This window comes from Streptococcus sp. KHUD_012, assembly GCF_052588255.1.
The window spans coordinates 1,511,327-1,568,997 of record NZ_CP159355.1 but is presented as its reverse complement, the minus strand read 5'-3'; the positions used below and the strand labels follow the sequence as shown (position 1 = coordinate 1,568,997).

General features: G+C 42.7%; 54 protein-coding genes, 1 tRNA gene and 1 other RNA gene (2 of these 56 running past the window's edge). 49 read left to right on the top strand and 7 right to left on the bottom strand.

All coding sequences use genetic code 11. The features are described from left to right. From ABVF55_RS07595 to ABVF55_RS07515, 17 genes are all read left to right on the top strand, one after another. Positions 1-5,093: the 3' portion of a ZmpA/ZmpB/ZmpC family metallo-endopeptidase gene (locus ABVF55_RS07595; RefSeq protein ID WP_445285158.1), read on the top strand. Its footprint begins 850 nt before the window's first position; 5,093 of the gene's 5,943 nt are visible here — the last part of the coding sequence; its start codon lies beyond the left edge, outside the window; it ends in the stop codon at positions 5,091-5,093. 228 nt (positions 5,094-5,321) lie between these two features. Then, on the top strand, positions 5,322-5,522 hold the full coding sequence (locus tag ABVF55_RS07590) for a F0F1 ATP synthase subunit C (RefSeq protein WP_003006433.1): 201 nt from the start codon (positions 5,322-5,324) through the stop codon (positions 5,520-5,522). Positions 5,523-5,555: 33 nt separating this feature from the next. Then, positions 5,556-6,269, top strand: a complete 714-nt coding sequence (atpB, locus tag ABVF55_RS07585) for a F0F1 ATP synthase subunit A (protein ID WP_118397048.1) — start codon at positions 5,556-5,558, stop codon at positions 6,267-6,269. 19 nt (positions 6,270-6,288) lie between these two features. Beyond that, a complete protein-coding gene (gene atpF, locus ABVF55_RS07580; protein WP_118397051.1) occupies positions 6,289-6,783 on the top strand; it encodes a F0F1 ATP synthase subunit B in 495 nt (164 codons plus the stop codon). Further along, positions 6,783-7,319: a F0F1 ATP synthase subunit delta gene (locus ABVF55_RS07575; RefSeq protein WP_013903319.1), complete on the top strand. Its 537-nt coding sequence runs from the start codon at positions 6,783-6,785 to the stop codon at positions 7,317-7,319. The genes atpF and ABVF55_RS07575 overlap by 1 nt, the downstream gene beginning before the upstream one ends. Before the next feature lie 15 nt (positions 7,320-7,334). After that, the gene (gene atpA / locus ABVF55_RS07570; protein ID WP_049496722.1) at positions 7,335-8,840 is read left to right on the top strand and encodes a F0F1 ATP synthase subunit alpha; all 1,506 of its coding nucleotides are present in this window, start codon (positions 7,335-7,337) and stop codon (positions 8,838-8,840) included. Positions 8,841-8,855: 15 nt separating this feature from the next. After that, complete coding sequence (locus ABVF55_RS07565; protein WP_445285157.1) at positions 8,856-9,737, top strand: F0F1 ATP synthase subunit gamma; 882 nt, start codon at positions 8,856-8,858, stop codon at positions 9,735-9,737. An 85-nt stretch (positions 9,738-9,822) separates the two neighbouring features. Then, positions 9,823-11,229, top strand: a complete 1,407-nt coding sequence (atpD, locus tag ABVF55_RS07560) for a F0F1 ATP synthase subunit beta (RefSeq protein WP_003011794.1) — start codon at positions 9,823-9,825, stop codon at positions 11,227-11,229. Positions 11,230-11,242: 13 nt separating this feature from the next. Then, positions 11,243-11,662: a F0F1 ATP synthase subunit epsilon gene (locus ABVF55_RS07555; RefSeq protein WP_003002471.1), complete on the top strand. Its 420-nt coding sequence runs from the start codon at positions 11,243-11,245 to the stop codon at positions 11,660-11,662. A 96-nt stretch (positions 11,663-11,758) separates the two neighbouring features. Beyond that, positions 11,759-11,989: a DUF1146 family protein gene (locus ABVF55_RS07550; RefSeq protein WP_049490545.1), complete on the top strand. Its 231-nt coding sequence runs from the start codon at positions 11,759-11,761 to the stop codon at positions 11,987-11,989. 66 nt (positions 11,990-12,055) lie between these two features. Next, positions 12,056-13,339: a UDP-N-acetylglucosamine 1-carboxyvinyltransferase gene (gene murA / locus ABVF55_RS07545; RefSeq protein WP_445285156.1), complete on the top strand. Its 1,284-nt coding sequence runs from the start codon at positions 12,056-12,058 to the stop codon at positions 13,337-13,339. Beyond that, positions 13,329-13,517: a DNA-directed RNA polymerase subunit beta gene (locus ABVF55_RS07540; protein ID WP_003006464.1), complete on the top strand. Its 189-nt coding sequence runs from the start codon at positions 13,329-13,331 to the stop codon at positions 13,515-13,517. Before murA ends, ABVF55_RS07540 begins: the two co-directional genes overlap by 11 nt. A gap of 82 nt (positions 13,518-13,599) precedes the next feature. Beyond that, positions 13,600-14,439, top strand: coding sequence for a DNA/RNA non-specific endonuclease (locus ABVF55_RS07535; RefSeq protein WP_445285155.1), 840 nt, complete (start codon positions 13,600-13,602; stop codon positions 14,437-14,439). Positions 14,440-14,520: 81 nt separating this feature from the next. Further along, positions 14,521-15,243, top strand: coding sequence for a M57 family metalloprotease (locus tag ABVF55_RS07530; protein WP_445285154.1), 723 nt, complete (start codon positions 14,521-14,523; stop codon positions 15,241-15,243). 103 nt (positions 15,244-15,346) lie between these two features. Then, positions 15,347-17,254, top strand: coding sequence for an ABC-F family ATP-binding cassette domain-containing protein (locus tag ABVF55_RS07525; protein WP_445285153.1), 1,908 nt, complete (start codon positions 15,347-15,349; stop codon positions 17,252-17,254). Continuing rightward, positions 17,255-18,127 (top strand): XRE/MutR family transcriptional regulator, encoded by an 873-nt coding sequence (locus ABVF55_RS07520; protein ID WP_445285152.1) that lies wholly within the window; start codon positions 17,255-17,257, stop codon positions 18,125-18,127. 25 nt (positions 18,128-18,152) lie between these two features. Further along, a complete protein-coding gene (locus tag ABVF55_RS07515; RefSeq protein WP_445285151.1) occupies positions 18,153-19,340 on the top strand; it encodes an MFS transporter in 1,188 nt (395 codons plus the stop codon). Between the two features lie 23 nt (positions 19,341-19,363). On the opposite strand, the gene ABVF55_RS07510 is transcribed toward ABVF55_RS07515, so the two are convergent. The 3 genes from ABVF55_RS07510 to murT are packed head-to-tail and all read right to left on the bottom strand — an operon-like array spanning position 19,364 to position 21,790. Next, positions 19,364-19,648: a lipopolysaccharide assembly protein LapA domain-containing protein gene (locus ABVF55_RS07510; RefSeq protein ID WP_024056107.1), complete on the bottom strand. Its 285-nt coding sequence runs from the start codon at positions 19,646-19,648 to the stop codon at positions 19,364-19,366. Between the two features lie 10 nt (positions 19,649-19,658). Continuing rightward, entirely contained in the window at positions 19,659-20,447 is a 789-nt protein-coding gene (gene gatD / locus ABVF55_RS07505; protein WP_445285150.1) for a lipid II isoglutaminyl synthase subunit GatD, read from the bottom strand. Continuing rightward, positions 20,447-21,790, bottom strand: coding sequence for a lipid II isoglutaminyl synthase subunit MurT (gene murT, locus ABVF55_RS07500; RefSeq protein WP_445285149.1), 1,344 nt, complete (start codon positions 21,788-21,790; stop codon positions 20,447-20,449). Before murT ends, gatD begins: the two co-directional genes overlap by 1 nt. 103 nt (positions 21,791-21,893) lie before the next feature. Here murT and cdaA point away from each other — a divergent pair, with 103 nt between their 5' ends. From cdaA to whiA, 11 genes are all read left to right on the top strand, one after another. Beyond that, complete coding sequence (cdaA, locus tag ABVF55_RS07495; protein WP_223325370.1) at positions 21,894-22,742, top strand: diadenylate cyclase CdaA; 849 nt, start codon at positions 21,894-21,896, stop codon at positions 22,740-22,742. Further along, the gene (locus ABVF55_RS07490; RefSeq protein ID WP_445285148.1) at positions 22,739-23,488 is read left to right on the top strand and encodes a CdaR family protein; all 750 of its coding nucleotides are present in this window, start codon (positions 22,739-22,741) and stop codon (positions 23,486-23,488) included. Before cdaA ends, ABVF55_RS07490 begins: the two co-directional genes overlap by 4 nt. Before the next feature lie 22 nt (positions 23,489-23,510). Then, positions 23,511-24,860, top strand: a complete 1,350-nt coding sequence (gene glmM / locus ABVF55_RS07485; RefSeq protein WP_129824250.1) for a phosphoglucosamine mutase — start codon at positions 23,511-23,513, stop codon at positions 24,858-24,860. A gap of 45 nt (positions 24,861-24,905) precedes the next feature. Further along, entirely contained in the window at positions 24,906-26,267 is a 1,362-nt protein-coding gene (locus ABVF55_RS07480) for an Ig-like domain-containing protein (RefSeq protein WP_445285147.1), read from the top strand. 117 nt (positions 26,268-26,384) lie between these two features. Further along, entirely contained in the window at positions 26,385-26,516 is a 132-nt protein-coding gene (locus ABVF55_RS07475) for a DUF4044 domain-containing protein (protein ID WP_003011566.1), read from the top strand. A gap of 33 nt (positions 26,517-26,549) precedes the next feature. Then, positions 26,550-27,863, top strand: coding sequence for a GTPase ObgE (obgE, locus tag ABVF55_RS07470; RefSeq protein ID WP_009732573.1), 1,314 nt, complete (start codon positions 26,550-26,552; stop codon positions 27,861-27,863). A 51-nt stretch (positions 27,864-27,914) separates the two neighbouring features. Then, entirely contained in the window at positions 27,915-28,079 is a 165-nt protein-coding gene (locus ABVF55_RS07465; protein ID WP_003006512.1) for a hypothetical protein, read from the top strand. Between the two features lie 18 nt (positions 28,080-28,097). Further along, the gene (locus ABVF55_RS07460) at positions 28,098-28,481 is read left to right on the top strand and encodes a RidA family protein (protein ID WP_003006514.1); all 384 of its coding nucleotides are present in this window, start codon (positions 28,098-28,100) and stop codon (positions 28,479-28,481) included. Positions 28,482-28,558: 77 nt separating this feature from the next. Continuing rightward, positions 28,559-29,449, top strand: coding sequence for an RNase adapter RapZ (gene rapZ / locus ABVF55_RS07455; RefSeq protein ID WP_009732574.1), 891 nt, complete (start codon positions 28,559-28,561; stop codon positions 29,447-29,449). Continuing rightward, positions 29,446-30,423 carry a YvcK family protein gene (locus ABVF55_RS07450; protein ID WP_003017791.1) on the top strand — a complete coding sequence of 326 codons (978 nt, stop codon included), beginning with the start codon at positions 29,446-29,448 and terminating at the stop codon, positions 30,421-30,423. The genes rapZ and ABVF55_RS07450 overlap by 4 nt, the downstream gene beginning before the upstream one ends. Continuing rightward, on the top strand, positions 30,420-31,337 hold the full coding sequence (gene whiA, locus ABVF55_RS07445; protein WP_049474808.1) for a DNA-binding protein WhiA: 918 nt from the start codon (positions 30,420-30,422) through the stop codon (positions 31,335-31,337). Before ABVF55_RS07450 ends, whiA begins: the two co-directional genes overlap by 4 nt. A 290-nt stretch (positions 31,338-31,627) precedes the next feature. Here whiA and ABVF55_RS07440 read toward each other — a convergent pair whose 3' ends face one another. Next, positions 31,628-32,596, bottom strand: coding sequence for an NAD(P)/FAD-dependent oxidoreductase (locus ABVF55_RS07440; protein ID WP_049490569.1), 969 nt, complete (start codon positions 32,594-32,596; stop codon positions 31,628-31,630). Positions 32,597-32,774: 178 nt separating this feature from the next. Here ABVF55_RS07440 and rpsU point away from each other — a divergent pair, with 178 nt between their 5' ends. Beyond that, positions 32,775-32,951: a 30S ribosomal protein S21 gene (gene rpsU / locus ABVF55_RS07435; RefSeq protein WP_000048054.1), complete on the top strand. Its 177-nt coding sequence runs from the start codon at positions 32,775-32,777 to the stop codon at positions 32,949-32,951. A gap of 100 nt (positions 32,952-33,051) precedes the next feature. Here rpsU and mscL read toward each other — a convergent pair whose 3' ends face one another. Next, positions 33,052-33,432, bottom strand: coding sequence for a large conductance mechanosensitive channel protein MscL (mscL, locus tag ABVF55_RS07430; protein WP_414325258.1), 381 nt, complete (start codon positions 33,430-33,432; stop codon positions 33,052-33,054). A gap of 216 nt (positions 33,433-33,648) precedes the next feature. Here mscL and dnaG point away from each other — a divergent pair, with 216 nt between their 5' ends. The 14 genes from dnaG (at position 33,649) to ABVF55_RS07360 (ending at position 48,128) form a co-directional block, all read left to right on the top strand. Continuing rightward, on the top strand, positions 33,649-35,427 hold the full coding sequence (dnaG, locus tag ABVF55_RS07425) for a DNA primase (protein ID WP_445285146.1): 1,779 nt from the start codon (positions 33,649-33,651) through the stop codon (positions 35,425-35,427). Positions 35,428-35,429: 2 nt separating this feature from the next. Next, on the top strand, positions 35,430-36,539 hold the full coding sequence (gene rpoD, locus ABVF55_RS07420) for an RNA polymerase sigma factor RpoD (RefSeq protein ID WP_285308018.1): 1,110 nt from the start codon (positions 35,430-35,432) through the stop codon (positions 36,537-36,539). 221 nt (positions 36,540-36,760) lie between these two features. Continuing rightward, positions 36,761-37,090: a metal-sulfur cluster assembly factor gene (locus tag ABVF55_RS07415; RefSeq protein ID WP_004220168.1), complete on the top strand. Its 330-nt coding sequence runs from the start codon at positions 36,761-36,763 to the stop codon at positions 37,088-37,090. A 171-nt stretch (positions 37,091-37,261) separates the two neighbouring features. Next, positions 37,262-37,969 carry an ABC transporter ATP-binding protein gene (locus ABVF55_RS07410; protein ID WP_003006546.1) on the top strand — a complete coding sequence of 236 codons (708 nt, stop codon included), beginning with the start codon at positions 37,262-37,264 and terminating at the stop codon, positions 37,967-37,969. 9 nt (positions 37,970-37,978) lie between these two features. Continuing rightward, positions 37,979-38,773 carry a hypothetical protein gene (locus tag ABVF55_RS07405; RefSeq protein WP_303469321.1) on the top strand — a complete coding sequence of 265 codons (795 nt, stop codon included), beginning with the start codon at positions 37,979-37,981 and terminating at the stop codon, positions 38,771-38,773. Positions 38,774-38,876: 103 nt separating this feature from the next. Then, positions 38,877-39,225, top strand: a transfer-messenger RNA (tmRNA) gene (gene ssrA, locus ABVF55_RS07400). Between the two features lie 10 nt (positions 39,226-39,235). Further along, positions 39,236-39,323, top strand: a tRNA-Ser gene (locus ABVF55_RS07395). Between the two features lie 83 nt (positions 39,324-39,406). After that, positions 39,407-42,508 (top strand): DNA polymerase III subunit alpha, encoded by a 3,102-nt coding sequence (locus ABVF55_RS07390; protein ID WP_445285145.1) that lies wholly within the window; start codon positions 39,407-39,409, stop codon positions 42,506-42,508. Positions 42,509-42,592: 84 nt separating this feature from the next. Further along, complete coding sequence (pfkA, locus tag ABVF55_RS07385; protein WP_021152956.1) at positions 42,593-43,606, top strand: 6-phosphofructokinase; 1,014 nt, start codon at positions 42,593-42,595, stop codon at positions 43,604-43,606. 69 nt (positions 43,607-43,675) lie between these two features. Further along, entirely contained in the window at positions 43,676-45,181 is a 1,506-nt protein-coding gene (gene pyk, locus ABVF55_RS07380) for a pyruvate kinase (protein ID WP_013903352.1), read from the top strand. Positions 45,182-45,346: 165 nt separating this feature from the next. Continuing rightward, the gene (gene lepB, locus ABVF55_RS07375; RefSeq protein ID WP_214255159.1) at positions 45,347-45,907 is read left to right on the top strand and encodes a signal peptidase I; all 561 of its coding nucleotides are present in this window, start codon (positions 45,347-45,349) and stop codon (positions 45,905-45,907) included. A gap of 100 nt (positions 45,908-46,007) precedes the next feature. Beyond that, complete coding sequence (locus tag ABVF55_RS07370) at positions 46,008-46,649, top strand: amino acid ABC transporter permease (protein WP_023917742.1); 642 nt, start codon at positions 46,008-46,010, stop codon at positions 46,647-46,649. 12 nt (positions 46,650-46,661) lie between these two features. Further along, positions 46,662-47,291 (top strand): amino acid ABC transporter ATP-binding protein, encoded by a 630-nt coding sequence (locus ABVF55_RS07365; RefSeq protein WP_445285144.1) that lies wholly within the window; start codon positions 46,662-46,664, stop codon positions 47,289-47,291. Positions 47,292-47,300: 9 nt separating this feature from the next. After that, on the top strand, positions 47,301-48,128 hold the full coding sequence (locus tag ABVF55_RS07360; protein ID WP_445285143.1) for an amino acid ABC transporter substrate-binding protein: 828 nt from the start codon (positions 47,301-47,303) through the stop codon (positions 48,126-48,128). 295 nt (positions 48,129-48,423) lie between these two features. On the opposite strand, the gene ABVF55_RS07355 is transcribed toward ABVF55_RS07360, so the two are convergent. After that, the gene (locus ABVF55_RS07355) at positions 48,424-49,614 is read right to left on the bottom strand and encodes a cation diffusion facilitator family transporter (RefSeq protein WP_445285142.1); all 1,191 of its coding nucleotides are present in this window, start codon (positions 49,612-49,614) and stop codon (positions 48,424-48,426) included. A gap of 152 nt (positions 49,615-49,766) precedes the next feature. On the opposite strand from ABVF55_RS07355, the gene pcrA reads away from it, so the two are divergent. The 4 genes from pcrA to ABVF55_RS07335 all read left to right on the top strand — a co-directional run bounded on the left by pcrA (position 49,767) and on the right by ABVF55_RS07335 (position 54,980). After that, positions 49,767-52,052 carry a DNA helicase PcrA gene (gene pcrA / locus ABVF55_RS07350; protein ID WP_445285141.1) on the top strand — a complete coding sequence of 762 codons (2,286 nt, stop codon included), beginning with the start codon at positions 49,767-49,769 and terminating at the stop codon, positions 52,050-52,052. 368 nt (positions 52,053-52,420) lie between these two features. Then, a complete protein-coding gene (locus ABVF55_RS07345; RefSeq protein WP_048789667.1) occupies positions 52,421-53,695 on the top strand; it encodes a DUF2130 domain-containing protein in 1,275 nt (424 codons plus the stop codon). Positions 53,696-53,704: 9 nt separating this feature from the next. After that, positions 53,705-54,148: a GNAT family N-acetyltransferase gene (locus ABVF55_RS07340; protein WP_118095669.1), complete on the top strand. Its 444-nt coding sequence runs from the start codon at positions 53,705-53,707 to the stop codon at positions 54,146-54,148. A gap of 31 nt (positions 54,149-54,179) precedes the next feature. Beyond that, positions 54,180-54,980: an alpha/beta fold hydrolase gene (locus ABVF55_RS07335; protein ID WP_445285140.1), complete on the top strand. Its 801-nt coding sequence runs from the start codon at positions 54,180-54,182 to the stop codon at positions 54,978-54,980. Between the two features lie 37 nt (positions 54,981-55,017). Here the strand turns inward: ABVF55_RS07335 and ABVF55_RS07330 are convergent, their stop codons facing one another. Next, positions 55,018-56,334 carry an FAD-containing oxidoreductase gene (locus ABVF55_RS07330; RefSeq protein WP_445285139.1) on the bottom strand — a complete coding sequence of 439 codons (1,317 nt, stop codon included), beginning with the start codon at positions 56,332-56,334 and terminating at the stop codon, positions 55,018-55,020. Between the two features lie 181 nt (positions 56,335-56,515). Between ABVF55_RS07330 and truB the strand changes: the two genes are divergently transcribed. Beyond that, positions 56,516-57,412, top strand: a complete 897-nt coding sequence (truB, locus tag ABVF55_RS07325; RefSeq protein ID WP_445285138.1) for a tRNA pseudouridine(55) synthase TruB — start codon at positions 56,516-56,518, stop codon at positions 57,410-57,412. Positions 57,413-57,416: 4 nt separating this feature from the next. Continuing rightward, positions 57,417-57,671 carry the beginning of a bifunctional riboflavin kinase/FAD synthetase gene (locus ABVF55_RS07320; RefSeq protein ID WP_445285137.1) on the top strand. Its footprint extends 681 nt past the window's final position, so the window shows 255 of its 936 coding nt (coding positions 1-255); the start codon lies at positions 57,417-57,419; the stop codon falls past the right edge of the window.

Below are 57,671 nucleotides of genomic sequence, written 5' to 3'. Positions count from 1 at the left end.
GGACCATTTTGACAGAAGTGAGTGTAGTAGATGGACAAGAAGTTCGCAGAGTAGTCGAAAGCAAAATCACCAAAGAACCAGTTTCACAAATTCTTGCCGTCGGGACAAAAGAGGACGTCCAACCAAGTCCCTCTCCAATCGTAACGGCCAAGGGAACACAAGAGGAAGGCCATGTAGGCGAAGCTCCCGTACAACCAGAGAATCCAGTTTATACTGGTGTGGTGGAAGCCAAGGGAACACAAGAGGAAGGCCATGTAGGCGAAGCTCCTGTTCAACCAGAGAATCCAGTTTATACAGGGGTAGTGGAAGCTAAGGGGACGCAGGAAGAAGGTCACGTGGGTGAAGCTCCTGTTCAACCGGAGAACCCAGCCTATACAGGAGTAGTGGAAGCTAAAGGGACACAAGAAGAAGGCCATGTGGGTGAAGCTCCCGTTCAACCAGAGACTCCAGCCTATACCAGTGTCATCGAAGCCAAGGGAACGCAAGAGGAAGGCCATGTTGGTGAAGCCCCAATTCAGCCTGAGAACCCAGTTTACCAAATAACGGAAGGAACAGTTACAGAAACAGAAACGGTGTTCCTTCCTTATGAAACTGAATATGTACCAGATGCGGACCGCTATACTGATGAAGAAAGTATCCTTCAAAAAGGAGAGGCTGGTAGCCAGGAAATTCGCCGTGTTTATAAAACGGTCAATGGCGAAAAGGTTGGAGAGCCCCTCAGCACGACAACTGAAACGGTAAAAGCTCCTGTGACAGAAAAAATTAGTCGTGGGACCAAGGCTATTGAAGGCCAAACAGAGGAAGTTGCTTTTGAGGAAATTCCATTTAAGACGGTAACCGAACAAGATGCCACCCTGCTAAAAGGAAGCGAAACGGTTTCTCAAGCAGGAAAAAATGGGAAGAAGAAAATCACCAAGGTCTATAAGACCATTAAAGGTGTAAAAACTGCGGATGCTCCAACGGTTTCGGAAGAAGTAGTTGAACAAGCCCAAGATCAGATCATTAAAAAAGGGACCAAAGAACTAGACAAGCCAACCTTGACCTTGACCCAGGTCGATAAGGAAGAATTGAAGCACAGTGCCACAGCTACCTATCAGTTAAATAAGCCAGAGGGTGTGACCATCAAGTCCATCCAGGCGGTGTTGAAGAAGGGCAATCAAGTGGTGAAAACTTTTGCCCTTTCAGAGGCTGATTTAGCAGCGGCCTTACTGGATTTAGACTACTACAAGGATTATACGCTGGCAACGACCATGGTCTATGACCGTGGAAATGGGGATGAAGAAGAAGTTCTCAAGGAAGAACCACTAAGACTTGACCTTAAAAAAGTTGAAGTCAAAAACATCAAGGAAACTAGTCTGATTAGCGTGGATGACCAAGGCCTTGAGACTGATCGTAGCCTCTTGTCAGAAACACCTTCAGATGTGAAACCTTATTACTTAAAGGTTACCACCCATGATAATAAGGTCACAAAACTGGCCGTTGATAAAATAGAAGAAGTGACGGTAGATGGAGCGACCTTATACAAAGTAACAGCCAAAGCTCCAGATCTGATCCAACGGACTGCGGACAACCAGTTCAGTGAGGACTATGTCCACTATATTGCGAAACCAAAAGCTCATGAGGGTCATGTCTACTACAATTTCAACGAACTTGTAAAAGCCATGCAAGCCAATCCGACTGGAACCTTTAAGCTTGGTAGCAATATGAATGCAAGTAACGTGCAACCAGCTGGCAAGTCTTATGTAACCAATGCCTTCAAGGGAATATTGGAAAGTACAGAAGGCAATACATTTGCTATCCATAACATTACGAGACCGTTATTTGGTAACATCGAAGGTGGTACTGTTAAGAATCTCTTGCTTGAAAATGTTAACATTGACATGCCTGGATTTGATCGAGTAGCACCAATCGCAGGTGTCATCAAAAATAATGCGACTGTCGAAAATGTTAAAGTAACAGGAAGCGTTGTTGGAAACAACGATGTAGCTGGTATTATCAATAAAATTGATGGTGGTGGAAAGGTAAGTAATGTTGCCTTCATCGGGAAACTGCACGCTGCTGGCAATAAAGGTGCCTATCTAGCAGGTGTTGTTGGCGAGAACTGGAAAGGTATTGTCGAAAAGGCTTACGTTGATGCTGAAATTACTGGTAACAAAGCAAAAGCTGCAGGTTTAGTTTATTCTTCTCAAAATGGTGGGAATAACAATACGCTAGGTAGAGAAGGAGTTCTCAGAAATTCAGTTGCTAAAGGTTCGATTGAACTGAAAGAAGCGGTCCAATCTGGTGGATTACTAGGGACCAACTGGGCCTTGGGGGCTATTGAAGACAACATCACCATGATGAAAGTCAAAACAGGTGAGATGGTCTTCGGGCATTCGGATATTGATGCAGATGATTACTTCACCTATTCAAGAACCAAACGCAATTACAGTGTGGAGGGCGTGAGTGAAGGTAAGAAAACCTATAACAACTCTCGTAAAATCCCTAGCATTTCCCTTGCAGAAGCTGAGCAGAAAAATGAAGCAATGGGGATTACTGCTGATAAATTTGAAAGTACGAAACCTGTTGAAGATAAACTCAATAACCTTGTTAACAAAGACGATCAATACAAGGCAATTGATGGCTACGACGCCGCTCGCGAACTTGCTTACCGCAATATAGCAAAATTACAGCCTTTCTATAATAAAGAATGGATTGTCGACCAAGGAAACAAATTGGCTGCGGCTAGTCCTCTCTTGACCAAGGAAGTCTTGTCTGTGACGGCCATGAAGGGCAATGATTTTGTCACTGAATTGGGGGATGCTGATCATATCCTGATCCACTACTCGGATAAGACAAAAGATATCTTTAGCATTTCATCGAAAGATTCTAAAGTCAAACAAGTGAAAGAGTACAGTGTAGCAGAACTTGGTGAAGTGGTCTACACGCCAAATATGGTTGACAAAGACCGGACTGAGCTAATTAGTGCTATTGTTGAAAAATTAAGTCCTGTAGAATTACAATCGGATCCAATCTACACGCACCTTGGTAGAACTGGTCCAAATAAAGTCAATGCCATTAAGAACCTCTATCTTGAAGAAACCTTCAAAGAGGTGAAGGACAATTTGACCCACTTTGTGAAACAGTTGGTTGAAAATGAGGACCATCAATTAAACACAGATGAGGCTGCCAAACGGGCTTTGATCAAGAAAATTGATGACAACAAGGCAGCAGTTCTCCTTGGTCTAACTTACCTCAATCGTTATTACGGAGTGAAGTTTGATAACTTCAATATCAAGCAACTCATGTTGTTCAAACCAGATTTCTACGGGAAGAATGTTGATGTCTTAGACCGCTTGATTGAAATTGGTTCAAAAGAAGACTATATCAAAGGGACTCGTACCCACGATGCTTTCCGTGAAGTAGTTGCTAAGCATACTCGCTCTGGAAATCTCAATGATTTCTTGCAATACAATATGGAACTCTTTACAAGTGATACAGACTTGAATGATTGGTTTATCAAAGCAACCAAAGATAATGTCTATATTGTAGAGCCAAAAACAAGGACTCCTGAATTTGCCGATAAGAAACATCGAGCTTACGAAGGATTAAATAATGACGTGCACGGTAAAATGATCTTGCCACTCTTGAATCTTAAAGATGCCCATATGTTCTTGATTTCAACCTACAATACCATGGCCTATAGTTCCTTTGAAAAATATGGTAAAAATACAGAAGCAGATCGGAAGGCTTTCAAAGCTGAGATTGATAAGGTTGCTAAAGAACAGCAGAATTATTTGGACTTCTGGTCCCGTCTATCTTTAGATAAGGTTCGTAATCAACTGTTGAAGAGCAATAATATGGTTCCAACACCTGTCCTTGATAATCAAAACTATAAAGACATTAGTACAGACCGTTATGGGCATACTAATAGTGGCAAAGATGTAGCACCAATTCGCGAATTGTATGGACCAACCGATCGTTACCATGCGACTGATTGGCGCATGGGAGCAACTGCTCGCGTCTATGGAAATCCTTATAAAGATGATTCTGTCTTCTTCATGGTGACGGATATGATTAGTGATTTTGGAGTATCTGCCTTTACGCACGAAACGACGCACGTCAATGACCGAATGGTTTATTTAGGAGGTTGGAGACACCGTGAAGGAACAGATCTTGAGGCATTTGCTCAAGGAATGCTCCAAACACCATCAGTATCGAATCCAAATGGTGAATACAAAGCCTTAGGTCTCAACATGGCCTATGAACGTCCTAACGATGGCAACCAATGGTACAATACCAATCCAAACGATCTTCAATCACGTGATGAGATTGATCGCTACATGAAAGGGTATAACGATACGCTCATGCTTCTAGATTACCTAGAAGGAGAAGCTGTATTGGACAAACATAGTAAGGACTTAAACAATGCTTGGTTCAAGAAGGTTGATAAACAATACCGAGGAGCTAATACCAAGAATCAATTCGATAAGGTACGTCCTTTGAGTGATGAGGAAAAAGCCATCGCCTTGCATACGGTAGATGACCTCATTACTAACAACTTTATGACCAACCGTGGTCCAGGAAATGGAGTCTATAATCCATCAGACTTTGGTTCAGCCTATGTGACCGTGCCGATGATGTCAGGTATTTATGGTGGGAACACCAGTGAAGGGGCTCCTGGAGCTATGTCCTTCAAACACAACACCTTCAGAATTTGGGGTTACTATGGCTATGAAAAAGGCTTCCTAGGCTATGCTTCAAACAAGTATAAACAAGAATCCAAACAAGCAGGCCATGCGACTCTAGGGGATGATTACATCATTCAAAAGATTTCTGATGGAAGATTCAGTACCCTTGAAGATTGGAAGAAAGCTTACTTCAATGAAGTTGTGACCAGTGCCAAGAATGGAATTCAGGCTATTGACATCGATGGTAAAACCTACACTAGCTATGAAGACCTGAAACGTGCATTTGCTGAAGCGGTTGATAAAGATAAGGCTACTCTAAGTAACGGTTCTGTCAAATTTGACAATACGGTTGCACTGAAAGAAAAAATCTTTAAGAAATTGCTGCAACAAACAGACAGTTTCAAAACGTCTATCTTTAAATAATCGAATTCTCTCATCTGCTGAGCAGGTGAGAGTTTTTTAGAAGAAAAAATGAATAGAGGTGGACAAAGTGTCTAAAAATTAAAAGGAATCAATCGTAGGTCGGAAAAATTATCATATTAAAAAAATAACGTAATTTAACAAAAACGCTTTCTTTTCTAGGAAATATTTGACTATTATATCTTTTAGGAGTAAACTAAGGAGGTAAAATTTATAAAAGGAGAATTCATCATGAATTTAACATTTTTAGGTCTTTGTTTAGCCTGCTTTGGTGTATCACTGGCAGAAGGTTTGATGATGAGCAGTTTATTGAAATCTGCGTCTCGTCAACCAGAAATTATCGGTCAATTGCGTAGCCTCTTGATTCTTGGTGTTGCCTTTGTCGAAGGTACTTTCTTCGTTACTTTGGTCATGGCCTTTATTATCAAATAGACGCTTCTGTTTTAGAAAAGGAGGTGTCAAACCTTGGAAGAAAGTATCAATCCAACGATCACTCTTGGACCTGTAACTTTTAATTTGACCCTACTTGCTATGACCTTGATTGCTGTTTTGGTGGTTTTTGGCTTTATTTATTGGGCCAGCCGTAAAATGACGATCCGACCAAAGGGCAAACAAAATGTGCTGGAATACGCATATGACTTTGTCGTAGGTTTCACCAAAGGAAATATTGGGGAACATTATATAAAGGACTATTCCTTGTTCTTGTTTGTTCTTTTCCTATTCCTTTTAGTGGCCAATAACATTGGATTGATGGCTAAAATCGAAACGACCAATGGTTACAATTTGTGGACATCACCAACCGCTAACCTGGGTTATGACTTTGCCTTTTCATTTTTGATCACCTTAATCGCCCATGTAGAAGGAATTCGCCGACGTGGTGTGAAGGAATATTTGAAGGCTTTTGTGACACCTGGATTTATGACCCCCATGAATATTTTGGAAGAATTAACGAACTTTGCCTCCTTGGCCCTTCGGATCTTCGGAAATATCTTTGCGGGTGAGGTACTAGCAAGCTTGCTTGTGACTTTGTCGCATCAAGCTGTTTATTGGTATCCATTTGCCTTTATTGGAAGCATGGCGTGGACAGCGTTTTCGATTTTCATTTCATGTATCCAAGCCTATGTGTTTACCATGTTGTCATCAATCTATATTGGTAAGAAAATTAATGGCGAAGAGTAAGTAGAGGAGGAGTAGAAGAATGCATGTATCAATGAGTGAAATTATTGGTAACTTTATTCTCATTGCTGGTTCCTTCCTATTATTAATCTTTTTAATAAAGAAATTTGCATGGAACAATATCAATGGAATTTTAGAAGCGCGTGCCAAAAAGATTACAGATGATATTGATGGAGCAGAATCAGCTCGTCAAAAAGCTGAGGAACTAGCAAATAAACGTGAAGAAGAGTTGGCAGGTAGCCGCAAAGAAGCAGCGTCTATCGTCGAAAATGCAAAGGAAACTGCAGAAAAGAACAAATCTCAGATCCTTTCAGAAGCCACTCAAGAAGCAGTACGTTTGAAAGAAAAAGCGCAACAAGAAATTGCGCATAACAAAGAAGAAGCATTGAACAGTATCAAAGGCGATGTGGCAGATCTCACTGTCAATCTTGCCAGCAAATTGTTGAGCCAACAGCTGGATGCTGAAGGTCAACGCCAACTGATCGATCGCTATCTTGATGAATTAGGAGAAGCCTAATGGACAAAAAGCAACTGATGGTGATTGAGAAATATACCCAGCCTTTTGTTCAATTGGTCTTTGAAAAAGGAGAACAAGACCTGGTCTTTGAAAAATTAACCCAAATCAAGGGTATTTTTGAGGAAACGGGACTTGCTAACTTCTTAGCTCATATCGGTGTAGAGGATGAAGAGAAAGCAAAAAGTCTACGACTTTTTCAACCCTCAGATTCACAATTACTCGACCATTTGATTGAAGTGGTTATTCTCAATCATCGTGAAGCCTTATTTTATGACATTGTAACGATTTGTTTGGATCAGATTCAACTGTTGAGCAACGCATTTGTCGTCACTGTTACGACAGTTGCTGGTTTGGATCCTGTTCAAGAGCAAAAGCTAGTACCCATTATCGAAAGAAAATTTGGGATTCAAGTTCGCTCGATCCAACAAAAGATCGATCCAGATTTAATTGGTGGCTTTGTCGTGACAGCCAATCATAAAACATTGGATACCAGTCTCAAACACCAATTGCAAGTTATAAAATCTAAATTGAAATAGAAAGTGGTGTGAATTTTGGCGATTAACGCACAAGAAATCAGCGCTTTAATTAAGCAACAAATTGAAAATTTCAAGCCAAACTTTGACGTCACTGAGACAGGTGTTGTAACCTACATTGGTGACGGGATTGCCCGCGCTCATGGGCTTGAAAATGCCATGAGTGGTGAGTTGTTGATCTTTGAAAATGGCTCATACGGGATGGCCCAAAACTTAGAAACAACGGATGTCGGGATCATCATCTTGGGTGATTTCACGGATATTCGTGAAGGAGACTCTGTCCGTCGTACAGGTAAAATCATGGAAGTCCCCGCAGGGGATGCCCTGATTGGTCGTGTTGTCAACCCACTTGGCCAACCAGTAGATGGTTTGGGTGAGATTGTGACAGATAAATTCCGTCCAGTTGAAACACCAGCTCCTGGTGTTATGCAACGGAAATCTGTCTCAGAACCCCTACAAACTGGTTTGAAAGCTATTGATGCCCTTGTTCCAATCGGACGCGGTCAACGGGAATTGATCATCGGGGACCGTCAAACAGGGAAAACTTCGATTGCCATCGATACCATCTTGAACCAAAAGGGTCAAGATATGATCTGTATCTATGTGGCGATTGGTCAAAAAGAATCAACAGTTCGTACGCAAGTAGAAACTCTCCGTAAATACGGAGCCATGGATTATACGATTGTGGTAACCGCTTCGGCTTCTCAACCGTCTCCATTGCTTTACTTGGCACCTTATGCCGGGGTTGCCATGGCAGAAGAGTTCATGTATAACGGTAAACACGTTTTGATCGTCTATGATGATTTGTCAAAACAAGCCGTAGCCTACCGTGAATTGTCCCTTCTTCTCCGTCGTCCACCAGGACGTGAAGCCTTCCCAGGGGATGTCTTCTATCTCCACAGCCGTTTGTTGGAACGTTCTGCGAAAGTTTCGGATGAATTGGGTGGAGGCTCTATTACAGCTCTTCCAATCATTGAAACCCAAGCAGGAGATATTTCTGCTTATATCGCAACCAACGTGATTTCGATCACAGATGGACAAATCTTCTTGCAAGATAGTTTGTTCAATGCTGGTATTCGTCCAGCCATTGATGCAGGTTCTTCTGTATCTCGTGTAGGGGGAGCTGCCCAAATCAAGGCTATGAAGAAAGTTGCAGGTACCCTTCGTATCGACCTTGCTTCCTACCGTGAATTGGAAGCCTTCACGAAATTTGGTAGTGACTTGGATGCGGCCACTCAAGCGAAATTGAACCGTGGTCGCCGAACAGTTGAAGTCTTGAAACAACCCGTTCATGAACCATTGACAGTTGAAAAACAAGTCGTGATCTTGTATGCCTTGACTCATGGTTTCTTAGATAGTGTTCCAGTAGACGACATTCTTCGTTTCCAAGAAGAGTTGTTTGATTACTTTGAAGCACATTATCATCAAATCTTTGAGACAATTCGTTCAACACATGATCTTCCAGCAGAAGAAGAACTGGATGCAGCCCTTACAGAATTTGTCAACCAGTCAAATTTCAAATAGAAATAGGAGTGGAAGATGGCAGTTTCATTAAATGATATAAAAAATAGAATTGCATCCACTAAAAATACCAGTCAAATTACCAATGCCATGCAGATGGTCTCTGCTGCTAAACTCGGGAAATCCGAGCAAGCAGCCAAGGATTTTCAGGTTTATGCTGCCAAGGTACGTAAGTTATTAACAGACTTGCTCCATGGACATGAAACAGAAAATGCCAAGTCCCATCCGATGTTGGTGAGTCGCCCGGTAAAAAAGACAGCTTATATCGTTATTACATCTGATCGTGGTTTGGTCGGGGGTTACAATGCCTCCATCCTTAAAACCATGATGGAAATGAAGGCAGAATACCATCCAACTGGAGATGACTTTGAAGTGATCTGTATTGGAAGCGTCGGTGCGGATTTCTTCCGTGCCCGTGGGATTCAGCCGGTTTATGAATTGCGTGGTTTGCCTGATCAGCCTAGCTTTAAGGAAGTTCGCAAGATCATTTCGAAAACAGTCCAAATGTATCAGGAAGGCTTGTTTGATGAGTTGTACGTCTGTTACAACCACCACGTCAACAGTTTGACTAGTCAAATGCGGGTGGAACAAATGCTTCCAATTATTGATTTGGACCCCAATGAAGCGGATAAGGACTATGTATTGAATCTAGAATTGGAATCTAGTCGAGATGCCATTTTAGATCAATTGCTTCCTCAATTTGCTGAAAGCATGATCTATGGTGCCATTATTGATGCTAAAACAGCTGAAAACGCTGCGGGGATGATGGCCATGCAAACTGCAACAGACAATGCCAAGAAAGTCATTGATGAATTAACGATTCAATACAACCGTGCTCGTCAAGCAGCGATTACGCAAGAAATTACCGAAATCGTTGCAGGTGCTAGTGCCCTTGAATAGTTGTCGGATACAATTTTATATACAAAAACAGATGCTCGAAAGAGAATTTTTGAGCAGTAGAAATTACTTAGAATAGGAGAATGACATGAGTTTAGGCAAAATTTCTCAGGTCGTAGGTCCCGTCGTAGACGTTGCCTTTTCCGTTGGAGATAAACTTCCTGAGATCAATAATGCGCTTGTAGTCTATAAAAATGACCAACAAAAATCAAAAGTCGTTCTTGAAGTAGCTTTGGAACTTGGTGATGGGGTCGTACGGACTATCGCCATGGAATCAACCGATGGTTTAACCCGTGGAATGGAAGTCTTGGACACAGGTCGTCCAATCTCTGTTCCTGTCGGAAAAGAAACCTTGGGACGTGTCTTTAATGTTCTTGGAGATACCATTGACTTGGATCAACCTTTTCCTGAGGATGCTCCTCGTGACTCCATCCACAAAAAAGCTCCATCCTTTGACGAGCTCTCTACTTCAGAAGAAATTCTTGAAACAGGGATCAAGGTTATTGACCTCTTAGCCCCTTATTTGAAAGGTGGGAAGGTCGGACTCTTCGGTGGTGCCGGAGTTGGGAAGACCGTCTTGATTCAAGAATTAATCCATAATATTGCCCAAGAACACGGTGGTATTTCTGTATTTACTGGTGTTGGGGAACGGACACGTGAAGGGAATGACCTTTACTGGGAAATGAAAGAATCTGGCGTTATTGAAAAAACAGCCATGGTCTTTGGACAAATGAATGAGCCACCTGGAGCACGGATGCGTGTTGCTTTGACTGGTTTGACCATTGCGGAATACTTCCGTGATGTTGAAGGTCAGGACGTTCTCTTGTTTATCGACAATATCTTCCGTTTCACCCAAGCCGGATCTGAAGTATCAGCCCTTTTGGGACGGATGCCATCAGCCGTTGGTTACCAACCTACTTTGGCAACAGAAATGGGGCAATTGCAAGAACGGATTACGTCAACGAAGAAAGGTTCTGTTACATCCATCCAAGCCATCTATGTGCCAGCCGATGACTACACAGACCCAGCGCCAGCAACCGCTTTTGCCCACTTGGATTCAACCACCAACTTGGAACGTAAATTGGTACAATTGGGGATCTACCCTGCGGTGGACCCATTGGCATCTAGCTCACGTGCCCTTTCTCCAGAAATCGTAGGAGAAGAACACTATGCAGTCGCTTCTGAGGTCAAACGCGTCCTTCAACGTTACCATGAATTGCAAGATATCATTGCTATCTTGGGGATGGATGAATTGTCTGACGAAGAAAAGACCTTGGTTGCTCGTGCTCGCCGGATCCAATTCTTCTTGTCACAAAACTTCAACGTTGCAGAACAATTTACAGGTCAACCTGGTTCTTATGTACCAGTTGGAGAAACTGTTCGTGGCTTTAAAGAAATTTTGGATGGGAAATATGACCATCTTCCTGAAGATGCCTTCCGTGGTGTTGGATCGATCGAAGATGTGATCGCCAAAGCTGAAAAAATGGGATTCTAAGAAGAGGTGAAAGATGAGTCAAATGAACGTCCAAATCGTTACACCGGATGGACTGGTTTATGATCATCATGCCGCATTTGTATCTGTCAAGACAATTGATGGTGAATTAGGGATTTTACCTCATCATATCAATACCATTGCGGTTTTGGCTGTAGACCAAGTAAAGGTTCGTCGTGTCGACGATGACAAACATATTGATTGGATTGCAGTCAATGGGGGGATTATCGAAGTAGCTGATAATGTCATTACCATTGTTGCCGATTCTGCCGAACGTGCTCGAGATATCGACATTAGTCGTGCAGAACGTGCCAAACTGCGAGCTGAAAAAGCGATTGAAGAAGCCAAAGATCAGCATTCGGTTGATATGGAACGTCGTGCTAAAATTGCTCTTCAACGCGCCATTAACCGGATTAATGTCGGAAATCGTTTATAAGATATTCAAATAAGGTGGAGGTTTTGTCCTCACCTTATTTTTGTTGGGAGAGAATCAAAAGAAGAAAGTACGGACCAAATATGGTATAATAGCTGTATGATTCAAATGATTTTTAATCTTTCAAGCCATCTATTGTTTATCTTTTTTGCCTATTACCTATTGATAAACCTGGTTCAATGGGAAAAGTTTTTAAAAGTAAGTGCTGAAAATGCGGTTAAAATCCGTTTTTTGATCTTGATGATCAGCGTTGGAATCGGCTATCTAGCCAGCTCATTTTTTATTAGTGTCTATGAGATGAGTCGGCAGATTTTTATTGGCCAATTCTAGCCACATTTTATAAAAAATATGGTATGATAGAAAGCGTGACTTTAAGAAATTGGAGAACAATCCCGTATGGAAAAAATAATCGTTAATGGTGGAAATAATCGACTAGTTGGAACTGTCAAAATCGAAGGAGCAAAAAACGCTGTCCTTCCGCTTCTTGCTGCAACAGTCCTTGCAAGTGAGGGCGTGACAACCTTAAAAAATGTCCCTGTTTTATCAGATGTCTTCACAATGAACAATGTCGTTCGTGGGTTGAATGCACAAGTGACCTTCAATGAAGAAGAAAATACGGTTGTCATAGATGCGCAAGAAAAATTATCAGAGGAAGCGCCTTATAAGTATGTGAGCAAGATGCGGGCCTCTATCGTTGTCTTGGGTCCTGTCTTGGCACGCAATGGCCATGCTAAAGTTTCCATGCCTGGAGGCTGTACGATCGGTAGTCGTCCAATAGACCTCCATCTCAAAGGTCTGGAAGCCATGGGGGCTGAAATTACACAAACGGCCGGCTATATTGAAGCAAAAGCAGATCGACTTCATGGAGCGCATATCTATATGGACTTCCCATCAGTAGGTGCGACACAAAATATTATGATGGCTGCAACCTTGGCTGATGGAGTCACCGTGATTGAAAATGCTGCGCGGGAACCTGAGATTGTCGACCTAGCTCTTTTGCTTAATAAAATGGGAGCTAATGTCAAGGGGGCAGGAACTGAGACCTTGACCATCGTTGGTGTGGAGAGCTTGCACGGTGCAGACCACAATGTTGTGCAAGACCGCATCGAGGCTGGAACCTTTATGATTGGGGCAGCCATGACTGGTGGAGACGTATTAATCGAAGATGCCATTTGGGAACACAACCGTCCGCTTCTATCTAAGATGCAGGAGATGGGTGTAACGGTAACCGAAGAAGAAAATGGCATTCGGATTCAGTCGGATATCAGTAAGCTCCGTCCAGTAACCGTTAAAACCCTTCCCTACCCAGGATTCCCAACCGATATGCAGGCTCAATTCACAGCCTTGATGGCCATGGCTAAAGGTGAGTCAACCATGATTGAAACGGTCTTTGAGAATCGCTTCCAGCATTTGGAAGAAATGCGTCGGATGGGGGTTCATTCAGACATTATGCGCGATACAGCTCGCATCGTCGGAGGCGAAAGCTTCCAGGGAGCAGAGGTTATGTCGACCGATTTACGTGCGAGTGCAACGCTTGTTTTGATGGGATTAGTGGCAGAAGGAGAAACCAAAGTTAGCAAATTAAACCACTTAGACCGTGGCTATTACCAATTCCATGAAAAATTGGTGGCACTAGGTGCAGATGTGAAACGTGTAGAGGAAGCAGACGATGAAAACTAATCTTCGCTATGTAGGCAAACAGCTAGGAATTGTCCTTCTGTTAGCTGTGATCGGAATCATTATTTTTGCGGTTGGTTTAGTCATTGGCTATGGGGTGATTGGAGATGGAAAAAATCCATGGTCCATTCTCTCTCCGGATACCTGGTCAGAGATCATTGGGAAACTAACAGGCAAATAAGATTTAAATAAAATTTTTTAAAAAGGAGAGCAGCGAATCGAGTCAAAGACCCATCTAGCGCTGCTCTTTTTTGGAGAGAGGCATGACAAAACAAAGAGTAACAAAACGTACGAAACAAACACTAGCTGGGTTTGTGGTGGCAACAGCCCTAGCAATCGGTGGTTATTATTTTAATCAACCGACGGTAAAAGAAGCGACAGATCAGGTTGTTTCCGTAGTGACCAGCAGCCAAAATGAAACACCCAGTAAGGAATTAGCCAGCTCGGTGCTAACGAAATCTGCCCGTTCGCAATTGGGGAATGAGTTGGAATGGAATGGTGCTGGAGCCTTTGTAGTTAAGGGAAATCGAACAGATCTAGATGCCAGTGTTGCTAGTCAACCCTATGCGGATAACAAGACAAAAGAAGTCAATGGAAAGACTGTACCGACAGTTGCCAATGCCATCATGACCAAGGCGACTCGTCAGTACAGAGATCGCGATGCAACAGGAAATGGCCTAACCGATTGGAAACCTGCAGGTTGGCATCAGGTTCATAATCTGTCAGGCGAGTACGACCATGCGGTAGATCGGGGCCACCTATTGGGCTATGCCTTGATCGGTAATCTCAAAGGGTTTGATGCTTCGACTAGTAACCCCAAAAATATCGCTGTCCAAACGGCTTGGTCCAATCAAGCCAATGATCCTCATTCCACTGGTCAAAACTACTATGAGACCCTGGTTCGAAAGGCCTTAGATAAGAACAAGCGGATCCGCTATCGGGTGACCTTGATCTACAACCATCCAGAAGATCTGATTCCATTAGGATCACAGATCGAAGCCAAATCGAGTGACGGGACCCTTGAGTTCAATGTCTTTGTTCCCAATGTTCAAAGTGGGATTAGCCTGGATTACCAGACAGGAAAAGTAACCGTTCATCAATAAGCCAGAAAGCATGGCTATTTAAGTTATTTTTAAGAATGGGGTGTTACAATGGCATACCTTCTTTAAGAGAAAGGAGAATGTATGAGAACCATTTTTCGATTTTTCAGAGGAATCCTTCGCATGGCTTGGAGTCTTTTTTGGGGATTTTTCTGGACCATTGCCATCAGTTTTCTCGTTCTAGTGGGGATCATCTATTTCACAGATTCCCCTAGTTCTGGTATGGATGGAGTTGGGCGAGCCGCCCAAAAGGTTGTCTATCAAGTCGGCAATTTATTTGGTGATCAGGGCTTTGCATCGCGCTTTGGGATGACGTCTAGCTCACAGACCACGCAAACAGACAATCATGAGCATAGCGGTGCTCGCTGGGAGAAAGCGGAGGCCACGGTTTATCTAGATCCCAATATCAGTCAAACTTTTGTAAAAGCTTATCGGGATGCGATTGAAGCTTGGAACCAAACAGGCGCCTTTACCTTTAAGTTGGTTACAAATGAAAAAGAAGCTAATGTCGTCTTGACTGAGATGGACAATGCTACGGTTTCTGCTGCAGGAGAGACTGCCTCTCAGACCAACCTCTTAACCAACCGATTCACCCATATCACGATTCGTCTTAATCGCCATTATCTGTTAAATTACGTTTATAACTACAGTTATGAACGAATTGTTAATACAGCTGAGCATGAGTTAGGCCATGCCATTGGTTTGGACCACACTGATGGAGAATCGGTTATGCAACCGGCTGGCTCTTTCTACAGTATTCAAGATTCCGATGTAGAGGCAGTTCGACAATTGTACAAGGAAGAATAACATACAATCTATCATTGAAAAGTTCTGGGCCCCAAGGGCTCAGGATTTTTTTGATCGCTCGTCTTTCCTTGTTTAATCTGAAAAAAGATAGTAAAATAAGAACATGATTATTTTACAAGCTAACAAAATTGAACGCTCTTTTGCAGGGGAGGTTCTTTTTGATAACATCAGCCTGCAAGTGGATGAACGGGACCGGATTGCCCTGGTCGGAAAGAACGGAGCCGGTAAGTCTACGCTCTTGAAAATCTTGGTCGGAGAAGAAGAGCCGACTTCTGGGGAAATCAATAAAAAGCGGGACCTTTCCCTCTCTTATCTGGCCCAAGATAGCCGCTTTGAGTCGTCCAATACCATCTACGATGAAATGCTCCATGTCTTTGACGATCTCAGAAAGACCGAGAAAACTTTACGGCAGATGGAGCTTGCGATGGGGGAAAAAACTGGGGCTGATTTGGAGAAACTCATGCAGGATTATGACCGGCTATCGGAAGAATTTCGTCAGGCTGGTGGCTTTACCTATGAAGCTGATATCCGCGCTATTCTCAACGGCTTTAAGTTCGATGAGTCCATGTGGCAGATGAAGATTGAAGAGTTATCTGGTGGCCAAAATACCCGTCTCGCTCTGGCCAAGATGCTTCTAGAAAAACCAAATCTTTTGGTATTGGACGAGCCGACCAACCACTTGGATATTGAGACCATCGCCTGGTTGGAAAACTATCTGGTCAATTATAGCGGAGCTCTTCTCATTGTCAGCCACGACCGGTATTTCCTCGATAAAGTTGCTACCATTACCTTGGACTTGACCAAGCATTCTTTAGATCGCTATGTCGGTAATTACTCCAGCTTTGTGGAGCAAAAAGAACAAAAATTGCTGACCGAAGCCAAGAACTACGAGAAGCAACAAAAAGAAATTGCTGCGCTGGAAGACTTTGTTAATCGCAATTTGGTGCGGGCGTCGACCACCAAACGGGCCCAGTCTCGGCGCAAGCAGTTGGAAAAAATGGAGCGCCTAGACAAGCCGGAAGCTGGGACTAAGTCTGCCCATATGACCTTCCATTCTGATAAGACATCGGGAAATGTCGTCTTAACAGTAGAAGAGGCAGCCGTCGGCTATGACAATCAAATCCTCTCAGAGCCAATTAATTTGGATATCCGCAAGATGAATGCGGTCGCTATTGTAGGACCAAATGGAATCGGGAAATCTACTCTTATCAAGTCCATCGTCGGGCAGATTCCTTTTATCAAGGGTGAAGTTCGTTTTGGGGCCAATGTCGAGGTAGGCTACTATGACCAGACTCAGAGTAAGCTAACCCCTCACAACAGTGTCTTGGATGAGCTCTGGAATAACTTTAAACTGACACCAGAAGTGGAGATCCGCAATCGCCTGGGAGCCTTTCTTTTCTCTGGGGATGATGTCAAGAAAACTGTCGGCATGCTGTCAGGTGGAGAGCGGGCGCGTCTGCTCTTGGCCAAGCTGTCCATGGAGAATAACAATTTCTTGATTCTCGATGAGCCAACCAACCACTTGGATATCGATAGCAAGGAAGTGCTGGAAAATGCCTTGATTGATTTTGATGGGACCTTGCTCTTTGTCAGTCACGACCGTTACTTTATCAATCGGGTAGCTACTCAAGTTTTGGAACTCTCAGAAGAGGGCTCAACTCTTTATCTAGGAGACTACGACTATTATCTGGAGAAAAAAGCGGAGTTAGAGGCTCTTGCTGCAGTACAAGCAGAAGCTATGCCTGTTTCTTCTACGGAGGAAGTCACCAGCAATGACTACCACTTGCAGAAGCAAAACCAGAAGGAACTCCGTAAAATCACTCGTCGCATTGAGCAATTGGAAGCAGAGATGGAAGAGCTGGATCAGAAAATCCAAGACATCACCGAAACTATGCATAGCACCAACGATGCAGCTGACTTGGTTCAACTGCAAAGTGAGCTGGATCAACTGACTGTCCAGCAGGAAGCCGTCATGGAAGAGTGGGCAGAACTGTCAGAGCAGGTAGAATAGATGGACGATCTTGGAAAAGTTTTTCGTGAATTTCGAATCAGTAAAAATTATTCATTGAAAGAAGCTGCAGGAGAGGCCTGCTCGACCTCCCAATTATCCCGTTTTGAATTGGGGGAGTCGGATCTGGCTGCTTCGCGCTTCTTTGACATTTTGGACAATATCCATGTGACGATTGAGAATTTTATGGATAAGGCCAGAAATTTTCAACACCATGAGCATGTCGCTTTGATGGCTCAGATTATTCCGCTTTACTACTCAAATGATATTGCAGGTTTTAAAAAGCTTCAAAGAGAACAACTTGAAAAAGCCAAGAGTTCGACCAATCCTCTCTATTTTGAGCTGAACTGGATCCTGCTACAAGGCCTGATTTGTCAGAGAGATGCTAGTTATACCATGAAGCAGCGTGATCTAGACAAGGTGGCGGATTACCTCTTTCAAACGGAAGAGTGGACCATGTATGAATTGATCCTCTTTGGCAATCTCTACAGCTTTTATGATGTGGACTATGTCACACGGCTTGGGAGAGAAGTGATGGAGCGTGAAGATTTCTACAAGGAAATTGGTCGCCATCGAAAACTGGTCTTGATTCTGGCTCTGAATTGCTACCAACATTGTTTAGAACACCGTTCTTTTGAAAACGCCAGCTATTTTGAAGCCTATGTAGAAAAGATTATCGGGAAGAGCATCAAACTCTACGAACGCAATATCTTTCATTACCTTAAGGGATTTGCTCGGTACCAAAAGGGGCAAACAGAAGAAGGGCGGCAGCAAATGCAGGAAGCCATGCATATTTTTGACGTGCTGGGACTGCCGGAGCAGGTGGCCTATTATCAAGAACACTTTGATAAATTTGTAATAGATGAATGTTCCTAAATAGGACAGAGATAAAGGAGATTTTATGAACCGACATGCGGTCCAATTAATTAGTCGTGGAGCTATTAACAAAATTGGAAATATGCTCTATGACTACGGAAATAGTGTCTGGTTGGCCTCGATGGGGACTATAGGAAAGACGGTATTAGGGATCTATCAGATTTCTGAGTTAGTGACAGGGATTCTCGTGAATCCTTTTGGAGGAGTGATTTCGGACCGTTTTTCTCGTCGCAAGATTTTGATGACAACCGACTTGGTTTGTGGTCTCCTTTGTTTGGGAATTTCTTTTATCACAAATGATAGCTTGATGATTGCAGGCCTGATTGTTGCCAATATTGTCCAGGCCATTGCTTTTGCTTTCTCTCGTACGGCTAATAAAGCCATTATCACAGAAGTTGTAGAAAAGGATGAGATTGTGACCTATAATGCCCGCTTGGAGTTGACCTTACAAGTGGTCGGTGTTAGTTCTCCTGTGTTCTCTTTCCTTGTTTTACAATTTGCCAGTCTCCATGCGACTCTCTTACTAGATGCGCTAACTTTTTTCATCGCCTTTGTTCTGGTCGCTTTCCTTCCGAAAGAAGAAGCCAAGGTTCAGGAAAAGAAACGGCTTACGGGAAAAGATATTTTTTCGGATATGAAGGATGGATTGCACTATATCTGGCATCAGAAAGAGATTTTCTTTCTCTTGTTGGTGGCTTCCAGCGTCAATTTCTTTTTTGCAGCTTTTGAGTTTTTGATTCCTTTTTCGAATCGCCTTTACGGGGTCAAAGGAGCATATGCGACCATCTTAACCTTGGGCGCTATTGGCTCTATCATCGGAGCCTTGATTGCTAATAAATTTAAATCAAGCATGGAAATGCTACTTTTCTTATTGATTTTAACAGGAGTAGGAGTCTTCATGATGGGCTTGCCCCTTCCGCCTCTTCTTTCCTTTTCTGGAAATCTAGTCTGTGAGCTCTTTATGACAATTTTTAACATCCACTTTTTTACCCAGGTTCAAACCAAGGTAGAAGGAGACTATCTGGGCCGGGTCTTAAGCACCATTTTTACCTTGGCCATTCTCTTTATGCCTGTGGCTAAAGGCTTGATGACCTGGTTGCCAAGTGTCCGTGTAGAATCTTTTCTCTTGATAGGAGCTGGCGTCATCCTCTTTTCACTCTTAGCACAAGTAGTCGCCAAGAAATTACAAGCAAAAGAAGGTACATCAGCATAAAAAAAGCACCGATCGGTGCTTTTTTAGTTGTTATTTTTTTCTTCTATTTTAACTTCTTTCTTTTCTTCCTCCAGTTGCTTTTGAGTGCTCTTGAGTTCTTTTTTTAGGGAGAAGCCCTTTGAAAAATTAACCAAGGTCATGACAAATGCACCCAAGAGGACACAGAGCAAGATCAGAATGATCAAGGGCAATTTAAATTGGACCAAGAGGAAATTCACAGTGACTGATTGCATGTTTGCAAGGGAAATACCAGCAATCAATAAAATTAAAAGTAATAAAGCAATGTAGTGTAGATTATTTTTGTTCATCATTATCTCCTTATTGTTCAGCAGGGGCCTTGCTTTTCACATCAGCGTACTCTTCCGGCTGCTCTAGGCTTAGAATCTCCTCATAAGCCGGTAGGGAAAGGTCCTTGCCATATTTATTTTTTAAAGCAGTGCTCACTAGTCGATAGGCCAAATTGGCATTTCGGGACAAGATAGGACCGTGGAAGTAGCTGCCAAAGACGTTCTTGTAATGAACCCCTTCGCACCCATCTTCTTTGTTGTTCCCATTTCCATAGACGACCTTACCCAGCGGTTTTTCATCCTCAGCCAAGAAGGTCCGACCTTGGTGGTTTTCAAAACCATAATAGGTTTCGTTAAATTCTTCGTTATGGATTTTGATATCACCGATATAGCGGTTGTTGACTTGGTTGAGCGTATAGTGGCCCATAATGCCAAGTCCCTCAATGCGTTTGCCAGAAGCTTCAATGTAGTATTGGCCTAGAAGCTGAAAGCCACCACAGATAGCAAGGACTACACCATCGTCATGAATGAAGCGTTCGAGGTCTTCTTTTTTATCTGGTAGATCCTCGGATACAATGGTCTGTTCGTAGTCTTGCCCGCCGCCGAAAAAGGCGATATCGTAGACATCAGGGTCGAACCGGTCTTTGAGAGAGACGATATCAACAGTGACATGGGCTCCAAGCTTTTCCGCAACGTACTTGAGCATGAGGATATTTCCATTGTCCCCATAGGTATTCATTAAGTTGCCATAGAGATGGGCAATGCGCAGGCTGTAGGGATACTGTGCCTGATCAGAAGATTCTAGGGAAGTATAAGTCATTAGTGCATCTCCTTTTCAATCAGGTGTTCTTGGGCCAAGAGTTCACGGAATTCTAGCATGGCTGTATAGGTAGCTAAAATGTAAGCATGAGGGGTTTCCTGTTGCTGGATACGTTGGAAGACCTCTTTTAAATCAGCCATTTCTGTGATCTTTTCTGCAGGATAGCCAGTGACCCGAAGTCGTCGAGCAATCTCAGAGTGGCGTACCCCTCCGGCGTTGATTTCTGGGATGTCCATCTGGGTGATTTGCTCAAAGTCCGCATCCCAAATCCAGCTGGTATCGATTCCGTCTGCATAATTTGCATTGAGGAGGACTGACAAGCTAAAGGAATATGGTGCTAGTTTGATCATTTCAATGGCTTGGGTCGCACCAACCGGATTTTTAATCAGGACCAAGGTACATTCCTTATCCCCAATCTTAAAGGTTTCCTGGCGACCAAAGACAGCGCGACTGCGATCGAATCCTTGTTTGATGACTTCGGGCTGTACTCCAAAGAATCCAGCAACAGAGACAGCCGCTAAGGCATTGTAGATGTTGTAGAGACCACCGATATTGATGTGGTAATCTTGCCCTTGGATCCGGAATTGGGAAGAGCGATGGGTTAAAGACAGTAAGTCGGACACGGCATAAGTCAGAGGAGGCCGGTGGAACCCACAGTGCTCACAGATATAATCTCCCAGGTTAGCATAGGTATTGAGCTTGTACTTGAGGATGTTGTGGCAATGCGGGCACAGGATTCCTTCTGTATTGTAATGAGCTAGTTGTGGCTCTGATTTGTCTGTATCAAATCCGTAATATTGGATCGGATTGGATAAGGTCTGACTATTAAAGAGCGGACTATCTCCATTTAACAGAACCGTCGCAGTTGGGACCTTGTGAATGGCATCCAAAATCATTTGGTAGGTCGTATAGATCTCTCCATAGCGGTCCATCTGATCTCGGAAAATATTGGTGACCACAAAAAGGCTGGGCTTAATATAATCACAAATCCGAGAGAGGCTGGCCTCGTCAATTTCAAGTACCGCAATCGGTCGATTTGATTTCGAATGCTTAGCCCGTAAGAAGGTCGTTGTAATCCCAGAGATCATATTGGCCCCACTTGGATTGGTTAAAATCGGTCCAAAAGCTTCTTGGAGAATACCTACGGTTAGCGCAGTGGTCAGGGTTTTTCCATTTGTCCCTGTAATCACAACAATCTCATAGTTTTTGGCCAGTTGACTGAGAATATCTTTATCAAATTTGAGGGCTACTTTACCTGGTAGGGTTGATCCCCGCCCCATTTTTTCTAGAATAGAGCCGGAAAGCTTTCCTGCCAGAAGACCCAAGGTTGTATTTATCTTCATAAATCATATTTTATCATAAAAAGCATCAGAAGGTTACAGAAAAATCTGTTGAAACATGTTATAATAAGGTGATGTCTTTTAGAGAAGTGGTAGGTATGAGAATATGAATATTCAACAGTTTACAAATCCACAATTTTGGACCAGTTTGTTCCCGAATTGGTGGAGTATTATTATCAATATCATTGATATTGCCCTGGTGGCTTGGTTGTTGTATTTTTTGATCAAGGCCATCGTGGGGACCAAGATCATGATTTTGGTTCGTGGAGTTATTATCTTTTTCTTGGTGCAGTTTTTAGCCAATTTCTTAGGGCTCACGACTATTTCATGGCTGATCAATCAAGTGATTACCTATGGGGTTATCGCCCTGGTTGTGATTTTCTCCCCTGAGATTCGGATTGGTTTAGAGCGTCTGGGTCGGGCGACAGAATTCTTTACGACGAGTGAAGTCAGTCAGGAAGAGAAGATGGTGCAGGCCTATGTCAAGGCAGTAGCTTATATGAGCCCACGTAAGATTGGTGCCTTGGTAGCTATTCAAGGAGCCAGAACCCTTCAGGAATATATTTCCACAGGGATTCCTCTAGATGCAGATATTTCAGGAGAATTGCTGATTAATATCTTCATTCCTAATACTCCTTTACACGATGGTGCCGTCATTGTTCGCAATGATAAAATCGCTGTTTCTTGTGCCTACCTGCCCTTGACAGAAAACACTGGAATTTCAAAAGAGTTCGGAACGCGTCACCGCGCAGCCATTGGTTTATCTGAAGTTTCCGATGCTTTTACCTTTGTGGTATCAGAAGAAACAGGCGGGATCTCTGTGACCTATAATGGAACTTTCCGACACGATTTAACCTTAGAAGAGTTCGAGGCAGAATTGAGAGCCTTCTTGGTTCCTGAAGAGAATAAAACGACTAGTTGGAAAGAGCGTCTTTTTGGGAGGGTAACAAAATGAGATCGAAAAAAGAATTTCTTTATGTTTTCGCCTCCGTCTTATTGTCCTTTATCTTGTTTATCAATGCGTCATCCTTTAATTTTCAAAATAATAGTAGCGCTAGACAAGTGAGTTCAGAGACCTACACCAATACCTTGACCAATATTCCAATTGATGCCAAGTACAATGACAAGACATACTTTGTCAGTGGGTTAACATCAGAGGTAACGGTCTTTCTAAAGGGTTCAAACCGGGTCGCTCTAGCAAGCGAAATGCAGCCAGGAACGCGAAAATTTCGCGTGGTAGCCGATCTTCGTAAGGCCAAGGAAGGTACCGTCGAAGTACCGTTGATTGTAGAAGATCTTCCGGCTGGTTTGACCGCAACCGTAGAGCCTCAGAAAGTTTCTGTAAAAATCGGGAAGAAAGCGAAAAAATCGTTTTCGGTCAGGGCTACGATCCCGGACAATCAAATTGTGGATGGAATAACGGTTTCGGATATTTCTCTTGAAACCACCAAGGTAGAAGTGACCAGCGATCAAGAAACCTTGAGTCGCATTGATCATGTCCAAGCGGTCTTCCCATCCAGTGAGATCATTAGTGGAAATTATAGCGGAACTATTTCCTTAAATGCAGTAGATGCTCAAGGAAATGTTCTACCAGGTCTGGTGAATCCGAGTGAAACACGGATTCAAGTGACCACAAAGAGTAGCTCGTCTACGTCAAGCTCAAGCAGTTCGTCGTCGACTTCCTCCAGTTCAAGTAATTAGAAAGTAAAAAAGGTAATAAAGAATGGGTAAATATTTTGGAACGGACGGTGTCCGTGGAGAAGCAAATGTAGAATTAACGCCAGAATTGGCTTTTAAACTAGGCCGTTTCGGTGGCTATGTCTTGAGCCAACACGAAGAAGAAACGCCCTTGGTATTTGTTGGACGTGATACACGTATTTCTGGTGAAATGTTAGAGCATGCCTTAATTGCTGGCCTCTTATCTGTTGGAATTCGCGTCTACAAGTTGGGTGTGATTGCAACACCAGGTGTCGCTTATCTAGTTCGTACGGAAAAAGCCAGCGCCGGAGTTATGATTTCTGCTAGCCACAATCCAGCCTTGGATAATGGCATCAAATTCTTTGGTGGTGATGGCTTCAAATTGGATGACGATCGCGAGCTTGAAATTGAAGCCTTGCTTGATGCTGCTGAAGATACGCTTCCACGTCCAAGTGCCCAAGGTTTAGGAACAGTCATGGAATATCCAGAAGGCTTGCGTAAGTATCAAGAATTCCTTGTATCGACAGGCGTCCAACTCGAGGGCATGCACGTAGTCTTAGATACAGCAAATGGTGCAGCCTCTACTAGTGCCCGTCAAATCTTTGCAGATTTGGGAGCTCAATTGACTGTCATCGGTGAAAACCCAGATGGTTTGAACATCAATGATGGGGTTGGTTCTACTCACCCAGAGCATTTGCAAGAGAAAGTCAAAGAAGTAGGTGCAGCGATTGGTCTTGCCTTTGACGGAGACAGCGATCGCTTGATTGCTGTTGATGAAAATGGAGAAATCGTTGACGGAGATAAGATCATGTACATCATCGGTTCTTATCTTTCAAGCAAGGGCTTGCTCGAAAAAAATACGATCGTCACAACCGTCATGTCCAATCTCGGCTTCCACAAGGCATTAGATGCGAAGGGAATTCAAAAAGAAATCACAGCTGTTGGAGATCGTTATGTGGTCGAAGAAATGCGCAAGTCAGGATACAATCTTGGTGGTGAACAATCTGGTCACGTAGTCATCATGGATTACAACACAACAGGTGATGGTCAATTAACAGGCGTTCAATTGACAAAAATCATGCAAGAAACCGGCAAGAAATTATCTGAATTGGCTGCTGAAGTAACCATTTATCCACAAAAACTGGTCAATATCCGGGTTGAAAATAGCATGAAAGACAAGGCGATGGAAGTGCCTGCTATTCGTGAAATCATTGAAAAAATGGAAGCGGAAATGGCAGGAAATGGACGCATCCTCGTGCGTCCAAGTGGAACTGAACCCCTCCTTCGTGTCATGGCAGAAGCTCCTACCGACCAAGAAGTCGATTACTATGTGGATACCATTGCTGCAGTTGTCCAAGCAGAAATTGGTCTTTAAATCTATAAAAAATAGCTCGCAAACAGGCGAGCAGAGGAGGAATTTATGAAACAGGTCCGTCAAATTGTATGGTCACTTGTCTTAGTGCTAACGATTCTATTCACAGCTGGTTTGACTAAAACAATTCAGGCCGCTGAAGTCTCGTCTTATACACAGACAGCACGCTTAACGAAAGATGGCAATCCTTTAACGAATGGCAGCAAGGTGTTGACGAATGAAAAATTGTCAGCAAGCATTTCTTTGACCTTCCCTGATTCGCAAGCCATTCAAGCTGGTGATACTTTAACAATTAGCTTACCAAAAGAATTAACCCTCTACACAGCATTGGAATTCAATGTTCTTGAGGAAGGCCAATCAAATGGTCAAACTGTGGGGAAAGCTGTCGTTGATACAGGTAAGAAAACAGTGACCGTTACCTTTAATGATTATTTCGCATCTCATCCACTTAACAAGCGAGTTGCCTTGCATTTTGATGTAAAAGTAGACTCAGAAGTGGTCACTAAAACATCCCCAATCCAATTTAAACTAGGCAATACAGATTTTTCATTGAATTATGAAAAGACTGATGGAGAAGCTGGAGACTATGAGATGAAATATGGCTACCAAGATAAGTCTGATCCAACCATTATTAAATGGCGAATTATCTTAAATGCCCGCCAAGATATGCTTCGTGGAATGGTTATTAAAGACCAGTTCGGAGATGGTTTAACTTTAGTTGAAGGTAGCTTGCGTGCGGTTCGCTATGCTCCTGTACAAGGTGGGATCAAGAACGAAGCTCAGATCTTGAGTCTCCCAGTTCTAGATAACTTTACTAAAAAAGCTGTTTTCGATAAGAATGCAGATGGAAAGATCACAGGTTTTACAATTGAATTTGGTGATAATTACAATTGGCCAATGTATATTGAATATTCTACAAAAGTAGCTCCTGGAACTAAAGTCGGTGATATTGTCCATAATACATTAACATGGACGGCAACCAATTTCCCAGCACCGCGTAGTTTAACCCGTGAGGTGAGATTGGAATCAGGAACCGGAGAGGGATTAGGTGAGAAAGATCAAACGCCACCGACATCTAGCTCAACCTCCTCATCAAGTTCTAGTTCTTCATCAAGTTCTAGTTCTTCATCAAGTTCTAGTTCTTCATCAAGCTCATCATCTTCAACGAGTTCTAGTTCTTCATCAAGTTCATCATCTTCAACGAGTTCCAGTTCTACATCGAACTCAATATCCACATCAAGTTCTTCATTGAAATCATCTTCATCTTCTGTTAAAGAAGAAGCCCCAAAACCTGGTAAGAAAAAAGTTCTTCCAAGTACAGGTGAAAAGATGACACCGGTGGTTCTTATCATGGGTGTCTTCCTAGCAGTTCTATCGGTTGGTATTTTACGTGTAAAAAAAGATTCTTAAAATGATCAATGAAAGATCAGACTTCTGTCTGGTCTTTTTGTGTAGGCTCGATTTGAAAAATCCCCTATTTCGTGGTAAAATAGGGCTAATGAATTTATAGTAATCGAGGTATTAGAAGTGGCTTTTGGAGATAACGGAAAACGTAAAAAAACACCATTTGAAATGATCACGATGGTTGTCATTGTGATTATGTTGATTGTAACGGTTGGTGCAATCTTTGCAACCGCAATTGGTGCTCTTTCTTACTAAGACGCACGCAGAAATAAAGGAAATCATCTATTTATGAGTATGTTTTTAGATACAGCCAAGATTAAGGTCAAGGCTGGAAATGGCGGCGATGGCATGGTGGCCTTTCGCCGTGAAAAATATGTCCCTAATGGCGGACCTTGGGGTGGTGATGGAGGTCGTGGTGGCAATGTCATCTTCGTTGTAGACGAAGGCTTGCGTACCTTGATGGACTTCCGTTATAACCGGCATTTCAAAGCCCAAAATGGGGAAAAAGGAATGACCAAAGGGATGCACGGACGGGGAGCAGAAGATCTCTATGTGCGAGTACCGCAAGGAACGACCGTCCGAGATGCTGAGACTGGCAAGGTCATTACGGACCTAGTCGAGAATGGACAAGAGTACATTGTTGCCCACGGTGGCCGTGGCGGACGTGGAAACATTCGTTTTGCCACTCCTAAAAATCCAGCCCCAGAGATTTCTGAGAATGGGGAGCCTGGTCAGGAACGCGAACTCGAATTAGAACTCAAGGTCTTGGCAGACGTTGGTTTGGTTGGCTTTCCTTCTGTTGGAAAATCAACCCTTCTCAGTGTGATCACTTCAGCCAAACCAAAGATTGGAGCTTATCATTTCACAACCATCGTTCCAAATTTGGGCATGGTTCGGACACCGTCAGGTGAATCCTTTGCAGTCGCAGACCTTCCTGGATTGATTGAAGGAGCTAGCCAAGGAGTCGGACTCGGAACCCAGTTCCTTCGTCACATCGAGCGCACCCGTGTTATCTTGCATGTTATTGATATGTCGGCGAGTGAAGGACGCGACCCTTATGAAGACTATGTTCAAATTAATAAAGAGCTTGAAACCTATAATCTTCGTTTGATGGAGCGACCTCAGATTATCGTGGCAAATAAGATGGATATGCCAGAGAGCCAAGAAAACTTGAAAGAGTTCAAGAAGAAATTGGCGTCCAATTACGATGAGTTTGATGAATTGCCACAGATCTTCCCGATCTCTAGTTTGGCGCATCAAGGTTTGGACAACTTGTTAGAAGCAACAGCAGAATTGTTAGACAAAACGCCAGAATTCCTCTTGTATTCAGAAGACGAAATGGCCCAAGAAGAAGTCTACTATGGCTTTGATGAAGACCAGCCAGCCTTTGACATCAGTCGGGATGACGATGCCGCTTGGGTCTTGTCTGGTGAAAAACTTGAAAAACTCTTTAATATGACGAATTTCGATCGTGATGAAGCGGTCATGAAATTTGCTCGTCAATTGCGTGGCATGGGGGTTGATGAAGCTCTCCGTGCGCGTGGGGCAAAAGATGGCGATATTGTCCGGATCGGTAAATTTGAATTTGAGTTTGTAGATTAGGATAGATCCCCAGCGGATCAAGGATTCCAAATAAGAAGTGAGGCTTTTTCAGTGGGAGATAAACCAATATCTTTTCGAGATGAAAATGGAAATTTTGTTTCAGCAGCCGATGTTTGGAATGCTGAAAAACTAGAAGAACTCTTTAATACGCTAAATCCTAAGCGCAAATTGCGCTTACAAAGGGAAAAATTAGCAAAAGAAAACCAGCAGAAGTAAATAGACTTGGAGAATACTATGGCAAAAACAATTCATACAGATAAAGCACCCGCAGCAATCGGACCTTATGTTCAAGGGAAAATCGTAGGTAATCTTCTCTTTGCAAGCGGACAAGTTCCCTTGTCACCTGAAACAGGAGAAATCATTGGCGAAACCATCCAAGAACAAACAGAACAAGTCTTAAAGAATATTGGGGCTATTTTGGAAGAGGCTGGGACAGACTTTGACCACGTGGTGAAAACCACTTGTTTCTTAAGTGATATGAATGACTTTGTACCTTTTAATGAGGTCTATAAAACAGTCTTTACCACAGAGTTTCCAGCTCGATCTGCTGTTGAAGTAGCACGCCTGCCACGTGATGTGAAGGTTGAAATTGAAGTTATTGCGGAAATCAAAGCCTAATAACCATTCAAAGACAAAAAGACAGAGTGGAGAGCAGGAAACTGTAGGCCACTCTGTTTTATTTATGGGAGGAGAAAATGACAGAAAGTAAGATTCAACTGGTCATGGTAACCGGGATGAGCGGTGCGGGAAAGACCGTCGCCATCCAATCGTTTGAGGATTTGGGTTACTTTACCATCGATAATATGCCACCGGCGCTCTTGCTGAAATTTATTGAGCTCATGCGTCATAGCCCGGATAACAATAAATTAGCCGTTGTTGTGGACATGCGGAGCCGTTCTTTTTTCAATGAAATTCGCACCATTTTGGATGAATTGGACAACCAAGAAGACCTCGATTTCAAGGTCTTGTTCTTGGATGCCACTGACAGTGAGTTGGTAGCACGATACAAGGAAACCCGTCGTAGTCACCCACTAGCGGCAGATGGCCGTGTCTTGGATGGGATTACCCTAGAGCGCGAACTCTTGTCACCATTAAAAAATATCAGTCAAAATGTGGTGGATACGACTGAGTTGACGCCTCGTAACCTGAGAAAAACGATCGCAGAACAATTTGCCAGTCAAGATAATCAGCCAGATTTTCGGGTTGAGGTCATGTCATTTGGGTTTAAATATGGCCTTCCGATAGATGCTGACCTTGTGTTTGACGTTCGTTTTCTTCCAAATCCCTACTATAAATTGGAACTTCGGAATTTAACCGGTCAGGATCCAGCAGTCTATGATTATGTCATGGATCACCCTGAATCAGAGGACTTTTATCGTCACCTTCATGACTTGATCGTTCCTATTTTACCGTCTTATAAACGAGAAGGTAAATCCGTTCTCACCATCGCTATGGGCTGTACCGGTGGGCAACACCGTTCAGTAGCCTTTGCAGAGCGTTTAGCGCATGATTTAGAAAAAAATTGGCAGGTCAATTGCAGTCATAGAGACAAGGACAGACGGAAAGAAACGGTGAATCGCTCATGAGAAAACCTAAAGTAACCGTTATTGGAGGAGGAACAGGGATTTCTGTTATCCTCGATAGTCTGAGAAAGAAACCGGTCGATATTACTGCCATCGTAACCGTTGCAGATGATGGTGGGAGTTCAGGTGAATTGCGGAAGAACATCCAAAAATTGACACCACCTGGGGATCTTCGAAATGTGCTGGTTGCCATGTCAGATATGCCTCGTTTTTATGAGAAGGTCTTTCAATACCGCTTTGCTGACGATGATGGCCCTTTGGCTGGCCACCCTTTGGGAAACTTGATCATTGCAGGGATTTCAGAGATGCAAGGCTCGACCTATAATGCCATGCAGTTGTTAACCAAGTTCTTTCATACGACCGGCAAGATCTATCCTTCCAGTGATAGTCCCTTGACCCTTCATGCCGTCTTTCAAGATGGAAAAGAAGTGGTAGGAGAAAGCCACATTGCTAACTACACCGGCATGATTGATCATGTCTATGTGACCAATACCTTCGATCAAGAGCGTCCAAAAGCTAGTAAGAAAGTGGTGGAAGCTATTCTTGAAAGTGATATGGTCGTCTTGGGTCCTGGTTCGCTCTTTACCTCGATCCTTCCAAATTTGATGATCGATGAGATTGGGAAAGCCATCCTTGAAACCAAGGCTCAGGTAGCCTATGTTTGTAACATCATGACCCAAAGAGGAGAAACCGAGCATTTCACAGACAGTGACCACGTTGCCGTTCTCCATAAACATTTGGGAGAGAAGTTCATCGATACCGTCCTTGTCAATATCAATCAGGTTCCCGCAGCTTACATGAACAGCAATAAATTTGATGAATACTTGGTGCAGGTAGAGCACGATTTTAAGGGGCTGCACTCGCAAGTTCCCCAAGTGATTTCTTCTGATTTCTTGAAGCTGGTCAATGGAGGAGCCTTTCATGATGGCGAAAAAGTAGTCGAAGAGTTGATGCAGATCGTGCAGGTGAGAAAATGAGTTTTACGGTTCGTGTCAAAGAAGAATTATTGTCTCTCAAGCGATTTGAAAAGAGTGAATTGGCTGCCATTATCAAGATGTCTGGAAGTCTTGGGATTTCAATGGGGGGCTTGACGCTCTCAGTGACGACAGAAAATGCCAAGATCGCTCGCCATATCTATGAATTGTTGCATCATTTCTATGAGGCCAAATCGGATATCCGCCACCACCAAAAAACCAATTTGAAAAAAAATCGTGTTTACACAGTATTCTTGGATGAGAAGGTGGAAGAGATTCTAGCTGACTTGCATTTGGCAGATGCCTTCTTTGGGATTGAAACAGGTATTGATGCTAGTGTTTTAGAAGATGAAGCAGCTAGTCGTGCTTATCTCCGGGGGGCTTTTCTGTCGAGTGGTTCCATCAAGGATCCTGAAAAAGGGAAGTACCAGCTGGAAATTCATTCTGTTTATACAGACCACGCGGAAGGAATTGCCCTTCTCATGCAAGGATTTTTACTAGATGCGAAAACCATCGAGCGGAAAAAAGGAGTGGTGACCTATCTGCAACGAGCGGAAGATATTATTGATTTTCTCATTGTAGTAGAGGCCATGCAAGCCATGCAGGAATTTGAGTCTATCAAGGTCATGAGAGAGACGCGCAATGACCTCAATCGGGCCAATAATGCCGAGATGGCCAACATTCAGCGCACAGTCACAGCTAGCATGAAAACCATTAATAATATTAGTAAAATTGTGGATACGGTCGGCCTAGGGAGTTTACCAAGTGACTTGCAAGAAGTTGCCTATATCCGGATGAACCATCCAGATTATTCCATCCAGCAGATCGCAGATAGCTTGCAACAACCTATTTCAAAAAGCGGCGTCAATCACCGCTTGCGTAAGATCAATAAGATCGCAGACGATTTAGACAAATAAAAAAGGCCAAAGGCCTTTCATAATGAGGATAAAGTCTTTTTAAAAACTTTCCTTAGGTGAGTACGGACGTCAGCGAACTTCATAGAAGTTCCATGACTTAGTTTTTAGCCTAATGTCTCAAAACTCCCGAGTGCCTGAAACGTAATGTTTCAGGCACTTTTCTCGCAGCGGAAAGTTTTTGTATTTTCTTGATTCATACTAAAAATAGGAACTCATTTTTACTTCTTTGCAGAATCGATTAACTTAAAATAGTTTGACTTCAATTTAAAAAAGGCCAAAGGCCTTTTTTATTATAAACTAGTTGAGTGGGTTGGTTGGACTTTCTTATCTGGATAGATGTAGTTGATGGCATTGTTTACGGCTGTTGGAGCTTCCCCCAGACCTGTAGCGATGAGATCGATCTTTCCTTCATAGAAGCAGCAGTCTCCACAAGCATAAATTCCAGGAAGGCTGGTTTCTTGTTTTTGGTTGACCTTGATTTTATGGCGTTGCAATTCTACACCCCATTCTTTCAAGTTTCCGATTGAAGATTTAAAGCCATAGTTGACAAATAAGTGATCAATCGGAATGAGTTCGGTTTCATCGGTTTTAACTTTTGTGATTTCAAGATGAGTGGCATGACCATTTTCGCCAATCAAGCGGCTAGGAACAAATGGTGTTTTGATGCTAACAGAAGATTGTTTGAGTTCTTCTACACTATGTTCTAAAGCACGGAAGTTATCCCGACGATGAATGATCGTAGTTGGAGCAATCTTGTCAAAAGCAAGAGCCCAGTCTACAGCAGAGTCTCCACCACCAAGGACGGTCACCTGCTGTCCTTCATATTGTTGGATGTTCGAAACATGATAGTGGACGTTATCAAAGTCTTCAGCTCCCTCAATGTCAAGGGCGCGTGGCTTAAAGGCACCACCGCCCATGGCTATAATGACTGCTTTAGACTGATGCACTTGGCGAGAAGTAGTGATGGTGAAGAGGTCGCCTTCTTTTCGAATATCCTCTACAGTTTCATTGAGAAAGATCGGTGTATCAAACCGTTTGACTTGCTCGATCAAGCGGTTGCTCAATTCTTCACCAGTCAAATTGGTAAAGCCAGGTACATCGAGGATACTCTTTTCTGGATAGAGAATAGCTGGTTGCCCTCCCAGTTGAGGTAAGGAATCAATCAGTTTGACTTTTACTTGGCGCATATTGCCATAAAAAGCAGCAAACAGACCAACTGGTCCGCCTCCAACAATTGTAATATCATAAATTTCTGACATAGTATCTCCTTCAGGGTTTTCTTTGTTTCCATTGTATCATAAAATGGGAAGAATGAAAAAGTTGGAAAAAGAAATGATATGAAGGCTAGGAGGGCTAGAAAAGTTTCAAAAGATCTTGACAGCGTCCTTAAAGTGTGATAAAATGATTAAGATTTTAGGCTTGAAGGGAGTGAAAAATATGTCAAAAACAGTAGTACGTAAGAATGAATCTCTTGACGATGCTCTTCGTCGTTTCAAACGTGCGGTTACTAAAGCTGGTACTCTTCAAGAAACACGCAAACGTGAATTCTATGAAAAACCTTCTGTAAAACGTAAACGTAAATCAGAAGCAGCTCGTAAACGTAAAAAATTCTAATTGAATACAAGAACAGACTTCGGTCTGTTTTTTGTTTTTATCATCCGTTAAAGACAAAAAAACCGATCTTCTAGCTAGAAGATCGGATCTTTTTATCTGATTATTTGTTTGCAAGCAAGTCGCGGATTTCAGCAAGCAACTCTTCTTGAGTAGGAGCAGCAGCTTCTTCTTCAGCAGCTTCCTCTTTTTTACCAAGGTTTTGAGCTTTCTCTGCAGCTTTCACTACGAAGAAAAGAACAGTACCAACAACAAGGAAGTTGATCACAGCGCTCAAGAAGCTACCGTAAGCAACACCGTTCCATGACAATTGTGCAATATTTTGAACACGAGCAGCTTTCAAAGCTGGGTTCAAAATAAGTGGAGTAATGATATCGTTAACAAATGATGTTACGATAGCTCCAAATGCAGCTCCGATAACGACTGCAACAGCAAGGTCAACAATATTCCCACGAAGGAGAAAATCTTTCAAATCTTTTAACATATCCTAAATATGTCCTTTCATAATAATTTTTTACTATGATAGTATAACGGAAAATAGTTAGACTGACAAGAAATATGCACAATTTTTTTAAAAATTAGTGATAAAGGGTGAAAATCTTTTCTTTTGAGTGTGAAATCGGTAGGAAAAAATTTACTTTTACTAACTTTTAGTATAAAATATAAAGTGATAATCTATGGTAAAATGGAGGCACTGTTTATGGTTGAAAAAGATCTAATTGCAGAGATTAAAAACAGTGTAAACATTGTTGAAGTCATTGGAGAAGTTGTTTCTTTGACCAAGGCTGGTCGTAATTTTTTAGGCCTTTGTCCTTTTCATGGAGAAAAGACTCCGTCCTTTAATGTCGTTGAGGACAAGCAATTTTACCATTGTTTCGGTTGTGGTCGCTCTGGGGATGTCTTTAAATTTATTGAAGACTATCGGGGAGTTGCCTTTATGGATGCAGTCCAGATTGTAGCAGAAAAAGCAGGGATTTCGCTTCAGTATCAGGCAAGGCCGGCTCAATCAACGTCTATCAATCCAAACCAAGAACTTTATGAGATTCATCAGGAAGCTAGTAAGTTTTATCAGGCGATTTTGATGACGACTAAGATGGGGGAAGAAGCGAGAAACTATCTGCATGAACGTGGTCTGACGGATGAGGTCATCCGACATTTTCAATTGGGCTTAGCACCAGCAGAAGGAAATTATCTCTATCGCAATCTATCTGAGAAGTTTTCTGAAAAGGTTATAACGGATTCTGGTTTGTTTACGATTTCAGATGCTGGGACGGTTTTTGATGCCTTTCAGGATCGGATCATGTTTCCCTTGACGGATGATAGTGGACGTGTCATTGCCTTTTCTGGTAGGTTGTGGAAAATGACGGAGGATGGCAGTCATCAAGCCAAGTATAAGAATAGTCGTAGTACCCGACTATTTAATAAAAGCTATGAACTCTATCATTTGGATCAAGCCAAGGCGAGTGCCAAAAAGCAACATGAAATGTATATCATGGAAGGCTTTATGGATGTCATTGCGGCTTATCGAGCTGGGATTGAAAATGCAGTCGCCTCTATGGGGACAGCCTTGACACCAGAGCATGTCCAGCACTTGTCTCGTTTTGCTAAAAAAGTGATTCTGACCTATGATGGGGACAAGGCTGGACTTGAAGCGACAGCTAAGGCCTTGGAGGTTTTGCAGGATCTGGAACTAGAGATTGTCCGTATTCCGGATCAGATGGACCCAGATGAGTATCTTAAAAAGACTTCCCCTGAAGATCTAGCAGGCCTCTTAAAGAATTCTCGGATCAGTAAGGTTGAATTCTTGATGCACTACTGGAAACCCCAGTATATTGAGAACTTGCAGGCGCAAATTGAGTTTGTCGAAAAGTTGGCACCGATGATCGCCCAGACCCGCTCCATTACCGCGCAAAATACCTACATTTACAAACTGGCTGATTTATTACCAGACTTTGATTATTTGCAGATTGAGCAGATTGTGAATAATAGTCGCTTGCATCAACGGCAAGAGGCTCAAACGAGTGGGTGCGCAAAAACGTCGAATTTTTCAGTAGATCTCTTGCCGAATCGTGGGATGACGCGCTTGATCAAGGCAGAAAATCATCTGTTGAGTAGGATGAAGGATTTTCCCATGGTGCTGAATGATTATCGATTACGACCAGATTTTTCCTTTGATACACCCGAGCTTCAGATCTTGTATCAATTACTCTGTCAAAATGGGGAAGTTACTTCGCAGGATTTGTCCGAGCAAACTGAAGGGGTTCAGCATGCCTGGTACCGCATGTTAGAAGAAGATTTACCAGAAGAGATAGCGGATGGTGAACTCGAAGAAGTAGAAGCGACAAGAAGTCGTGAGCTCCTTCGCAAAGAAAGTCAACAAATTGGAAATAAAGTGAAAGAAGCTTCCTCAACTGGGGATGCGGAAACAGCTTTATTGGAACTCGAGCGTTTGATCGCTCAAAAAAGAAGAATGGAGTAGGAATGGCTAAAGAACAAAAAGATATTACAACATTGGATGTTCAAATTGCAGAATTTATTCGTAGCCACAAGCAAAGCGGAACTGCAACAGATGATGAAATTAATGACAAGTTGGTTATTCCTTTCACACTGGATGCCGACGGTATTGAAGATCTTTTGCAACGGATTCAGGATGCAGGGATTTCAATCACAGATAAGGATGGAAATCCAAGTGCCCGTGTCTTAAACAACGAAGAAGAACCAGAATTGTCAGATGAGGAATTGCTTGGAAGTAACTCTGCCAAGGTCAATGACCCTGTGCGGATGTATTTGAAAGAAATTGGGGTCGTTCCTCTTTTGACCAATGAAGAGGAGCAAGAATTGGCCATCTTGGTAGAACAAGGAGACTTGGAAGCTAAGCAACGTTTGGCAGAAGCCAACCTTCGTTTGGTTGTTTCCATTGCGAAACGTTACGTAGGTCGTGGAATGCAATTTTTGGATTTGATCCAAGAAGGAAATATGGGCTTGATGAAGGCCGTTGATAAGTTTGACTATACCAAAGGGTTCAAGTTCTCTACCTATGCGACTTGGTGGATCCGTCAGGCTATCACTCGTGCCATTGCAGACCAAGCCCGTACTATTCGAATTCCTGTCCACATGGTGGAAACCATTAACAAGTTGGTTCGTGAGCAACGCAATCTCTTGCAAGAATTGGGACAAGATCCTACACCTGAACAAATTGCTGAACGCATGGATATGACGCCTGATAAGGTGCGTGAAATCTTGAAAATTGCCCAAGAACCTGTTTCTTTGGAAACACCAATTGGGGAAGAAGACGATAGCCATTTGGGAGATTTCATCGAAGACGAAGTAATTGAAAATCCAGTGGACTACACCACTCGGGTAGTACTACGTGAACAATTGGATGAAGTCCTTGATACCCTTACCGACCGGGAAGAAAACGTCTTGCGCCTTCGTTTCGGTTTGGATGATGGAAAAATGCGGACCTTGGAAGATGTGGGCAAAGTCTTTAACGTGACCCGTGAGCGGATCCGTCAGATTGAAGCCAAAGCCCTTCGCAAACTCCGCCACCCAAGCAGAAGCAAACCATTGCGTGACTTTATAGAGGATTAAAAAGGTCCGGGGGACCTTTTTAACGGTCGCCTAGAAATGAAGAAGCGACCCAGGTCCGGGGGACCTTTTTAACGGTCGCCTAGAAATGAAGAAGCGACCCAGGTCCGGGGGACCTTTTTAACGGTCGCCTAGAAATGAAGAAGCGACCCAGGTCCGGGGGACCTTTTTAACCCGAGCCAAGAAATTCTATCAAGAGTAAAATAGTAAAAAAAGGAAGTCATATGGCATATACAACTGAGCAAATTGAAGAAATTAAAAATAAAATCTTAAATGCTTTGGAAGAGGTAATCGATCCTGAGCTTGGGATTGATATTGTCAATTTAGGTCTTGTCTACGAGATCCATTTTGACGGTGAAACTGGAGCAACCATCATTGATATGACCCTAACGACCATGGGATGTCCATTAGCGGATCTTCTGACAGATCAGATTCATGATGTTTTAGCAGAAGTAGAAGAAGTGACATCTGTAGATGTGAAGTTGGTCTGGTACCCTGCTTGGACGGTTGAAAAGATGAGCCGCTATGCACGGATCGCACTTGGAATTAGTTAAAAATTCTATTCATCAAAACACATCAGAGGTTGGGGCTTCCCTAACCTCTGATTTGTTTATCCCTGTTTTTTTGAACAAGCATTTACAAATTCTTAGCAAATTTTCAGATAAAGTTGCAATCATCAAGAGGACAAGGTATAATAGCATAAATAGAAAATAAAGGAGATTTACATGAATCAGTATCCTTTGGTCTACTTGGACCATGTAACAAAGAATTATGGGCATGAAGTTGCTCTCATGGATGTTAGTTTGAACATCCAACCTGGCCGTATTATTGGCCTTTTGGGGCCTAATGGTAGCGGGAAAACAACCATCATTAAATTGATTAATGGTTTATTGCAACCAAGCCTTGGAAATATCTATATTCATGGGCAATTACCATCCCCAGCTTCTAAAAAAGTTGTTTCCTATTTGCCAGATACGACTTATCTGAATGAAAATATGAAAATTAGTGATGCTATTAGCTATTTCCAAGATTTTTATGCAGATTTTAATGTCCAACGAGCTTACCAATTGCTCAACGATTTGCATTTGCATCCAAATCAAAAATTGAATAGCCTTTCAAAAGGGAACAAGGAAAAGGTACAATTGATTTTGGTGATGAGTCGTGAAGCTGACTTGTATGTCCTTGATGAACCAATCGGTGGGGTCGACCCAGCAGCGCGTGATTATATTTTGCGGACCATTATTCAAAACAGACGTCCAAATTCTTCTGTCTTGATTTCTACTCACTTGATTGCGGATATTGAGCAAGTTTTGGATGAAGCGATTTTCATCAACCAAGGAAGAATCCTCTTGCATGAAAATACGACTGTTTTGCGTAATCAACACGGAAAATCAATCGATGAGATCTTCCGTGATCAATTCCGTGTTTATTAGGAGGAACCCATGTTTGGTAAATTATTAAAATATGAATTTAAATCGACAGCTAAGTGGTATTTATTGATCACCCTGATCGCACTAGGTTTGTCAGTGATTACAGGTGTTATCGGTGGAAGTGCTACAAACGGTTTTGTGAATATGGAAACCAATAGTATGCAAATCATAACAGGGACTCTTGGGATTCTCATTTTTGGAGGAGTCATTGGTCTTTATCTTAGCAACTACTATATTATTATCCGTCGTTTCTATTCCAACTTATACGGACGTGAAGGTTACTTGACCTGGACCCTTCCAGCTAGCCCGCATGCGATCATTTTGTCTAAATTTGTGGGAGCTTTAGTAGCGAGTCTTTACTGCCTATTCCTTCTATTTTTGAGTGGTTTTATCACAATTATTGTGATGGGTGCTGTCATTGGACAAGACCTCTCTCCTGTATTTAGTATTATTGCTGAGGCTTTTAGTCATTCTATTGCTTATTGGATTATCGTTTGGTGGATTTTTACCACAGCTTCAGGAATTTTACTATTTTATGTATCGATCGCACTTGGCCAACTCTTCCAAAATCGTCGTGGATTTAAGGCTATTCTGTTTTTCTTTCTTTTGTGCATTGTTTTAAGTATCATTGGTACAGCAGTCAACCCATTAAAAGATTCATATGCTGTCGGCTATGCATTGGTTTATGGAAATATTGATGATTTTGGACCTAACTTCATCCCAGGCCTCATCTATGAAGTCATCAAGATTGTTTCTATGTACTTCACCATTCACTATATCAGCAAGTATAAGTTGAATCTTCAATAAAAACAGTTAATTGAACAAGGAGCTCCCCAGTGGAAGCCTTCTTGTTCAATTTTTTTCTTTTGCATTTTTAGCTACATTTTGATATACTAATTGTATTCGTTTTGGGGTCGTTACGGATTCGACAGGCATTATGAGGCATATTTTGCAACTCATCTAGCGGATGTAAAACGCCAGTTAAATATAACTGCAAAAAATAATAATTCTTACGCTTTAGCTGCCTAAACACCAGCAGGCGTGACCCGATTCGAATCGCTCGTGTTTGATGACAGGTCTTAATTTTAGCGAGATACGATCTAGCTTTGTCTAGGAGTTAGATAAGAGATTGATAGACTCGCAGGTACAGGGCTTGAGTTATGTGTCGTGTAGCTGTTAAAATAAGACATAACCTATGGTTGTAGACAAATATGCTGGCAGGTGTTTGGACGTGGGTTCGACTCCCACCGGCTCCATATTTTTATTCATGGAAGATTACTCAAGAGGCTTAAGAGGCCGTGTTGGAAACGCGGTAGGCGTGTAAAAGCGTGCGTGGGTTCGAATCCCATGTCTTCCGTTGTTGAGACATCATTGTGTAGCAGTGGTGTTTTTTTGTACAAAAAAGAGTCCCAAAAATAGACAAGTGAGGGAGGAGAAAAAGTGATTGCACAGCTAGATACCAAATCAGTCTATACTTTTATGGAAAGCCTTGTGACCATAAAAGACTATGTCCAAGTGGCTAAAAGTATGGGGTATGACGCATTGGGAATCATGGATGTAGATAATTTATATGGTGCTTATGAATTTATCGAAGCCTGTCAGGCCCAAAAACTCAGCCCCTTGGTAGGTTTAGAAATTGGACTAGAGGTAGACAATGAAACAATTCCGTTTCGGATGATGGCCTTGTCAACGAAGGGCTACCAGAATCTGATGAAGATGTCGACCGTCAAAATGATGGGGAAGAGCAATTGGGAGGATGTGAAGCACCTAACAGAAGGAGTAGCAGTCATTGTCCCAGCGCCTTTTGCTAGTGGAGACTTGCCACTTGGTCTAGATTACTTCATCGGAGTTTTTGCGGATACGCCGGTCCAAGAGTTTAGCCACCCTGTGCTCCCTCTTCATACCGTTCGATTTTTTGAGGCTGGGGATGTGGAAGCCATGCAGATGCTGGCAGCCATCAAGGACAATCAAAGCTTGACAGAAACAGGGCCAATTGATTCTACAACAGTCCTAAAAACTCCTCAGGATTTAAAGAATGATTTTGCAGAGCGATTTCCGCAAGCTATCACAAATCTGGAAAACCTTGTCCAAGGGATTCAATATGATATTGATACCCAGTTGAAATTGCCTCGCTTCAATCCCCAGAAACCAGCTGTTGAGGAACTAAGAGAATTAGCCCAAGCGGGTCTCCTTCGAAAGAACTTGACCAGTCCGGTCTATCAAGAACGTCTGGAGCATGAATTAGACATTATTCACCAAATGGGCTTTGATGATTATTTCTTGATTGTCTGGGACCTTCTTCGTTTCGGACGGAGTCAAGGCTATTATATGGGAATGGGACGTGGGTCTGCTGTAGGCTCACTGGTAGCCTATTCCCTAGGGATTACAGGGATTGATCCTGTGGAGAAGAACCTCCTCTTTGAGCGCTTTTTAAATGTGGAGCGCTACACCATGCCGGATATTGATATTGATATTCCTGATATCTATCGTCCAGAATTTATCCGCTATGTGCGAGACCGTTACGGGAGTTACCATGCAGCTCAGATCGTGACCTTTTCAACCTTTGGGGCCAAACAAGCCATTCGAGATGTCTTCAAACGTTTTGGGGTACCTGAGTATGAATTGACCTCCATTACCAAGCGGATTGGCTTTAGGGATACACTGACGACAGCTTATGAACAGAATCTAGCTTTTCGACAAGTGATTCATAGCCGAGCAGAATTTGAGCGTGGCTTTGAAATTGCTAAAAGAATTGAAGGCCAACCAAGGCAGACCTCTATCCATGCGGCTGGGGTTGTGATGAGTGACCAGGATTTGACGGATCACATTCCTCTCAAGTATGGAGAAGACATGTTTGTCACCCAGTATGATGCTCATGCGGTTGAAGCCAATGGTCTGTTGAAGATGGACTTTTTGGGTCTGCGAAATTTAACCTTTGTTCAGAAAATGAAGGAAGCCGTCTATGAAAAGTACCAAGAAGAGATCGTGATTGAAGCCATTGATTTAGAAGATCCAGAAACCTTGGCCTTGTTTGCTGCTGGGGATACCAAGGGGATTTTCCAATTTGAACAGGCTGGAGCCATTCGCCTCTTGAGACGAGTGAGACCCAATCATTTCGAAGAAGTGGTAGCGACCACCTCTCTCAATCGTCCAGGGGCTAGTGATTACATTGATAATTTCGTCAAAAGAAAGCACGGCCAAGAAAAAGTTGAGATTCTAGATCCAGCTATTGAAGAAATCTTAAGGCCCACTTATGGGATCATGCTCTACCAAGAGCAGGTCATGCAGGTTGCCCAGCGTTTTGCAGGTTTTAGCCTGGGAAAAGCCGATATTTTACGTCGGGCTATGGGCAAAAAAAATGCAGCTGAAATGCACAAGATGGAAGACGATTTTGTCGCAGGTGCTCTTAAACTTGGACATACGGAAGAAAAAGCCAAAGAGGTCTTTGCGATCATGGAAAAATTCGCAGGCTATGGGTTTAACCGTTCCCATGCCTATGCCTATTCTGCCTTGGCCTTTCAGATGGCCTATTTCAAGGTCCATTATCCAGATGTTTTCTTTGATGTCATGCTCAATTATTCGAGCAGCGATTATCTAGCAGATGCTCTCCAGTTTGATTTTAAAGTCGCGCCATTATCCATCAATACCATCCCTTACAGGGATAAGTTCCAGGATCGGAAAATCTACTTGGGCATGAAAAATATCAAGGGACTCCCAAGAGATTTAGCGTATTGGATCATTGATAATCGTCCCTTTGAAAGTGTCGAAGATTTTATTTTACGCCTACCCAATCAGTATCATAAATTACCTCTGTTAACACCTTTAGTGGAGCTTGGATTGTTTGATATTTTTGAAAAAAATAGGCGCAAGGTGCTTCACAATTTGCCGAATTTGTTTGTATTTGCTGATGAGCTAGGTAGTTTATTTGCAGATTCTAACTATTCCTGGACAGAAGCAGAGGACTTTAGCCAGGCTGAAAAATATGATAAGGAAGAGGCTATTATTGGCATCGGGCTCAGTACCCACCCATTGGTTGCAATTGGACAAACGAGTCCCTACGAGATCCAACCAATTTCTCAACTGATACAAGGAGAGCAGGCACGCATTCTCATTGAGGTACAAAACATTCGAACCATTCGAACCAAGTCGGGCGACCTCATGGCTTTCTTACAAGTCAGTGATACTAAGAAAAAATTGGATGTGACCCTTTTTCCTGAAACCTACAATCGATTTTCTTCCTTGATAAAAGAAGATGGCTTTTATTACTTGACAGGGAAGATACAAGAGCGTGATGGGCGCTTGCAGATGATTCTAGCAGAGGCACAACTAGCGACCAATGAAAAGTTCTGGATCCAGTTGCTCGATCATCGTCAGGATAAAACGATTCTTTCTATCTTGAAAAAATATCCGGGCCCATATCCTGTGATATTACGCTATGAAGACGAGAAAAAAACTCTTCAATTGAAGGGCTATACCGTCCAGAAAAACAAAGAATTGGAAGATGAATTAAAGAATCTCGTTATGAAAACGATTTATCGGTAAAAACTGCGAAAAATACGAGAATTTTAGTCTTCTTTGTGTTATAATTACGTAGAATGTAAAAGAAAAAAAGGAGCAAACAACGAAATGAAACGTATTGCTGTTTTAACTAGTGGTGGAGATGCCCCTGGTATGAATGCTGCCATCCGTGCAGTTGTTCGTCAAGCAATTTCAGAAGGAATGGAAGTTTTCGGTATCTATGATGGATATGCGGGAATGGTTGCTGGTAAAATTCAGCCCCTTGACGCCTCATCTGTTGGAGATATTATTTCCCGTGGTGGTACCTTCCTTCATTCAGCTCGTTACCCTGAATTCGCACAACGCGAAGGTCAATTAAAAGGGATCGAGCAATTGAAGAAACACGGGATCGAAGGTGTTGTCGTTATTGGTGGAGATGGTTCTTACCATGGTGCGATGCGCTTGACTGAGCTTGGATTCCCAGCTGTGGGTCTTCCTGGTACGATCGACAACGATATCGTCGGAACTGACTTTACAATTGGTTTTGATACGGCAGTCACAACTGCAATGGACGCGATCGATAAGATCCGTGATACTTCATCTAGTCACCACCGTACTTTCGTTATCGAAGTGATGGGACGTAACGCTGGAGATATCGCTCTTTGGGCAGGGATTGCATCTGGTGCAGATGAAATCATCATCCCTGAAGAAGGATTCAAGATCGAAGATGTTGTTGAGAGCATCAAAGAAGGTTACGCAAAAGGTCGTACCCACAACATCATCATCTTGGCTGAAGGCGTGATGTCTGCAGATGAATTTGGTAAAGCTTTGAAAGAAGCTGGTGATGAAAGTGACCTTCGTGTGACTGAGCTTGGCCACATCCAACGTGGTGGTTCACCTACTGCGCGTGACCGTGTTCTTGCTTCACGTATGGGAGCACACGCTGTTAAATTGTTGAAACAAGGAATCGGTGGTGTAGCCGTTGGTATCCGTAATGAAAAAATGGTTGAAAACCCAATCCTTGGTAAAGCAGAAGAAGGAGCCCTCTTTAGCTTGACAGAAGATGGTAAGATTGTGGTAAACAATCCACATAAAGCTGATCTTGGTCTTGCCGAGTTGAACCGTAGCTTGTCTTCAATCTAATTTTATTTCATTAATTCGTTAACCTTGTCTTAAAAAGACAGATATATTAAAAAAGGAGTCATATATATCATGAACAAACGTGTAAAAATCGTTGCAACTTTAGGTCCTGCGGTAGAAATCCGTGGCGGTAAAAAATTCGGTGAAGATGGATACTGGGCTGAAAAACTTGACGTTGAAGCTTCAGCACAAAACATTGCTAAATTGATCGAAGCTGGCGCTAACACTTTCCGTTTCAACTTCTCACACGGTGACCACCAAGAACAAGGTGAACGTATGGCGACTGTTAAACGTGCAGAAGAAATCGCTGGTAAAAAAGTTGGTTACCTTCTTGATACAAAAGGTCCTGAAATCCGTACTGAATTGTTCGAAGGCGAAGCTAAAGAATATTCATACAAGACTGGTGAACGTATCCGCGTTGCTACAAAACAAGGTATCAAATCAACTCGTGAAGTGATTGCTTTGAACGTTGCTGGTGCGCTTGATATCTTTGATGATGTTGAAGTTGGACACCAAGTATTGGTTGATGATGGTAAATTGGGTCTTCGCGTTGTAGAAAAAGACGCTGCAAAACGTGAATTCGTTGTTGAAGTTGAAAACGATGGTATCATCGCTAAACAAAAAGGTGTCAACATCCCTAATACGAAGATTCCTTTCCCAGCCCTTGCTGAACGCGATAACGACGATATCCGCTTCGGTTTGGAACAAGGTATCAACTTCATCGCGATCTCATTTGTACGTACTGCAAAAGACGTTCAAGAAGTTCGTGCTATCTGTGAAGAAACTGGTAACAGCCACGTTCAATTGTTTGCGAAAATCGAAAACCAACAAGGTATCGAAAACTTGGATGAAATCATCGAAGTTACTGATGGTATCATGATCGCTCGTGGTGACATGGGTATCGAAGTACCATTTGAAATGGTTCCAGTTTACCAAAAAATGATTACTTCTAAAGTAAATGCTGCTGGTAAAGTTGTTATTACTGCAACAAACATGCTTGAAACAATGACTGAAAAACCACGTGCTACTCGTTCAGAAGTATCTGACGTCTTCAACGCAGTTATCGATGGTACTGATGCTACAATGCTTTCAGGTGAGTCAGCAAACGGTAAATACCCACTTGAATCTGTAGCTACAATGGCGAAAATCGACATGAACGCTCAAACACTTTTGAAAGAATATGGTCGTTTGAACCCAGCTTCATTCGAACGTAACTCTAAGACAGAAGTTATGGCTTCAGCTGTTAAAGATGCTACAAACTCAATGGATATCAAATTGGTTGTAACATTGACTAAGACAGGTCACACTGCACGTTTGATCTCTAAATACCGTCCAGATGCTGATATCTTGGCATTGACATTTGACGAATTGACTGAACGTGGATTGATGTTGAACTGGGGTGTTATCCCAATGTTGACAGATGCTCCTTCATCAACTGATGACATGTTCGAAATTGCTGAACGTAAAGCAGTTGAAGCTGGTCTTGTTAAATCTGGTGATGATATCGTTATCGTTGCTGGTGTACCAGTTGGAGAAGCTGTTCGTACAAACACAATGCGTATCCGTACAGTACGTTAATAGACAATTATATCTGAAAGCCTTGCTGGTTGGTCCGAAAGGATTGACCGCGAGGTTTTTCTTTTTCTAGTTTAGTGTGTTGACAAGAATTCTCACTAATGCTTACTTTCCCTTTTTTAAAGATCAAAAACATGGTATAATAAATAAAAAGGAAGGGAGACATACATGCCAAGGAGAGATTTAATTAGAAATGTCATCATTGTTGCTGTACTGGTTTTAGCACTGATTTTGCTTCGAATCTTTGTATTTCATCCATTTAGTATCAATGATAAAATGGCCAATGCTTCTGTGAAAACTGGAGATCTTGTGGTAGCGACTAGAAATGCTCAGGTAGATCGCAGTGATTTGGTCTTATACAAGGTTGGTGGAAAAGAGTACCTTGGACGTGTCATTGCCAAAGAAAACGATGAAGTCAGCTACGTAGATGATGTCCTCTATTTGAATGGACAGGCAACACCAGAACCTTACCTGAATAAAATGCTCAACAAACACCTAGCTGCTCCTACGAGTAATGGGTATTATACGGATGATTTCTTCTTATCAGAGTTAAAAGGGACCAAGGCTGGTCGTGTACCATCGGATACTTATCTGGTCTTAAATGATAACCGTGGGGATACAGAAGATAGTCGTGAGTTTGGTTATATTCATAAAAATCAGATCGAAGGAGTCGTGAATCTGCGTCTCTATCCTCTTAATAAATTTGGATTTATAAAAGTAGAAGAATAGCCGAAAGGCTATTTTTTTTTATAAATATCATGATGAACTAGTTATTTTCCCATTTTTGTGGTAAGATGTTCATTAAATATTTTTTTAGGAGGAGAATGCTATGCAGTATGCGTTGGAAATTTTACCAAGTTTGTTAAAGGGAGCAAGCCTCACCTTGCAAGTGTTTGCTTTCGTATTGATTTTATCGATTCCATTAGGAATCGTCGTTGCTTTTTTGCTTCAATTGCGCTCAAAGATCCTGCATGGACTCCTAACAATTTATATCTGGATCATGCGAGGGACCCCTCTTTTGCTTCAGTTGATCTTTATTTATTACGTCCTTCCAAGTATTGGGATTCGGATTGATCGCTTGCCTGCGGCTATTACAGCCTTCACCCTCAATTATGCAGCCTATTTTGCGGAAATCTTCCGTGGAGGAATTGTCGCAATTCCGACAGGTCAGTATGAGGCGGCCAAGGTCTTAAAATTGAGTTCATGGCAGACAATTCGCTATATCATTTTACCTCAGGTGGTGAAGATCGTTCTTCCAAGTGTCTTCAATGAAGTCATGTCCTTGATTAAAGACACCTCCTTGGTCTATGCTCTGGGAATTAGTGATTTGATCCTCGCTAGTCGGACGGCGGCCAATCGTGATGCCAGTCTTGCACCCATGTTTTTAGCGGGGGCTATTTATTTAATCCTCATTGGGATCGTGACCATCATTGCTAAGCGAGTTGAAAAGAACTTTTCATATTATAAATAGGAGGAGAAGTATATGTTAGAATTAAAACAAATTTCGAAACGGTTTGGGGATAAGCAGATCTTATCAGATTTCAATCTTCTCGTTCCTGAAAAACAAATCGTCGCCATTGTTGGTCCTTCTTGGGGAGGAAAGACTACTTTGCTTCGCATGCTAGCTGGTCTTGAAACCATTGATTCTGGTCAGATCATCTACAATGGTGAAAACTTGCCTCTGGATGCCTTAGAAAAACGAAATCTTCTCGGTTTTGTCTTTCAAGATTTTCAATTATTTCCACATTTATCGGTCATGGAAAACCTGATCTTGTCTCCTATTAAGACCATGAATGTGACTAAGGAAGAAGCGAGTAAAAAAGCCATGAGCTTACTGGAGCGTTTGGGACTCGAACAACATGCGGATGCTTATCCTTTCTCTCTATCTGGTGGTCAGAAGCAACGGGTGGCATTGGCTCGTGCTATGATGATCGATCCAGAAATTATTGGCTATGATGAGCCGACTTCGGCTTTGGATCCAGAATTGCGATTAGAAGTTGAGAAGTTAATCTTGCAAAACCGTGAACTGGGGATGACTCAGATCGTTGTTACCCATGATATTCCATTTGCAGAAGCGATTGCGGATATTCTTCTCAAGGTTGAGCCTAAATAGGAGGAGAGGATGAAACGAGTAATACCATGGCTGCTAGGTGTCCTTAGTCTCGCTCTTCTGACTGCCTGTGGACAGACAGTGAGTGATCCTAAAGTGGACAACTGGCAAAAATACCAAAAAGAGCAGTCCATCACGATTGGTTTTGATAATACTTTCGTTCCCATGGGCTTTGAGCAAAAAGATGGGAGCTACGCTGATTTTGACATTGATTTGGCCAATCAAGTCTTTGAATCTTATGGGATTCATGTCAACTGGCAACCCATTGATTGGGATATGAAAGAAACGGAACTGAAAAATGGGACCATTGATGCCATCTGGAATGGCTATTCGGCAACAGATGAACGTCGGGAAAGTGTTGCTTTTACCAAGCCCTATATGAAAAATGAACAAGTCTTGGTCACTAAGAAAGCCTCTGGGATCCAATCAGTCGATGGGATGAAAGAGAAACGATTAGGTGCCCAGACCGGATCTTCCGGCTATATGGATTTTGAAGCCAATCCAAAAATCTTAAAAAATAAGGTTAAAAATCAAAAGGCTACCCAATACCAGAGTTTCAATGAGGCGCTGATCGATCTTCAGAATGATCGGATCGATGCCCTCTTAATCGACCGTGTCTATGCCAACTATTATCTACAAACAGAAGGAATTTTAAAAGACTACAATGTCTTTCCTGTCGGTTTTGAGACAGAATCCTTTGCGGTAGGGGTGCGCAAGGCGGATAAAACCTTGAAGAAAAAAATTGATGAAGCTTTCGTAAAACTCTATCAAAAGGGCCAATTCCAAAAGATCTCTAAGAAGTGGTTCGGAACGGATGTAGCGACAGATGACATCAAGTAAAAAAAGCTAGGAAATCATTCCTAGCTTTAGATTAAAGACAAAGTTATCTTAAAAACTTTCCTTAGGTGAGTACGGACGTCAGCGAACTTCTACGAAGTTCCATGACTTAGTTTTGAACCTAAGGTTTCAAAACTCCCGAGTGCTAGAAACATCACTGTTTCTAGCACTTTTCTCACAGCGGAAAGTTTTGGTATACTTTTGATTCATTTTAAAAAATAGAAAATTTTTGGAGAATCAATTAACTTTTTTATAAGGTTTGGATACTCTCTCAAGCTAGGAAATACTTCCTAGCTTTCTAGTCTGTTTTATTAGTAATTTGATGGAAAATCTTTTGCCAAGTTTCGTGGCGACGCCAGAGACTGGTATGGATTTGACCGTCTAGTTCATAACGGATAAGTTTGGTTTTTTGGCTGATGGACTCTAGTTCAAAGTTTTGGAATTGAACTTGGTCACTTGCGAGAGCCTCTATTAATTCTACCTTGTGGTGTTCGTGACCGGTATCGTCAATCAAGGTATAATTATCTGCTAACAGTGTATCAAATTCTTGCTTAGCATAGAGGCGTTTTTCATAGGTTAAGAGTTTCTTTTCAACGTTTTCGATCAGCTCATCCTCAGGAATTGAGCTAGGTTCCACATGGACGTCAATGTCAAAGACTCCAAACTCATCTTTCAGGAGATCCTCAACTTCTTCTGTGATCGCATGGCTTTCATAGACGGAAAGATCGGGATTCATTTCCAAGACAACGTCCAGATAGATATTGCTTCCGTAGGTCCGTCCGCGTTGAGATTTCACACGCGCAATCTTAGGTAGTTTTAAAATAGCTTTTTCGTAATCTTCGAGGAGGCTATCATCAAAGCCGTCTGAAAGACTAAAGGAAGATTCCATAAAAATATCGTAGGCTGTTTTGAGGATAAAGAAGGTGATGATGATGGCTACGATTTTATCGACAATTGGATAGTTAAAAGCACTAGCAGCGATCGCGATCGACGTTCCAAGAGATGTGACGACGTCTGAAAGATTGTCTTTTGCGGCTGCTTTTAAGGCTTTTGATTTGGCTCGTTTGGCTAAGCGAAGATTGTAGAAATAAACGCCTAGCATGACAAGGGCTGATACCACTCCGACACCAGCACCGAGTGGATCAATGCTAACTGTTTCATTGCTGAAGATCTTTTGGAGGGTATCGCGTAAGACATCAAAACCGACATAAAACATAATGATTGAGGTGACTAGACTAGCTAGATCCTCAATTTTCCAGTGACCAAACTTGTGATCACGGTCAGCTGGTTGACGAGCGAGACGAATCCCGATGAGCAGGGCGACATTGCTGATAATATCTGATAAGTTGTTAAATCCATCGGCTACCAAACTAGAGGAGTGAAGCAGATGGCCAGTAGCTAATTTTGCTGAAGAAAGTAGTAAATAGGCTAAAATACTGATGATGGCACCACGTTCTGCCAGTTTTAAGTTACTGTATGGTTTTTCCAAAATTTCCTCCTACAACCTCGGATATGAACCTGTTTTCTTTAAGCTACTATTATATCGTTTTTGGAAGGGAAATTCAAATGAGTCCTTTTTTAAAAGAAGCTAGGCCGGTTTTTGTGGTATAATAGAACGATTGAATGAATGAGGAGTATGAGATGAATCCTTTATTGAATGGTATGAATGATCGCCAAGCAGAGGCGGTCCAAACGACAGAAGGTCCCCTCTTGATTATGGCGGGGGCTGGTTCTGGTAAGACACGTGTCTTGACCCACCGCATCGCTTTCTTGATCGATGAAAAAATGGTCAATCCTTGGAATATTTTGGCCATTACCTTTACCAATAAAGCCGCTCGGGAGATGAAGGAGCGGGCTTATCAGTTGAATCCAGCCACCCAAGACTGCTTGATTGCCACCTTCCACTCTATGTGTGTGCGCATCCTCCGTCGTGATGCGGATCACATTGGCTACAATCGCAATTTTACCATTGTCGACCCGGGTGAGCAACGGACCTTGATGAAGCGGATTTTGAAGTCCTTGAACTTGGATCCTAAAAAATGGAATGAACGGACCATCTTGGGGACTATTTCCAATGCCAAAAATGACCTGATCGATGAAGTGGCCTACGCCGCCCAGGCTGGCGATATGTACACCCAGATCGTCGCTAAGTGTTATGAGGCTTACCAAAAGGAACTCCGTCAGTCAGAAGCAGTGGACTTTGATGATTTGATTATGCTGACCTTGCGTCTTTTTGATCAGCATCCAGATGTGCTGACCTATTACCAGCAGAAGTTCCAATATATCCACGTGGATGAGTACCAAGATACCAACCATGCCCAATACCAGTTGGTCAAACTCTTGGCTTCACGCTTTAAAAATATCTGTGTCGTTGGGGATGCGGACCAGTCTATTTATGGCTGGCGGGGAGCAGATATGCAGAATATCCTGGACTTTGAGAAGGATTATCCTGATGCCAAGGTCGTTTTGTTGGAGGAAAATTATCGTTCCACTAAAACCATCTTGCAAGCAGCCAATGATGTCATCAAAAACAATCGCTACCGCCGTCCGAAGAATCTCTGGACACAAAATGAAGACGGGGAAGAGATTGTCTATTACCGGGCTAATGACGAGCAGGATGAAGCGGTCTTTGTTGCTAAAACCATTGAAGAGCTCAGTCGTGAAGCTGGCTACAAACACCGTGATTTTGCCGTTCTCTACCGGACCAATGCTCAGTCACGGACCATTGAAGAAGCGCTACTCAAGTCCAACATTCCCTACACCATGGTAGGGGGCACCAAGTTCTACAGCCGGAAGGAAATTCGGGACGTCATTGCTTATCTGAACTTGATTGCCAACCTCAGTGACAATATCAGTTTTGAGCGCATTATCAATGAACCCAAGCGGGGAATCGGGCCAGGTACAGTGGATAAGATTCGTGACTTTGCTCAAATGCAAGAGTCCTCACTCCTGGATGCTTCAGCCAATATCATGCTCTCTGGCATCAAAGGAAAGGCTGCCCAAGCCATCTGGGACTTTGCCAATCTCATTCTTGATTTGAGAGAAAGATTGGACCAGCTGACCATTACAGAGTTGGTCGAAGAAGTCCTTGATAAGATAGGATATATGACGGCCCTAACCAATCAGGGAAATTTGGAAAGTCAGGCCCGCATCGAGAATATCCAAGAGTTCCTGTCTGTTACCAAGAATTTTGATGAAAATGGAGAGACCGTCGACGACGAATCAGGTGTGGAGACCTTGAGTCGTTTCTTGAACGATTTGGCTTTGATTGCCGATACAGATGATGGGGCCCAAGAAACTTCAGAAGTGACCTTGATGACTCTTCATGCAGCCAAGGGATTGGAGTTCCCAGTCGTCTTCTTGATTGGGATGGAAGAAAATGTCTTTCCTCTTAGTCGTGCGGCAGAGGATCCAGATGAGTTGGAGGAAGAACGGCGCTTGGCTTATGTAGGGATCACGCGGGCAGAGAAGGTTCTCTTCTTGACCAATGCTAACTCACGTTTGCTCTTTGGACGGACCAGCTACAACCGCCCGACGCGTTTCATCAATGAAATTAGCTCGGATTTATTGACCTACCAAGGATTAGCTCGTCCAGCTAATACCAGCTTTAAGGCTTCTTATAGCAATGGAGGCGGAACGACCTTTGGAAAAGGCATGAGCTTGTCACAAGCCCTTCAAGAGCGCAAGAGACAAGCAGCCCCAAGTGCTTTGACTTCATCAAACCTCCCCTTTGGCAATAGCAACCGTTCTAGCGCCAAAGAAAGCGTCGCATGGTCCATTGGCGACATTGCCATTCACAAGAAGTGGGGCGAAGGAACCGTGCTTGAAGTATCTGGTAGTGGTAGTACCCAAGAACTCAAGATCAACTTTCCAGAAGTGGGTCTCAAAAAACTCTTGGCCAGTGTCGCTCCGATTGAAAAGAAATAAACTAAAGCCAGTAAGCTAAGTCCACTGTTTCAGATTATAAATAAGCAACATCTTTTCAGAAATCTAAAGTTATTACTGAATGAAACTATTGAAAAAAATATTTTGGAACTAGTGCAAAATAGATTGAGACTTTTCGTCGTGAGGAAAGCATCAGAAACGCATTAGTTTCTGGTGCTCGGTAGATTTGAGACGTAAGGCTCAAATCTAAGGTATGGAATCCCAAAGGGAGTCGCTACCGTCCGTCCTCACCTAAGGAAAGTCTCTATAAAAGAATGAATATTTACTTAAAACCAGCAAGCCTCGTTTGCTGGTTTTGATTTTACTGGTGGCATGATATAATATACTAAGAATAGAGAAAGAGGCATGCTATGAACGAAATCAAGTGCCCCAACTGTGGGGAAGTCTTTACAGTCAATGAAAGTCAATACAGCGAACTCTTGTCACAGGTACGGACAGCAGAGTTTGACAAGGAAATTCATGAGCGAATTCGGCAAGAGTTGGCTTTGGCTGAGCAAAAGGCCCTTAATGAGCAACAAGAGAAGTTAGCCAAGAAGGATCAAGAAATTGCCCAGTTACAAAACCAGATTCAACAGTTTGATACTGAAAAAGAATTGGCTAAAAAAGAGGTGGAGCAAACCGCTAGCCAAAGCTTGCTAGAGAAAGAAAAAGAAGTGCAAGCGCTGGAAAATCAATTGGCCACCTTGCGCTTGGAGCATGAGAACCAACTGCAAAAGACGCTTTCTAATTTGGAGAAGGAGCGTGATCAGGTACAAAACCAATTGCTCCTTCAAGAGAAGGAAAATGAACTGTCCCTAGCTTCTGTTAAACAAAATTATGAAGCCCAGCTAAAGGCGGCCAATGAACAGGTCGAGTTCTACAAGAATTTCAAGGCCCAACAATCTACAAAAGCTATCGGTGAAAGTCTGGAGCAGTATGCGGAAAGTGAATTCAACAAGGTTCGCAGTTTTGCCTTCCCAAATGCCTATTTTGAAAAGGACAACAAGGTCTCTGCACGTGGGTCTAAAGGTGACTTTATCTTCCGCGAGTGTGATGAAAATGGAGTGGAGATTATCTCCATCATGTTTGAGATGAAGAATGAAGCCGACGGGACCGAGAAGAAGCATAAGAATGCGGATTTCTACAAGGAATTGGACAAGGACCGTCGAGAAAAGAACTGTGAATATGCGGTTTTGGTGACCATGCTTGAGGCAGATAATGACTACTTCAACACAGGGATTGTCGATGTTAGCCACGAGTATGAGAAGATGTATGTGGTGCGTCCTCAGTTCTTTATCCAGATCATTGGGCTCCTGCGTAATGCGGCCCTCAATTCCCTCAAATACAAGCAGGAATTGGCGCTTGTTCGTGAACAAAATATCGACATCACCCACTTTGAAGAAGACCTGGATGCTTTCAAAGTTGCCTTTGCTAAGAACTACAACTCAGCTTCCGTCAACTTCGGTAAGGCCATCGATGAAATTGACAAGGCTATTAAACGGATGGAAGAAGTTAAGAAGTTCTTGACTACATCAGAAAATCAACTTCGTCTTGCTAACAACAAGTTGGATGATGTTTCCGTTAAAAAATTGACACGGAAAAATCCAACCATGAAGGCTAAGTTTGATGCCTTGAAGGAAGAATAGGAGAATCCTATGCAGATACGAAAAGCAACCATGAAAGATGCTGAAGCCCTACTGTCTCTATACGAAGACTTGGGCTATCCAACGACCGCTTCTAAGCTGTCTCGACGTTTAGAAATGATTCTTTCTCAGCCGCATTATGGCTGTCTTTTAGCTGAAAGAAACGGAGAAATTTTAGGTTTCTTAGGTTATGCAAAGCTCTTCTTTTTTGAAGCAGATGGATCTTACTATCGTATTTTGGCTTTGTCAGTTGCAAAAGAAACAAGACGACAAGGAATTGCCAGTAGGCTAATCGATGAATTGAAAAAACAAGCGGTAAAAGAAGGAGTTGAGGCACTGGCTCTAAATAGTGGATTAACCGCTGAACGAAATGCTGCACATCAATTTTATCAGGCAGTTGGATTTGAAAAAGTGACTGCTGGCTTTGCCTTGCATTTAAAAACTCAACCTAAATAAATCATGAAAAAATAGTAGAGGGAACGAAGTAATGTCTTCAACAAAAGGGAAAACCTTATATTTTAACGAAAAGAGCATGGACTATGTGACATTTGGTAAAGGTAAACAGCCATTAGTGATCATACCAGGCTTGGGAGATGGGTTGCAGACGGTTAAAGGAAAGGCCCAGCTCTTTTCCCTCTCTTATCGTCTACTTGCTAAGTGTTATAAAATCTATGTTTTTTCTCGAATCAATGAGTTGAGGCAGGGCTATACGACGCGGGATATGGCAGCAGATGTAGCAGAAGCAATGGAGACACTAAACCTAGATACAGCCTATGTCATGGGGATTTCACAAGGTGGAATGATTGCTCAATGGCTAGCTGCAGATTTCCCTGAAAAGGTTCAAAAGCTCATCTTAGCCGTGACCACTGCAAAACCTAGTCAACTTGCTAGAGGACGAATTGAGCATTGGCAACAACTTAGTCAATCTGGAAATTTTAAGCATCTCATGCTGGATATTGCAAAGCATTCCTACACGCAAAAGAGCTATCAAAAGTGGCGGTTGCTTTATAATGTCATGGGTCGCTTGGGGCGAATCAAAGATGAGAAACGAATTGCTATTCAGTCTCAGTCTTGCCTTACTCATGATAGCCTTGAGGTCTTAAAAGAAATTCAATGTCCGACTTTGGTTCTTGGTGCTCTTGAAGATGATGTGATTGGTTTGGACGGATCTAAGGAACTGGCAAAAGCGATTTCAGGTTGTCAACTCCTCATTCTTAAGCACTCTGGGCATGCTCTTTATGAAGAAAATAAAGCATTTCAAGAGGCTGTCTGTGAATTCTTAAACTAAAAAACGCTGGAAAAATTTTCCAGCGTTTTTATTCTATTTAAATCGCAAAGAGATCGTTTAGGTTTTCTGCCATGGTTGGGTGGGTAAAGATTTGTTTTGCAATGTAAGTATAAGGGATCTTGTTGTCCATGGCCATGGTGATCTGGTTGATGATTTCGCCTGCAGCTTCTCCAAAGAGCGTCACTCCAAGAATTTCTTTAGTTTCTGGGTTGACCACGGCTTTGAAGGCCCCTCGGAGGTCTGCGTTGACATGGCCACGAGGCATGGAAGCAACTGGCAATTCTTTAACAGCAACTGGAAGTCCTTTGTCACGTGCTTCTTGCTCGGTCAAGCCGACTTGGGCAAGTGGAGGAGCAATAAAGAGTGTTGTCGCATAATTTCTACGAGTTTCGAGATTGTAGCTACCATCGCCTGTAAGATAGTTGAAGACAATGCGGAAGTCATCGAGTGACATGTAGGTGAATTGAGGACCACCATTGACATCCCCAACTGCAAAGACACCAGGGACGCTGGTTTCCAAATGACGGTTGACTTGGATCGCTCCACGATCAGTGACTTGGATATCTGTGTTTTCAAGACCAAGTCCAGCTGTGTTTGGTTTACGTCCTGTAGCGTAGAGAAGGATATCAAACTCGAAGTCTCCCTTATCTGTGACAACCGTTAAGCTGTTTTGGCCATCTTTGATTTCTTGGGTATGAACGCCTTGCAAGAATTGAATACCATCTTCTTCCAGGTAGCCTTTTGCAAGAGCTGCAATGCTGGGCTCGATCCGTGGCAAGAATGTTTCAGAAGCATCCAGTACCGTTACTTGGCTGTCCAAGGTATTATAGAGATGAGCAAATTCCAATCCAATTGGTCCACCGCCAAGGACGCCCAGGCGTTTAGGTAGGTTTTCCAAACGTTGAATACCGGTTGAATCCACAGCAAATTTACTTTCAGCCAATCCTGGAATCGGAAGGACATTTGGCACAGCACCAGTATTAATAATAATGGTTTCAGCTGTCAATTCTTCCTTTTCATCTCCAGCTTGAATTTCGATGACCTTGTTAGAAACGAAACGAGCCGTCGCGTCGATAATGTCTACACCAGTTCCAGCAATCGTTGCGTAGTTCTTGCCATTGAGACGAGTAGTGACTGCATTTTTCTCATTCATGGCTTGCTCAAAATCCAAGCCTTTTTCTGCTGCAACAATCAAGGTCTTGGTGGGAATACAAGCGATATTGATACAAGTACCACCATACATAGACTTGCTCTTTTCAATCAGAGCGACTTTTTTTCCTTGGCTTGATAATTTCGCTGCGAGTGTTTTACCAGCTTTACCAAATCCAATCACAATAACATCATACATTAACATATGTTACACCTTCTTTCGCTTTCTATTGTATCAAACCCATTTTAAAAAGTCTGAAATCTGCTACGGGATTTTTTAGGAGTTCATGGGAAGGGGGAAAGAGGGACAAGAAGTCTTGTTTCATGGTATAATAAAGGGTCGGTGGACCGGATGGTCACACAATCAGTTAGAAAGAGCAAATCAGATGGACGGAATTATCAATGTAAAAAAAGAAGCAGGCATGACCTCACATGATGTGGTCTTTAAACTGCGAAAAATCTTAGGAACTAAGAAAATCGGCCATGGGGGAACGCTGGATCCAGATGTGGTGGGAGTGCTTCCGATTGCAGTTGGCAAGGCGACCCGGATGGTCGAATTCATGCAAGATGAAGGTAAGGTCTATGAAGGAGAAATCACTCTGGGATTTTCTACCACGACGGAAGATGCCAGCGGTGAAATCGTAGAGCGGACCCCAGTGGAAGCGCCTTTAGATGCAACAGAGGTCGATCGCATGATTACTCAGATGGTGGGAGAGATCGAGCAGGTACCACCTATGTATTCAGCGGTCAAGGTCAATGGACGTAAGCTCTATGAATATGCGCGGGCAGGAGAAGAAGTGGAACGTCCTGTCCGGCAGGTAACCATTTATGAATTCACACGCACCAGTGAGATTGGCTACGAGGAAGGTCTAGCCCGTTTTCGTTTCCGGGTCAAATGCAGCAAGGGCACCTATATCCGGACCTTGTCTGTGGATTTGGGTCAAAAACTGGGTTACGCAGCTCATATGTCTAATCTGACACGGACCAGTGCTGCCGGTTTGTCACTAGAAGATGCCCTGACCTTGGAAGAAGTGGCTGAAAAAGTAGCCCAAGGAGATTTGAGCTTCCTTCACCCACTTGAAATTGGCACTGGGGATCTGGAAAAAGTAGAGCTGACAGTAGAAGAGGTTGGCGAAGTCCAAGTGGGACGCTTTATTCCAGTTGAGAGTGATTCCAAAGAGTTAGCTGCTTTTTACCAAGGGAAATTGGTAGCCATTTTAGAAAAAAGAGAAGAACTTTACAAACCTCGAAAAGTCTTTCTCACAGAAAGTGTGTTACAATAAATTCATGAATATTCGTATGATTACTACTGCTAACCAGATCCATTTGGAGAATGAGACAGTTTTGGTTCTGGGCTACTTTGATGGCCTGCATCTGGGGCATCAAGAACTCTTTAAAAAGGCGCGTCAGATAGCGGATGAAAAAGGCTTGAAGGTCGCTTTGTTAACCTTCCCTGAATCTCCTAAGTTAGCCTTTGTTCGCTACCAACCAGAATTACTACTCCATTTGCAGAGCCCTGAGGATCGGTTCCAAAAATTAAAC

Bases quoted from the DNA above. Each gene is read 5' to 3' on its own strand.
- ABVF55_RS07590 (WP_003006433.1), top strand. From the start codon at position 5,322: ATGAATTTAACATTTTTAGGTCTTTGTTTAGCCTGCTTTGGTGTATCA.
- atpF (WP_118397051.1), top strand. From the start codon at position 6,289: ATGCATGTATCAATGAGTGAAATTATTGGTAACTTTATTCTCATTGCT.
- ABVF55_RS07575 (WP_013903319.1), top strand. From the start codon at position 6,783: ATGGACAAAAAGCAACTGATGGTGATTGAGAAATATACCCAGCCTTTT.
- ABVF55_RS07565 (WP_445285157.1), top strand. From the start codon at position 8,856: ATGGCAGTTTCATTAAATGATATAAAAAATAGAATTGCATCCACTAAA.
- atpD (WP_003011794.1), top strand. From the start codon at position 9,823: ATGAGTTTAGGCAAAATTTCTCAGGTCGTAGGTCCCGTCGTAGACGTT.
- ABVF55_RS07555 (WP_003002471.1), top strand. From the start codon at position 11,243: ATGAGTCAAATGAACGTCCAAATCGTTACACCGGATGGACTGGTTTAT.
- ABVF55_RS07550 (WP_049490545.1), top strand. From the start codon at position 11,759: ATGATTCAAATGATTTTTAATCTTTCAAGCCATCTATTGTTTATCTTT.
- murA (WP_445285156.1), top strand. From the start codon at position 12,056: ATGGAAAAAATAATCGTTAATGGTGGAAATAATCGACTAGTTGGAACT.
- ABVF55_RS07540 (WP_003006464.1), top strand. From the start codon at position 13,329: ATGAAAACTAATCTTCGCTATGTAGGCAAACAGCTAGGAATTGTCCTT.
- ABVF55_RS07535 (WP_445285155.1), top strand. From the start codon at position 13,600: ATGACAAAACAAAGAGTAACAAAACGTACGAAACAAACACTAGCTGGG.
- ABVF55_RS07530 (WP_445285154.1), top strand. From the start codon at position 14,521: ATGAGAACCATTTTTCGATTTTTCAGAGGAATCCTTCGCATGGCTTGG.
- ABVF55_RS07525 (WP_445285153.1), top strand. From the start codon at position 15,347: ATGATTATTTTACAAGCTAACAAAATTGAACGCTCTTTTGCAGGGGAG.
- ABVF55_RS07520 (WP_445285152.1), top strand. From the start codon at position 17,255: ATGGACGATCTTGGAAAAGTTTTTCGTGAATTTCGAATCAGTAAAAAT.
- ABVF55_RS07515 (WP_445285151.1), top strand. From the start codon at position 18,153: ATGAACCGACATGCGGTCCAATTAATTAGTCGTGGAGCTATTAACAAA.
- ABVF55_RS07510 (WP_024056107.1), bottom strand. From the start codon at position 19,648: ATGAACAAAAATAATCTACACTACATTGCTTTATTACTTTTAATTTTA.
- gatD (WP_445285150.1), bottom strand. From the start codon at position 20,447: ATGACTTATACTTCCCTAGAATCTTCTGATCAGGCACAGTATCCCTAC.
- murT (WP_445285149.1), bottom strand. From the start codon at position 21,790: ATGAAGATAAATACAACCTTGGGTCTTCTGGCAGGAAAGCTTTCCGGC.
- cdaA (WP_223325370.1), top strand. From the start codon at position 21,894: ATGAATATTCAACAGTTTACAAATCCACAATTTTGGACCAGTTTGTTC.
- ABVF55_RS07490 (WP_445285148.1), top strand. From the start codon at position 22,739: ATGAGATCGAAAAAAGAATTTCTTTATGTTTTCGCCTCCGTCTTATTG.
- glmM (WP_129824250.1), top strand. From the start codon at position 23,511: ATGGGTAAATATTTTGGAACGGACGGTGTCCGTGGAGAAGCAAATGTA.
- ABVF55_RS07480 (WP_445285147.1), top strand. From the start codon at position 24,906: ATGAAACAGGTCCGTCAAATTGTATGGTCACTTGTCTTAGTGCTAACG.
- obgE (WP_009732573.1), top strand. From the start codon at position 26,550: ATGAGTATGTTTTTAGATACAGCCAAGATTAAGGTCAAGGCTGGAAAT.
- ABVF55_RS07460 (WP_003006514.1), top strand. From the start codon at position 28,098: ATGGCAAAAACAATTCATACAGATAAAGCACCCGCAGCAATCGGACCT.
- rapZ (WP_009732574.1), top strand. From the start codon at position 28,559: ATGACAGAAAGTAAGATTCAACTGGTCATGGTAACCGGGATGAGCGGT.
- ABVF55_RS07450 (WP_003017791.1), top strand. From the start codon at position 29,446: ATGAGAAAACCTAAAGTAACCGTTATTGGAGGAGGAACAGGGATTTCT.
- whiA (WP_049474808.1), top strand. From the start codon at position 30,420: ATGAGTTTTACGGTTCGTGTCAAAGAAGAATTATTGTCTCTCAAGCGA.
- ABVF55_RS07440 (WP_049490569.1), bottom strand. From the start codon at position 32,596: ATGTCAGAAATTTATGATATTACAATTGTTGGAGGCGGACCAGTTGGT.
- rpsU (WP_000048054.1), top strand. From the start codon at position 32,775: ATGTCAAAAACAGTAGTACGTAAGAATGAATCTCTTGACGATGCTCTT.
- mscL (WP_414325258.1), bottom strand. From the start codon at position 33,432: ATGTTAAAAGATTTGAAAGATTTTCTCCTTCGTGGGAATATTGTTGAC.
- dnaG (WP_445285146.1), top strand. From the start codon at position 33,649: ATGGTTGAAAAAGATCTAATTGCAGAGATTAAAAACAGTGTAAACATT.
- rpoD (WP_285308018.1), top strand. From the start codon at position 35,430: ATGGCTAAAGAACAAAAAGATATTACAACATTGGATGTTCAAATTGCA.
- ABVF55_RS07415 (WP_004220168.1), top strand. From the start codon at position 36,761: ATGGCATATACAACTGAGCAAATTGAAGAAATTAAAAATAAAATCTTA.
- ABVF55_RS07410 (WP_003006546.1), top strand. From the start codon at position 37,262: ATGAATCAGTATCCTTTGGTCTACTTGGACCATGTAACAAAGAATTAT.
- ABVF55_RS07405 (WP_303469321.1), top strand. From the start codon at position 37,979: ATGTTTGGTAAATTATTAAAATATGAATTTAAATCGACAGCTAAGTGG.
- pfkA (WP_021152956.1), top strand. From the start codon at position 42,593: ATGAAACGTATTGCTGTTTTAACTAGTGGTGGAGATGCCCCTGGTATG.
- pyk (WP_013903352.1), top strand. From the start codon at position 43,676: ATGAACAAACGTGTAAAAATCGTTGCAACTTTAGGTCCTGCGGTAGAA.
- lepB (WP_214255159.1), top strand. From the start codon at position 45,347: ATGCCAAGGAGAGATTTAATTAGAAATGTCATCATTGTTGCTGTACTG.
- ABVF55_RS07370 (WP_023917742.1), top strand. From the start codon at position 46,008: ATGCAGTATGCGTTGGAAATTTTACCAAGTTTGTTAAAGGGAGCAAGC.
- ABVF55_RS07365 (WP_445285144.1), top strand. From the start codon at position 46,662: ATGTTAGAATTAAAACAAATTTCGAAACGGTTTGGGGATAAGCAGATC.
- ABVF55_RS07360 (WP_445285143.1), top strand. From the start codon at position 47,301: ATGAAACGAGTAATACCATGGCTGCTAGGTGTCCTTAGTCTCGCTCTT.
- pcrA (WP_445285141.1), top strand. From the start codon at position 49,767: ATGAATCCTTTATTGAATGGTATGAATGATCGCCAAGCAGAGGCGGTC.
- ABVF55_RS07345 (WP_048789667.1), top strand. From the start codon at position 52,421: ATGAACGAAATCAAGTGCCCCAACTGTGGGGAAGTCTTTACAGTCAAT.
- ABVF55_RS07340 (WP_118095669.1), top strand. From the start codon at position 53,705: ATGCAGATACGAAAAGCAACCATGAAAGATGCTGAAGCCCTACTGTCT.
- ABVF55_RS07335 (WP_445285140.1), top strand. From the start codon at position 54,180: ATGTCTTCAACAAAAGGGAAAACCTTATATTTTAACGAAAAGAGCATG.
- ABVF55_RS07330 (WP_445285139.1), bottom strand. From the start codon at position 56,334: ATGTTAATGTATGATGTTATTGTGATTGGATTTGGTAAAGCTGGTAAA.
- truB (WP_445285138.1), top strand. From the start codon at position 56,516: ATGGACGGAATTATCAATGTAAAAAAAGAAGCAGGCATGACCTCACAT.